This window comes from Actinoplanes sp. NPDC023714 (genome assembly GCF_040639855.1).
GTDB lineage: Bacteria > Actinomycetota > Actinomycetes > Mycobacteriales > Micromonosporaceae > Actinoplanes.
In genome coordinates, this window is sequence record NZ_JBFAAR010000011.1 from 1 (window position 1) to 55,990 (window position 55,990).

At 70.9% G+C, this 55,990-nt stretch carries 55 protein-coding genes and 3 tRNA genes (1 of these 58 cut by a window edge); 20 read left to right on the forward strand and 38 right to left on the reverse strand.

The genetic code is table 11. From position 1 onward, the window contains the following. The first annotated feature begins 490 nt into the window (after nt 1-490). Nucleotides 491-706, forward strand: coding sequence for a hypothetical protein (locus AB0G10_RS35215; protein WP_360931949.1), 216 nt, complete (start codon nt 491-493; stop codon nt 704-706). Nucleotides 707-724: 18 nt separating this feature from the next. Here AB0G10_RS35215 and AB0G10_RS35220 read toward each other — a convergent pair whose 3' ends face one another. The 6 genes from AB0G10_RS35220 to AB0G10_RS35245 all read right to left on the reverse strand — a co-directional run bounded on the left by AB0G10_RS35220 (nt 725) and on the right by AB0G10_RS35245 (nt 6,048). After that, entirely contained in the window at nt 725-1,519 is a 795-nt protein-coding gene (locus AB0G10_RS35220; protein ID WP_360931952.1) for a carbon-nitrogen hydrolase family protein, read from the reverse strand. Nucleotides 1,520-1,577: 58 nt separating this feature from the next. Then, complete coding sequence (gene clpX, locus AB0G10_RS35225; protein ID WP_360931955.1) at nt 1,578-2,870, reverse strand: ATP-dependent Clp protease ATP-binding subunit ClpX; 1,293 nt, start codon at nt 2,868-2,870, stop codon at nt 1,578-1,580. Between the two features lie 211 nt (nt 2,871-3,081). Beyond that, nucleotides 3,082-3,744, reverse strand: coding sequence for an ATP-dependent Clp protease proteolytic subunit (locus AB0G10_RS35230; protein ID WP_360931958.1), 663 nt, complete (start codon nt 3,742-3,744; stop codon nt 3,082-3,084). An 11-nt stretch (nt 3,745-3,755) separates the two neighbouring features. Further along, nucleotides 3,756-4,388 carry an ATP-dependent Clp protease proteolytic subunit gene (locus AB0G10_RS35235; RefSeq protein WP_127546911.1) on the reverse strand — a complete coding sequence of 211 codons (633 nt, stop codon included), beginning with the start codon at nt 4,386-4,388 and terminating at the stop codon, nt 3,756-3,758. Nucleotides 4,389-4,586: 198 nt separating this feature from the next. After that, complete coding sequence (gene tig, locus AB0G10_RS35240) at nt 4,587-5,936, reverse strand: trigger factor (RefSeq protein WP_360931961.1); 1,350 nt, start codon at nt 5,934-5,936, stop codon at nt 4,587-4,589. Between the two features lie 38 nt (nt 5,937-5,974). Next, nucleotides 5,975-6,048: transfer RNA gene (locus tag AB0G10_RS35245), tRNA-Pro, on the reverse strand. 132 nt (nt 6,049-6,180) lie between these two features. Between AB0G10_RS35245 and AB0G10_RS35250 the strand changes: the two genes are divergently transcribed. Beyond that, nucleotides 6,181-6,254: transfer RNA gene (locus AB0G10_RS35250), tRNA-Gly, on the forward strand. A 497-nt stretch (nt 6,255-6,751) separates the two neighbouring features. On the opposite strand, the gene AB0G10_RS35255 is transcribed toward AB0G10_RS35250, so the two are convergent. The 4 genes from AB0G10_RS35255 to AB0G10_RS35270 form a co-directional block, all read right to left on the reverse strand. Then, the gene (locus AB0G10_RS35255; RefSeq protein WP_360931964.1) at nt 6,752-6,907 is read right to left on the reverse strand and encodes a hypothetical protein; all 156 of its coding nucleotides are present in this window, start codon (nt 6,905-6,907) and stop codon (nt 6,752-6,754) included. A gap of 55 nt (nt 6,908-6,962) precedes the next feature. Next, the gene (locus AB0G10_RS35260; RefSeq protein WP_360931966.1) at nt 6,963-7,466 is read right to left on the reverse strand and encodes an SRPBCC domain-containing protein; all 504 of its coding nucleotides are present in this window, start codon (nt 7,464-7,466) and stop codon (nt 6,963-6,965) included. Continuing rightward, nucleotides 7,463-7,783 (reverse strand): metalloregulator ArsR/SmtB family transcription factor, encoded by a 321-nt coding sequence (locus AB0G10_RS35265; protein ID WP_360931969.1) that lies wholly within the window; start codon nt 7,781-7,783, stop codon nt 7,463-7,465. The genes AB0G10_RS35260 and AB0G10_RS35265 overlap by 4 nt, the downstream gene beginning before the upstream one ends. 88 nt (nt 7,784-7,871) lie before the next feature. Beyond that, on the reverse strand, nt 7,872-8,768 hold the full coding sequence (locus AB0G10_RS35270; protein WP_360931972.1) for a glycosyltransferase: 897 nt from the start codon (nt 8,766-8,768) through the stop codon (nt 7,872-7,874). Between the two features lie 98 nt (nt 8,769-8,866). Between AB0G10_RS35270 and AB0G10_RS35275 the strand changes: the two genes are divergently transcribed. Then, on the forward strand, nt 8,867-9,739 hold the full coding sequence (locus AB0G10_RS35275) for an SDR family oxidoreductase (protein WP_360931975.1): 873 nt from the start codon (nt 8,867-8,869) through the stop codon (nt 9,737-9,739). 41 nt (nt 9,740-9,780) lie between these two features. On the opposite strand, the gene AB0G10_RS35280 is transcribed toward AB0G10_RS35275, so the two are convergent. Beyond that, nucleotides 9,781-10,491, reverse strand: coding sequence for a DNA-directed RNA polymerase II (locus tag AB0G10_RS35280; protein ID WP_360931978.1), 711 nt, complete (start codon nt 10,489-10,491; stop codon nt 9,781-9,783). A 103-nt stretch (nt 10,492-10,594) separates the two neighbouring features. Between AB0G10_RS35280 and AB0G10_RS35285 the strand changes: the two genes are divergently transcribed. Both AB0G10_RS35285 and AB0G10_RS35290 read left to right on the forward strand, forming a co-directional pair. Then, nucleotides 10,595-11,809: a GNAT family N-acetyltransferase gene (locus AB0G10_RS35285; RefSeq protein ID WP_360931981.1), complete on the forward strand. Its 1,215-nt coding sequence runs from the start codon at nt 10,595-10,597 to the stop codon at nt 11,807-11,809. A 441-nt stretch (nt 11,810-12,250) separates the two neighbouring features. Then, a complete protein-coding gene (locus AB0G10_RS35290) occupies nt 12,251-12,508 on the forward strand; it encodes a hypothetical protein (protein WP_360931984.1) in 258 nt (85 codons plus the stop codon). A gap of 441 nt (nt 12,509-12,949) precedes the next feature. Here the strand turns inward: AB0G10_RS35290 and AB0G10_RS35295 are convergent, their stop codons facing one another. The 5 genes from AB0G10_RS35295 to AB0G10_RS35315 form a co-directional block, all read right to left on the reverse strand. After that, nucleotides 12,950-13,423, reverse strand: a complete 474-nt coding sequence (locus tag AB0G10_RS35295) for a ribose-5-phosphate isomerase (protein WP_360931987.1) — start codon at nt 13,421-13,423, stop codon at nt 12,950-12,952. A 12-nt stretch (nt 13,424-13,435) separates the two neighbouring features. Then, nucleotides 13,436-14,353 (reverse strand): alpha/beta hydrolase, encoded by a 918-nt coding sequence (locus AB0G10_RS35300; RefSeq protein WP_360931990.1) that lies wholly within the window; start codon nt 14,351-14,353, stop codon nt 13,436-13,438. A 3-nt stretch (nt 14,354-14,356) separates the two neighbouring features. Next, entirely contained in the window at nt 14,357-15,553 is a 1,197-nt protein-coding gene (locus AB0G10_RS35305; RefSeq protein WP_360931993.1) for a DUF1015 family protein, read from the reverse strand. A 10-nt stretch (nt 15,554-15,563) separates the two neighbouring features. Next, nucleotides 15,564-15,746: a hypothetical protein gene (locus AB0G10_RS35310; RefSeq protein ID WP_360931996.1), complete on the reverse strand. Its 183-nt coding sequence runs from the start codon at nt 15,744-15,746 to the stop codon at nt 15,564-15,566. Nucleotides 15,747-15,857: 111 nt separating this feature from the next. Further along, nucleotides 15,858-16,484 (reverse strand): disulfide bond formation protein DsbA, encoded by a 627-nt coding sequence (locus AB0G10_RS35315; RefSeq protein ID WP_360931999.1) that lies wholly within the window; start codon nt 16,482-16,484, stop codon nt 15,858-15,860. Between the two features lie 115 nt (nt 16,485-16,599). On the opposite strand from AB0G10_RS35315, the gene pepN reads away from it, so the two are divergent. Then, the gene (pepN, locus tag AB0G10_RS35320; RefSeq protein WP_360932002.1) at nt 16,600-19,158 is read left to right on the forward strand and encodes an aminopeptidase N; all 2,559 of its coding nucleotides are present in this window, start codon (nt 16,600-16,602) and stop codon (nt 19,156-19,158) included. 125 nt (nt 19,159-19,283) lie between these two features. Beyond that, the gene (locus AB0G10_RS35325; protein WP_360932766.1) at nt 19,284-19,823 is read left to right on the forward strand and encodes a Uma2 family endonuclease; all 540 of its coding nucleotides are present in this window, start codon (nt 19,284-19,286) and stop codon (nt 19,821-19,823) included. Here the strand turns inward: AB0G10_RS35325 and AB0G10_RS35330 are convergent. Both AB0G10_RS35330 and AB0G10_RS35335 read right to left on the reverse strand, forming a co-directional pair. Further along, entirely contained in the window at nt 19,820-20,215 is a 396-nt protein-coding gene (locus AB0G10_RS35330; protein WP_360932005.1) for a DUF5130 family protein, read from the reverse strand. The two genes, AB0G10_RS35325 and AB0G10_RS35330, sit on opposite strands and share 4 nt — an antisense overlap. After that, on the reverse strand, nt 20,202-20,450 hold the full coding sequence (locus tag AB0G10_RS35335) for a hypothetical protein (RefSeq protein ID WP_360932008.1): 249 nt from the start codon (nt 20,448-20,450) through the stop codon (nt 20,202-20,204). Before AB0G10_RS35335 ends, AB0G10_RS35330 begins: the two co-directional genes overlap by 14 nt. Before the next feature lie 233 nt (nt 20,451-20,683). Here AB0G10_RS35335 and AB0G10_RS35340 point away from each other — a divergent pair, with 233 nt between their 5' ends. Together AB0G10_RS35340 and AB0G10_RS35345 are read left to right on the forward strand one after the other, a co-directional pair. Continuing rightward, nucleotides 20,684-21,169, forward strand: coding sequence for a hypothetical protein (locus AB0G10_RS35340; RefSeq protein ID WP_360932011.1), 486 nt, complete (start codon nt 20,684-20,686; stop codon nt 21,167-21,169). A 43-nt stretch (nt 21,170-21,212) separates the two neighbouring features. Continuing rightward, complete coding sequence (locus tag AB0G10_RS35345; protein WP_360932014.1) at nt 21,213-21,992, forward strand: class F sortase; 780 nt, start codon at nt 21,213-21,215, stop codon at nt 21,990-21,992. Nucleotides 21,993-22,023: 31 nt separating this feature from the next. On the opposite strand, the gene AB0G10_RS35350 is transcribed toward AB0G10_RS35345, so the two are convergent. After that, complete coding sequence (locus tag AB0G10_RS35350) at nt 22,024-22,569, reverse strand: HNH endonuclease (protein WP_360932017.1); 546 nt, start codon at nt 22,567-22,569, stop codon at nt 22,024-22,026. Nucleotides 22,570-22,853: 284 nt separating this feature from the next. Between AB0G10_RS35350 and AB0G10_RS35355 the strand changes: the two genes are divergently transcribed. The 4 genes from AB0G10_RS35355 to AB0G10_RS35370 all read left to right on the forward strand — a co-directional run bounded on the left by AB0G10_RS35355 (nt 22,854) and on the right by AB0G10_RS35370 (nt 27,111). Further along, nucleotides 22,854-23,852: a mechanosensitive ion channel domain-containing protein gene (locus AB0G10_RS35355; RefSeq protein ID WP_360932768.1), complete on the forward strand. Its 999-nt coding sequence runs from the start codon at nt 22,854-22,856 to the stop codon at nt 23,850-23,852. Between the two features lie 228 nt (nt 23,853-24,080). Further along, on the forward strand, nt 24,081-25,370 hold the full coding sequence (locus tag AB0G10_RS35360) for an MFS transporter (RefSeq protein WP_360932020.1): 1,290 nt from the start codon (nt 24,081-24,083) through the stop codon (nt 25,368-25,370). Between the two features lie 31 nt (nt 25,371-25,401). Continuing rightward, nucleotides 25,402-25,779 carry a globin gene (locus tag AB0G10_RS35365; RefSeq protein ID WP_360932023.1) on the forward strand — a complete coding sequence of 126 codons (378 nt, stop codon included), beginning with the start codon at nt 25,402-25,404 and terminating at the stop codon, nt 25,777-25,779. A 63-nt stretch (nt 25,780-25,842) separates the two neighbouring features. Continuing rightward, nucleotides 25,843-27,111 (forward strand): delta-60 repeat domain-containing protein, encoded by a 1,269-nt coding sequence (locus tag AB0G10_RS35370; protein WP_360932025.1) that lies wholly within the window; start codon nt 25,843-25,845, stop codon nt 27,109-27,111. A gap of 133 nt (nt 27,112-27,244) precedes the next feature. Here the strand turns inward: AB0G10_RS35370 and AB0G10_RS35375 are convergent, their stop codons facing one another. The 5 genes from AB0G10_RS35375 to AB0G10_RS35395 all read right to left on the reverse strand — a co-directional run bounded on the left by AB0G10_RS35375 (nt 27,245) and on the right by AB0G10_RS35395 (nt 31,239). After that, nucleotides 27,245-27,826 carry a YbjN domain-containing protein gene (locus AB0G10_RS35375; protein WP_360932028.1) on the reverse strand — a complete coding sequence of 194 codons (582 nt, stop codon included), beginning with the start codon at nt 27,824-27,826 and terminating at the stop codon, nt 27,245-27,247. Between the two features lie 130 nt (nt 27,827-27,956). After that, a complete protein-coding gene (locus tag AB0G10_RS35380) occupies nt 27,957-28,616 on the reverse strand; it encodes a hypothetical protein (protein WP_360932031.1) in 660 nt (219 codons plus the stop codon). Then, nucleotides 28,613-29,023 (reverse strand): thioesterase family protein, encoded by a 411-nt coding sequence (locus AB0G10_RS35385; protein ID WP_360932034.1) that lies wholly within the window; start codon nt 29,021-29,023, stop codon nt 28,613-28,615. Before AB0G10_RS35385 ends, AB0G10_RS35380 begins: the two co-directional genes overlap by 4 nt. Beyond that, complete coding sequence (gene ettA, locus AB0G10_RS35390; RefSeq protein WP_360932770.1) at nt 29,016-30,692, reverse strand: energy-dependent translational throttle protein EttA; 1,677 nt, start codon at nt 30,690-30,692, stop codon at nt 29,016-29,018. The genes AB0G10_RS35385 and ettA overlap by 8 nt, the downstream gene beginning before the upstream one ends. Nucleotides 30,693-30,795: 103 nt before the next feature. Further along, entirely contained in the window at nt 30,796-31,239 is a 444-nt protein-coding gene (locus AB0G10_RS35395) for a hypothetical protein (protein WP_360932037.1), read from the reverse strand. Between the two features lie 179 nt (nt 31,240-31,418). Here AB0G10_RS35395 and AB0G10_RS35400 point away from each other — a divergent pair, with 179 nt between their 5' ends. Continuing rightward, nucleotides 31,419-32,834: a trehalose-6-phosphate synthase gene (locus AB0G10_RS35400; RefSeq protein ID WP_360932040.1), complete on the forward strand. Its 1,416-nt coding sequence runs from the start codon at nt 31,419-31,421 to the stop codon at nt 32,832-32,834. 74 nt (nt 32,835-32,908) lie between these two features. On the opposite strand, the gene cobA is transcribed toward AB0G10_RS35400, so the two are convergent. From cobA to cobC, 3 genes are read right to left on the reverse strand one after another with little or no spacing between them, the layout of a single operon-like run. Further along, nucleotides 32,909-34,114, reverse strand: a complete 1,206-nt coding sequence (cobA, locus tag AB0G10_RS35405) for a uroporphyrinogen-III C-methyltransferase (RefSeq protein ID WP_360932043.1) — start codon at nt 34,112-34,114, stop codon at nt 32,909-32,911. Next, on the reverse strand, nt 34,111-35,160 hold the full coding sequence (cobT, locus tag AB0G10_RS35410) for a nicotinate-nucleotide--dimethylbenzimidazole phosphoribosyltransferase (RefSeq protein ID WP_360932773.1): 1,050 nt from the start codon (nt 35,158-35,160) through the stop codon (nt 34,111-34,113). Before cobT ends, cobA begins: the two co-directional genes overlap by 4 nt. A 23-nt stretch (nt 35,161-35,183) precedes the next feature. Beyond that, complete coding sequence (gene cobC, locus AB0G10_RS35415) at nt 35,184-36,236, reverse strand: Rv2231c family pyridoxal phosphate-dependent protein CobC (RefSeq protein WP_360932046.1); 1,053 nt, start codon at nt 36,234-36,236, stop codon at nt 35,184-35,186. Between the two features lie 83 nt (nt 36,237-36,319). Here cobC and AB0G10_RS35420 point away from each other — a divergent pair, with 83 nt between their 5' ends. Next, entirely contained in the window at nt 36,320-38,464 is a 2,145-nt protein-coding gene (locus AB0G10_RS35420; RefSeq protein ID WP_360932049.1) for a transglycosylase domain-containing protein, read from the forward strand. Nucleotides 38,465-38,860: 396 nt separating this feature from the next. On the opposite strand, the gene AB0G10_RS35425 is transcribed toward AB0G10_RS35420, so the two are convergent. Continuing rightward, nucleotides 38,861-39,472 carry a TIGR03086 family metal-binding protein gene (locus tag AB0G10_RS35425; protein ID WP_360932052.1) on the reverse strand — a complete coding sequence of 204 codons (612 nt, stop codon included), beginning with the start codon at nt 39,470-39,472 and terminating at the stop codon, nt 38,861-38,863. A gap of 146 nt (nt 39,473-39,618) precedes the next feature. Further along, complete coding sequence (locus AB0G10_RS35430; protein ID WP_360932055.1) at nt 39,619-42,087, reverse strand: cobyrinate a,c-diamide synthase; 2,469 nt, start codon at nt 42,085-42,087, stop codon at nt 39,619-39,621. A 134-nt stretch (nt 42,088-42,221) separates the two neighbouring features. On the opposite strand from AB0G10_RS35430, the gene AB0G10_RS35435 reads away from it, so the two are divergent. Both AB0G10_RS35435 and AB0G10_RS35440 read left to right on the forward strand, forming a co-directional pair. Beyond that, nucleotides 42,222-43,115, forward strand: a complete 894-nt coding sequence (locus tag AB0G10_RS35435; protein WP_360932058.1) for an SURF1 family protein — start codon at nt 42,222-42,224, stop codon at nt 43,113-43,115. Further along, nucleotides 43,112-43,477 carry a hypothetical protein gene (locus AB0G10_RS35440; protein WP_360932061.1) on the forward strand — a complete coding sequence of 122 codons (366 nt, stop codon included), beginning with the start codon at nt 43,112-43,114 and terminating at the stop codon, nt 43,475-43,477. The genes AB0G10_RS35435 and AB0G10_RS35440 overlap by 4 nt, the downstream gene beginning before the upstream one ends. Here AB0G10_RS35440 and AB0G10_RS35445 read toward each other — a convergent pair. The 9 genes from AB0G10_RS35445 to AB0G10_RS35485 form a co-directional block, all read right to left on the reverse strand. Next, the gene (locus AB0G10_RS35445; RefSeq protein ID WP_360932064.1) at nt 43,446-45,023 is read right to left on the reverse strand and encodes an ATP-dependent DNA ligase; all 1,578 of its coding nucleotides are present in this window, start codon (nt 45,021-45,023) and stop codon (nt 43,446-43,448) included. The two genes, AB0G10_RS35440 and AB0G10_RS35445, sit on opposite strands and share 32 nt — an antisense overlap. A 9-nt stretch (nt 45,024-45,032) precedes the next feature. Further along, nucleotides 45,033-45,281: a hypothetical protein gene (locus tag AB0G10_RS35450; RefSeq protein ID WP_360932067.1), complete on the reverse strand. Its 249-nt coding sequence runs from the start codon at nt 45,279-45,281 to the stop codon at nt 45,033-45,035. A 42-nt stretch (nt 45,282-45,323) separates the two neighbouring features. Further along, on the reverse strand, nt 45,324-46,778 hold the full coding sequence (locus tag AB0G10_RS35455; RefSeq protein WP_360932069.1) for an FAD-dependent monooxygenase: 1,455 nt from the start codon (nt 46,776-46,778) through the stop codon (nt 45,324-45,326). A 16-nt stretch (nt 46,779-46,794) separates the two neighbouring features. After that, complete coding sequence (locus AB0G10_RS35460; protein WP_360932072.1) at nt 46,795-48,147, reverse strand: dipeptidase; 1,353 nt, start codon at nt 48,145-48,147, stop codon at nt 46,795-46,797. A 20-nt stretch (nt 48,148-48,167) separates the two neighbouring features. Continuing rightward, nucleotides 48,168-49,250, reverse strand: coding sequence for a M48 family metallopeptidase (locus AB0G10_RS35465; protein WP_360932074.1), 1,083 nt, complete (start codon nt 49,248-49,250; stop codon nt 48,168-48,170). 78 nt (nt 49,251-49,328) lie between these two features. After that, nucleotides 49,329-50,891, reverse strand: coding sequence for a cobyric acid synthase (locus AB0G10_RS35470; RefSeq protein WP_360932076.1), 1,563 nt, complete (start codon nt 50,889-50,891; stop codon nt 49,329-49,331). Between the two features lie 129 nt (nt 50,892-51,020). Further along, nucleotides 51,021-52,076, reverse strand: a complete 1,056-nt coding sequence (locus AB0G10_RS35475) for a cobalamin biosynthesis protein (protein WP_360932079.1) — start codon at nt 52,074-52,076, stop codon at nt 51,021-51,023. A gap of 32 nt (nt 52,077-52,108) precedes the next feature. After that, nucleotides 52,109-52,576 (reverse strand): hypothetical protein, encoded by a 468-nt coding sequence (locus AB0G10_RS35480; protein ID WP_360932082.1) that lies wholly within the window; start codon nt 52,574-52,576, stop codon nt 52,109-52,111. Nucleotides 52,577-52,840: 264 nt separating this feature from the next. After that, nucleotides 52,841-53,647 (reverse strand): single-stranded DNA-binding protein, encoded by an 807-nt coding sequence (locus AB0G10_RS35485; RefSeq protein WP_360932085.1) that lies wholly within the window; start codon nt 53,645-53,647, stop codon nt 52,841-52,843. Nucleotides 53,648-53,812: 165 nt separating this feature from the next. Here AB0G10_RS35485 and AB0G10_RS35490 point away from each other — a divergent pair, with 165 nt between their 5' ends. The 3 genes from AB0G10_RS35490 to AB0G10_RS35500 all read left to right on the forward strand — a co-directional run. After that, a complete protein-coding gene (locus AB0G10_RS35490; RefSeq protein WP_360932088.1) occupies nt 53,813-54,871 on the forward strand; it encodes an alpha/beta hydrolase in 1,059 nt (352 codons plus the stop codon). 13 nt (nt 54,872-54,884) lie between these two features. Continuing rightward, nucleotides 54,885-54,957: transfer RNA gene (locus AB0G10_RS35495), tRNA-Arg, on the forward strand. A gap of 160 nt (nt 54,958-55,117) precedes the next feature. Then, on the forward strand, nt 55,118-55,990 hold the 5' portion of the coding sequence (locus AB0G10_RS35500; RefSeq protein WP_360932091.1) for a stomatin. 12 nt of this gene lie beyond the right edge of the window; 873 of the gene's 885 nt are visible here — the first part of the coding sequence; its start codon is at nt 55,118-55,120; its stop codon lies beyond the right edge, outside the window.

A 55,990-nucleotide genomic window follows, 5' to 3' on the forward strand; every position in this document is an offset into this window, starting at 1 on the left:
CTCCCACCCATCTGCAAGCAGACAGGCCGGGGTATTGCCATAATTGGCACTGGCTTATCAAGCACCCTGTTGAGTTCTCAAAGAACAACCGCACATCAAAGTCGAACCCCAATTAAGAGGCCCGCATCTGAGGCAACCGTTCGAATTACCTGGTCGAGTTTCGCCTGTGAGGCCTCGCCCAAGTGGAGTGGCTCGCCCAGGACGATCGGATTCTCACCCGTCCGTTTCCCTGGCGGCTCAACCACCTTACCCGGTTGGCGTCGCGTCCGCAAATCCGGCCGCACCACCCGGTGTCGAGTTCTAGCTTAGCTCGCCCTCGACCGCTCCCGGGTCGCCTTCCGGATTGTCACTTTCGTGCCGCTCCGTACCGGTTTCCCGCTTGCAGAGAAGAAGTTACGGGACACGGGTGGGTGACCGCAAATCGACGTCCATCGTGCGTCTGAGCGGCGCGGTGGCACACGGCGAAAGGAAACCGTGACAGAGTGGCGTCATGGACGCTTCCGAGACGCTGGCGGTCGACGCGTTCCTCGGCCTCATCGTGCCGCTCTGGCAGCTCGTGATCGGCCTGCTTGTGCTGGTCACGGTCGTGGTCTCGGTCCATCGGCTCTTCCTGCGAGGCCCCTCCCGGATGGGTGGGGCTCTTCTTTTGGCCGGCGGCGCGATCGTCGGCCTGGCGGTCGTCAGCTACCTCGTACAGAGTTTGTGACGCCGGATACAAAAGGGCCTACAGGCGGCGATTGGCGAGGCTCGGCAGCTCGGAGCGGATCTTCTCGAGGCGGGGAAGATCCAGGTCGGCGACCGCTACTCCCACTGCATCGGGCGCCTGGGCGAGCACCGTCCCCCACGGGTCGATGATCATGCTGCGACCGAAACAGGTCCGTCCCGGCTCGTGGTCGCCGATCTGTCCGGCGGCCAGCACGTAGCACTGGTTCTCGATCGCGCGGGCGCGCAGCAGGACCTCCCAGTGGTCCCTGCCGGTGTGCATCATGAACGCGGCCGGCACCACCAGGATCTTGGCCCCGCCGACCGCGAGCGTGCGGTACAGCTCCGGGAAACGCAGGTCGTAACAGATGCTGAGGCCGAGCGGGACACCGTTGACCGGGGCGACCACGGTCTCCTCCCCCGGGGCGACGGTCCGCGACTCCTGGTACGAGACCCGTCCCGCAATCTCCACGTCGTACAAATGGATCTTGCGGTAAACAGCCGTGAGGGCGCCGTCCGGAGCGAAGACCAGCGACGTGTTGTACGTCCGGTCCTGATCGGGCCCGATCTCGTGGAACGAGCCGGCGTGCACCCAGATGCCGAGCTCCCGGGCCGCCCGCGCGAAGAAGGCGCCGAACTCCCCGTCGACCGGCTCCGGCTTCGGCGCGTCGGCGGACCGGCCGAGGAAGTCCACGTATTCCGGCAGGACCGCGAGCTCGGCGCCACCGGCGGCGGCACGCTCGAGCAGCTCCCGGGCCACGGCGAGGTTCACGGCACGCTCTTCGCGTGAGTTCAGCTGGCAGACGGCGACACGCATGAATAGAGACTAAAACGCCGCCGCCCGGAGAACCGGGCGGCGGCGCAGTGAAAAAACCTCAGGCCGACTTCTCTTCGCGGTCGGGACGGCGGCGCCGGCCGACGAACTCCCGCGGGACGATGGTCGGGTTCACGTTCTCCAGGACCACCTCACGGGTGATCACCACGCGGGCGGCGTCGGGGTTGCTGGGCACCTCGTACATCACGGAGAGGAGGACCTCTTCCATGATCGCGCGAAGGCCGCGGGCGCCGGTGCCGCGGAGCATGGCCTGGTCGGCGATCGCCTCGAGCGCGCCCTCGTCGAACTCCAGCTCCACGCCGTCGAGCTCGAAGAGACGCTGGTACTGCTTCACGTAGGCGTTGCGCGGCTCGGTGAGGATCTTGATGAGAGCCTCACGGTCGAGGTTGCGCACCGTGGTGATCACCGGGAGACGGCCGATGAACTCGGGGATGAGCCCGAATTTCAGCATGTCTTCCGGCATCACCTTGCTGAAGATGTCGTCGGTGTTCCGCTCCGAGATCGAACGCAGCCGGGCCCCGAAGCCGACGCCGCTCTGACCGACGCGCTGCTCGATGATCCGGTCCAGCCCCGCGAAGGCGCCGCCGACGATGAACAGCACGTTCGTCGTGTCGATCTGGATGAACTCCTGGTGGGGGTGCTTCCGTCCACCCTGCGGCGGGACGTTGGCGACCGTACCCTCAAGGATCTTGAGCAGTGCCTGCTGGACACCTTCTCCGGAAACGTCGCGCGTGATCGACGGGTTTTCGCTCTTGCGGGCAATCTTGTCGACCTCGTCGATGTAGATGATGCCCTGCTCGGCGCGCTTGACGTCGTAGTCGGCGGCCTGGATGAGCTTGAGAAGGATGTTCTCGACATCCTCACCGACGTAGCCGGCCTCGGTGAGCGCCGTGGCGTCCGCGATGGCGAACGGCACGTTGAGCATCCGAGCCAGGGTCTGGGCGAGGTGTGTCTTGCCGCAGCCCGTGGGGCCGATGAGCATGATGTTGGACTTGGCCACCTCGACGTCGCTGCCCCCACCGGGCGCGCCGTTCGACTCGGCCTGAATCCGCTTGTAGTGGTTGTAGACCGCGACGGAGAGCGCCTTCTTCGCCTGCTCCTGGCCGACAACATAGTTGTCCAGGAACTGGCAGATCTCCATCGGCTTGGGAAGCTCTTCCCACTTCACCTCGCCGGTCTCGGCCAGCTCCTCTTCGATGATCTCGTTGCAGAGGTCGATGCACTCGTCGCAGATGTAGACCCCGGGGCCCGCGATGAGCTTCTTGACCTGCTTCTGCGACTTCCCACAGAAGGAGCACTTGAGTAGGTCGCCACCGTCGCCGATCCGTGCCACCTACGTTCTCCCTGCGTTCAATGGCCGATCGCCGACCGGTCCGTGTCCGAGGACGGAATGCCTCGTTGCCATCTCATCGTCCGCCGACCCGCGTAACTGAGGCTGCAGACTCGACGTTACCCGCTGCGGGGCTGTTCTCCGACCCCCCAAAACGGGCGTGTCAGGGGTCGGTCAGTCTAACCATCGACTGCCGGCCCCTGACATCGAGCACTCAGTTACTCGCGCCGACCGCTTGCAGGCTCTTCTTACGGGTCGCCAGAACGACGTCGACGATGCCGTAGTCCTTCGCCTCGTCGGCGGTCATGATCTTGTCGCGGTCGATGTCCTTGCGGACCTTCTCGACCGGCTGCTTCGAGTGGTGCGCGATCATGTCCTCGAGCTGGGTGCGCATCCGCATGATCTCGCGGGCCTGGATCTCGATGTCCGAGCCCTGACCGTAGCCGCCCTCGGTGGCCGGCTGGTGGATGATGATCCGCGAGTGCGGGAGCGCCATCCGCTTGCCCGGGGTGCCGCCGGCCAGCAGGACCGCGGCGGCGCTGGCCGCCTGGCCCAGGCAGACCGTGCTGATGTCGGGGCGGACGTACTGCATGGTGTCGTAGATCGCCGTCATGGCGGTGAACGAGCCACCGGGCGAGTTGATGTACATCAGGATGTCGCGGTCGGGGTCGGTGCTCTCCAGCGTCAGCAGCTGGGCCATCACGTCGTTGGCCGACGCGTCGTCCACCTGGACGCCGAGGAAGATGATCCGGTCCTCGAACATCTTGTTGTAGGGGTTCGACTCCTTGATCCCCCACGAGGTGCGCTCGGAGAACGAGGGCAGCACGTAGCGGTTGTGCACCGGAGCGAACCCGGGAGGCATGGAAAGGTCGGTCATGGTTCAGCTCCTCAGTTCAGCGTTCCGGCACCGTCCGGAACCTGCGTGGCCCCGGTGATCACCTTGTCGATGAAGCCATAGTCCTTCGCCTCCGCTGCCGTGAACCAGCGGTCCCGGTCGAAGTCGGTGGCGATCTGCTCAGGAGTCTGTCCCGTGTGGTGGGCGATCCGCTCCTGGAACATCTTCTTGGTGTAGAGCATCTGCTCCGCCTGGATGGCGATGTCGGCGGCCGTGCCGCCCATGCCGCCCGAGGGCTGGTGCATCATGATGCGCGCGTGCGGCAGGGCGTACCTCTTGCCGGCGGCGCCGGCGCAGAGCAGGAACTGCCCCATCGAAGCCGCCATGCCCATCCCGACGGTGGACACGTCGTTGTCGATGAACTGCATCGTGTCGTAGATCGCCATGCCCGAGTAGACCGAGCCGCCGGGCGAGTTGATCCAGAGGTGGATGTCGGCCTCGGGGTCCTCGGCGGAGAGCAGCAGCAGCTGCGCGCAGATGCGGTTGGCGACCGCATCGGTCACCTCGCTGCCGAGGAAGATGATGCGCTCACGCAGCAAGCGGTTGTAGACCGAATCGTCGAGGTTGCCACTGAGTGCTTCGCCCCGCCGCGCCACGGGGGTGGCGGGGATGTGGAGATCGGTCATGGCAGCCCTTCACAGCTGACTGTGTCGGCCGAGTCGTTCCGGCCGGCAGGTTGTCCGTCGTACGACCAACCTAACTGGTCGGATGCGCATCAGCTTCCCGCTCGGGCAGGTGTTCGCTGACAGCGCACGCGCCCGGGAAAAAGACAGAGGCCACCGTACGAGCGCACGCGCCCGCACGGTGGCCTGCTGACCGGTGGATCAGTGGTTGTGGCCGGCGTGCTCGTCCTCGCTCGCCGCGCGCAGGTCGTCGAGGGAGAGGGTGTTGCCGTCCTCGTCCTTCATCGTGACCTGCTCCATGACCGACGCCAGCGCCTTGCCCCGGCGCACGTCGCCGAAGACGGCGGCCGCGGAGCCCGAGCGCACCAGCTGGTCGTAGTACTGCTGGGGCTGCATCTGGGCGCGCTGCGCCCGGTGCACGATCTCGTGGCCGAACTCGTCGTCGGTGACCTGGACGTCCTCGGCGTCGGCGATGGTGTCGAGCAGCAGCTGGATCCGGACGCCCTCCTCGGCCGCCTCGGTCAGCTCCTGGTCGATCTGCTCCTCGGTCTTCTCCTCGGAGGCGAGGTAGTCGGCCAGGGTCGCGCCGATCCGCTCGAGCTGGTCGGTCATGGCCTGCTTGCGGCCCTCGACCTCGTCCTTGACGACGCCCTCGGGAGCCGGGATGTTCGCGGCCTCGACGAGCTGCTTGAGAGCCTCGTCACGGGCCGCGTAGATCTGCTCGACCTTCTTGACCTTGCTGAGCCGCTCGGTCAGGTCGTTCTTGAGCTCCTCGAGGGTGTCGAACTCGCTCGCCAGCTGGGCGAACTCGTCGTCGATCTCGGGCAGCTGCTTGTCCTTCACGGTGCGCACGACGACCTTCACCTCGGCGTCGCGGCCGGCGAAGTCGCCGCCGACGAGCTGGGTCGTGAAGGTGGCCTCCTCGCCGGCGGAGAGGCCGACGAGCACCTCGTCCAGACCGGGCAGCAGCTGCTTGCTGCCGACCTCGTGGGAGATGTTGGTGGCCGAGCCGCCCGGCACCTCCTCGCCGTCGACGGTGGCGTTCAGGTCGAGCTGCACGTAGTCACCCTCGGCGGCGGGCCGCTCGACGGTCTTCAGCGTCGCGAAACGCTCACGCAGGCCGTTGATCTGCTCGTCGATCTCGTTGTCGCCGATGGCGACGGCCGGAACCGTCACGGCGATTGTGGAGAGGTCCGGGACCGTGATCTCCGGGCGGACGTCGACCTCGGCCGTGAACTTCAGCGGCGCGTTGTCGGCGAACTCGGTGATCTCGACCTCGGGGCGGCCGAGCGTCTTGACGTCGTGCTCCTGAACCGCGGCAAGGATCTGCTGCGGGATCGCCTCCTGCACGGCCTCGTTGAGGACCGCGCCACGGCCGACACGCTGGTCGATGACAGCGGACGGAACCTTGCCGCGACGGAAGCCGGGCACCTGCACCTGCGCGCCGATCTCCCGGTACGCCTTCTGCAGGCTCGGCTTGAGCTCGTCGAACGGCACCTCGATGGCGAGCTTCACCCGGGTCGGGCTCAGAGTCTCGACGGTGCTCTTCACAGGCGTACTCCTTGTTGCTGCGGACAGTTGGTCACAAGTCGGGGTGGCGGGATTTGAACCCACGGCCCCTCGCTCCCAAAGCGAGTGCGCTACCAAGCTGCGCCACACCCCGTGGCGTCGGCCAGTGTATGCGGTCGGCTTGCCTGCGTGTGCGCTGGAGTCACCTGCTGGGGAATCCGGTTCGCGCGGACGGGAGTTGATTCAGTAAGCTGTACCCCGAGCGCCGGTGAAAACCGGGGCTCATGCGGGCGTAGCTCAATGGTAGAGCCTCAGTCTTCCAAACTGATTACGCGAGTTCGATTCTCGTCGCCCGCTCCACTGCATCGGCCCTGGTCTCCGGATCGGGGCCGTTCTGTTTCACCCGCTAGTGGATCATGCGGGGGCCTGCCGGGCGGCCGGGTCGGTGAGAGACGCGCACGGTGGCGGCTTCGAGGGATTCGCGGCGCCGCAGCTCGACCAGCTTGCGTCAGCGGGAACCGGAGAAAGCGGGGCCGGAGAAGGCGGGGCCGGAGAAGGCTGCGACCGGAAATCGTTCGGGCGCCGGGCCGCACCTCGCGATCGCCATACCCGACGCGACTCCGGACGGCCATGTCGAGGCCGCTGGGCGCTGCCGGAAACGGAGAGCCGAAGACGACGGATAGCCGAGGACGCCCGAGAGCCAAGGACGACGGAGAACCGAAGAGGGTGACGGCACGCCGGGGCCGCCGCCGGCGCGCGCCGGCGGGAAGGGGCCGCAGGGTTTGCGTGCCACGGGACTCCGGTGATGCGGTCGTGGGCTGCCGCCGACCTTCGTACCCCTGAAAAAAGATGAAAAGTCAGATGCCTTCCGACTTGTGCAGCCATCCGGCCTCATGCGTCTCGACCGGCCGCTCGCCGACGTTGCCGGTGCGCCGGTCGCGCCGCCACACCAGGAAAGCCAGGCCGGCGACGGCTGTCACGCCGAGAAAGCCGAGGAGGAGGAAGGGGATCATGCACTGAGCGTAACCGGCGCGGGCAAGAAGCCCGCGCCGGTGAAGGGCGCAGAAATCAGCCGGCCAGCACCTTGCCGGTCTCCAGCAGCGACTTCAGATCGCTGAGGACCCAGGCCCAGCCGCCACCGCCCTCGGCGCCCGCGTCCGGGTTGCCCTGGATCATCGTGCCGGTCGCGGGGGCGCCTGCCACGTCGTGCGTGATGGTGACCCGCTGGACGCCCGGGGAGGACTCCTCGATGTCGTAGGTGAGGGTCGTGAGCGGCTCGGCCGCGGTGCTCGGGTCCATCAGCATCCGCCACGTCTGCACCAGCCGGCGCGGCGGTTCGACCTCGAGGATCTCGCCCTCGACGATCGTCTCGGGCATCGGGAAGCCGCCGGCCGCGGCGTAGTCCTTCATCTCCTGGGTGGCGGTCGAGTAGAACCTGCCGCCCTTCTTCAGCTCGTAGAACTGGGGCGCCGCGTAGCCGTACTTCGCGTTCCACTCCGGGTCGGTGATCGCCTCCCAGATCTTCTCCGGCGTCGACTTGATCCAGATGCGGTAGACCTGCGTCGTGCTCATGGCTCTTCCTCCAGCTGTCGCTTGAGATCGATCAGTGCGGTGACCTGGCGCTCGGTGTACTTGTCGATCCACCGGTCGTGGATCTGCCGGATCGGCACGGGGTTGAGGAAGTGCAATTTCTCCCGGCCCGACCGGCGCACGACGACGAGCCCCGCCTCCTCGAGCACCTTCAGGTGCTTGGCGACGCCGAACCGCGTCATCTCCAGCTCGGACTCCAGCTCGGACTGCGTGCGGCCGTCACGCGCGAACAGGAGATCGAGCAGGAAGCGACGGCTCGGGTCGGCCAGAGCCTTGAACACCCGATCGTCGTCCGTCATGACACCAAGTTATGTGACCATTTGGTCACCTGTCAAGGATCGAAGATGTCGAGGATCAAAAGATCCAGAGCCATGGGTACGGGTGAAGTCAGCCCACGTAGCGGCGGGCCGTCGACCGGCGTTGCGTCTCGTCCAGCCGGGCCAGGCGCGCCTCCACGACGGCCGGACGGGGGCGGCGGTCCGCCACCAGCCAGCCGAGTCCGCGCACCGCGTCGAGCGCGCCGAGCAGCGAGGTCCGGTCCCGGGGGACGGTCGTCGCGAGGAAGAGGGTCCGCCGGATCGCCGCGCCGGCCGGTCGGCGGAGCCAGGTGAACCAGAGCGTGTTGCGCAGGCCGACCCGGCGGCGGTGACCGGCGTCGCGCAGCACCGAGGCCCGGTGGTGCACGGTCAGGTCCTCCCGGTAGCAGAGCTCCCAGCCGGCGGCGATGAGATCGGTGGCGAGCAGCTCCTCCTCGCCGCCCAGCCAGAGCCGGGTGTGGAACCCGCCGGCCCGCTCGAACGCCTCCCGGCGCAGCACCGAGGCGCCGGCCAGGAAGCTGCCGAGGGCCGGCCCGGGAAGCCAGTCCGGCCCGGGCACCGGGGAGTCGCGCAGCTCCGCCACGATCGGATCCTCGCGGCCCGAGGGCTCGACCACGATCCGGGCGTTCACCAGGGCCAGCCTCGGATGCGCGTCGAGCAGGTCGGCGGCGCGGGACAGCGAGCCCGGCTCCCACCAGGTGTCGTCGTCGCAGAAGGCCACATAGGGTGCGCGGATCCGCCGTACCCCGATGTTGCGGCCCACGGCCCCGAGGTTCTCCCGCAGCGCGACCACCTCCACCGCGGGGAAGCGGTCGCGGACCGCGGCCGCGGTGCCGTCCGCCGAGCCGTTGTCGACGAGCACCACGTGCGGCTCCTCCGGCAGCGCGAGCAACCGCTCCACACAGGCCAGCGCCTCGTCCCGCCGCTGCCAGGTGATGACCACGACGCCGACCCGCGAATCCCCCATGAGCGCCGGTTACCCCCTATCAGGCGTTGCGCACCTGTTGGTTATTCGGCCCCGATGCGGGAAAGCGGAAGGCATCCGTTCTTCGAGAAGGAGGATCCGTGGACCCGCGCACCCAGTACCCGAAGCCCGAGCTCGACGGCGGTGACCAGACGCCGCCCGGCTCCACGTCCGCGATGCCGGACCGGCCCGACCACGGCGAGGAGACCTACCGCGGCAGCGGCAAGCTCACCGGCCGGAAGGCGATCATCACGGGCGGGGACTCCGGGATCGGGCGGGCGGTCGCCATCGCGTACGCGCGGGAGGGTGCCGACGTGCTGATCTCGTACCTGCCTGAGGAGGAGGCGGACGCCCGGGACACGGCCGGATGGATCGAGAAGGCCGGCCGCAAGGCGGTGACCGTGCCGGGCGACATCCGCGACGAGGCGCACTGCCGGGCCATCGTCGAGCGGGCGGTGTCCGAGCTCGGCGGCGTGGACATCCTGGTGAACAACGCGGCCTACCAGATGGCCCAGCCGGGCGGGATCACCGACATCACCGACGAGCAGTTCGACCGGGTCATGAAGACCAATCTGTACGCGATGTTCTGGCTCTGCCGGGCCGCCGCGCCGCACCTCCAGCCCGGCGCCGCGATCATCAACACGGCGTCGGTGCAGGCGTACCTCTCGTCGAGCCAGCTGCTCGACTACGCCACCACGAAGGGCGGCATCGTGGCGTTCACGAAGGCGCTCGCCGAGGAGATGGCGGAGAAGGGTGTCCGGGTCAACGCCGTGGCGCCCGGCCCGATCTGGACGCCGCTGATCCCGTCGACGATGCCGGAGAAGAAGGTCGCCTCGTTCGGCGGCGACACCCCGCTCGGCCGGGCCGGGCAGCCCGCCGAACTGGCCGCCGCCTACGTCTACTTCGCGAGCCCGGACTCGAGCTACACGACCGGCGAGGTGCTCGGCATCACCGGCGGCAAACCGGTCAGCTGAGGGGTCTCCGCCGGGCCCGCGGGCCCGGCGGGATCACCCGCTCAGCCGGTGAACAGGTCGGTGACCCAGTGGACCGCGGTCATCACCCACTCGGTCTGCTGCAGGTGGGCCAGGCCGACGCCGATCAGGAACACGCCCGCCGCCATGTGCGCGCCGCGGGCGGTGTGCCGCACCCGGCCCAGCTGGCGCTCCAGCACGAGCCGGCCGACCAGGCGGGCCAGCGCGAAGACGCCGATCGCCACGACCACCGACGTGACGAAGACGATGATCGGGGTGACCATCGAGCCGTCCGAGGAGAGCACCCAGATCCCCCAGGAGACGAACGCGAAGATCAGCGGCGCGTTGCTCCACTCGCTGCCGCGCCGGAGCCGGCGGATGTGCCAGGCCAGCGGCTTGCGCTCGGCGGGGTCGTGGGCCGTCTCCTCGGGCCAGCCGGTGCCGGTGGGCTCGTGCTCGGCGGCGTACTGCTGCTGGGCCCGCTGCGTGACCCGCGCCCGGCCGACACCGAACGGCGAAGGCTCCGGGGCGACCGGATGGGCGCCGTGCGGGCCGAACGGCGGCACGCTCGGGTGGGGTGCCGTCGCATCGGGGCGCTGCGCCTGGGTCGGATTCTGCGGATGCTGCACCTCGGTCTGCGGTGCCTCGTCGTATCGGCCGTCGTGACGGTCCACCGGTGTGGTCGGCGCGTCGGCCCACGGGTCCTGCGGCGGCATGTCGAGCGTCCGCTCGGACCACTGCGGTTGCTCCGGCATTTTTCCCCTCTCGGCATGCGTGCGGCACGCGTGGCGTCAGTTCGAGAGTAACGAGCCAACAAATCGGTCGCCCCGGCACACAGCAGTCCGTTACACACATGCCATGGACGAAGAGCTTTCGGTACGCCCCGCCGCCCCGGGTGACTTCACGGCGATCTGCGACCTGCTGGCGACGGTCTTCCACGAGGAGGTCTTCCCGGAGGTCGAGGCCGAGGTCTACGAGACCGAGCGTTCGCTGGTCGCGGACGACGGCGGGACGGTGGTGGGGCACGCCGACGCGTTCACGCGCGAGCTCACCGTGCCGGGCGCCGTGGTCCCGGCCGCGCACGTCTCCGGGGTCGGCGTGCTGCCCACCCATCGCCGCCGCGGGATCCTGACCCGGCTCATGCATCGCCAGCTGCGGGACATCGCCGAGGCGGGCCGCGAGCCGATCGCCGTGCTCTGGGCCAGCGAGACCAAGATCTACCCCCGTTTCGGGTACGGGCCCGCGTGCTCGCGATCCGGGATGTCGATCATGAATCGTGAGGTTCGTCTCCCCGCTCCCCCGGCCACCCCGTCCGGCCGGCTGCGGATGGGCGACCCGAAGGATCTGCTCGCCGACATCGGCAAGGTCTACGACCAGCTCCGGCCCGGCAAGGTCGGCTGGTCGACCCGGGACGACCGGTGGTGGCGGTTCGTGCTGAGCGACCTGAAGGAGAAGCGGGACGGCGCCACCCCGCTGCGGGCCGTGGTGCACGAGGGGCCGGACGGGCCGACCGGCTACGCGCTCTGGCGGGTCAAGGACGAGTGGACCGCGCACGGGCCGAGCTCCGAGGTGATGGTCCGGGAGGTGGCGGCCGACGACCCGGAGACCTACCAGGCCCTCTGGCGCTTCCTGCTCGGCGTCGACCTGACCCGCACCGTCTCGTACCGGCTGGCCGCCCTCGACGAGCCCCTGCAATACCTCGTGGACGAGCCCCGCCGGCTCGGCCTGACCGTCTCCGACGGCCTCTGGATCCGCCTGGTCGACCTGCCGGCGGCGCTCGCGGCCCGGCGGTACGCCGCCGACGTCGACGTGGTGTTCGAGGTCACCGACCCGATCCTGCCCGCGAACGCCGGCCGCTGGCGGCTCACCGGCGGCCCGGACGGCGCGACCTGCACGAGGACCACCGACCCGGCCGACGTGGCCTGCTCGGTCACCGACCTCGGCGCGGCCTACCTGGGCGGCACCTCGCTCACCGTCCTCGCGGCGGCCGGCCGGGTCCGTCAGCTCACCGGCAACGACCCGGCGGCGGCGTTCGCCTGGCACCGGCTGCCCACTCCGACCGAAATCTTCTGAGATGGGCGGGACGGCGGTACCGTCGGCGTCATGGCAGAGCCCGAACGCCGGCGCCGGCGCGTACGCCCTCCGTCGGGATCAGCGTCGCGGGCGCCCGACGAGGTACCCCCCACCCCGAGACCCGGAACGGAGCGACCGCCCGTCCCGGTCCCCGGCCCTCCCCCGGTCCCCGCACCACCGGCCTCAGGCCCGCCAGTCCCGGCGCCGGCAGTGCCCGGTCCTCCAGCAGTGCCCGGTCCCCCAGCAGTGCCCGGTCCCTCGGTGCCAGGCCGTCCGGCGCCCGGCCCTCCACCAAGCGGCGCCCCGGGTGCCAGCGGGCCTCCGGGTGCGAGCGGGTCTCCGGGTGCAAGCGGGCTCTCGGCTGCCGGCGGACCTCCGGGTGCCGGCGGGCCTTCGAGTGCTGGCGGGCCTTCGAGTGCTGGCGGGCCTCCGGGTGCCGAGGTGACGACGGCCCGGCCGCGCGGCGGCTTCCCGCGTCGTCCGCCGAACTCGGCTCAGGGCGGGCAGTCCGACGACCGCGAGGCCGAACGTGGCCTGCGCGGCCTGGTCGGCTCGGGCTCGTCCCAGGTCAGCGTGGGCGCGGCCCTGCGAGCCCGTGACGCTTCCCGCCCCGGCGAGGAGGAGATGGCCGCGGCCGAGCGAGATCTGGTGATCGTCCGCCGCAACTGGCTACCCCGCGAGGAACTCCCCCGCCGCTGAACCCCCACGGCCTCCCGCCGCCTCCCTACTCCCGGCTCCCGGCCGCTCCCGACTGCCTCCCGATCTTGTTGATTCGTGCCGCCCCGTAAGCGCACAGATCAACAAGATCGCGGCAGAAGAGAGAGAACCCAGCGCGACCCGCAGCCGAACCCCCGCGCCACCTCCCGGCCACCCGGCCACCTCCCGACGATCTTGTTAATCCGGACAGCCCCGCGGCCGCACAGATCAACAAGATCGCGGCAGAAAAGCGAGCACTCAGCACGACCCGCAGCCGAACCCCGCCCCACCTCCCGATCTTGTTGATCCCGACAGTCCCGCGGCTGCACAAATCAACAAGATCGCGGGAAGGGAGCTGAGGGGATCTGAAGGGAGCGGAAGGAAGCGGGCGAGCGACACAGCAGCAGAACGACAGAGCGACCGAGAGCGCGGCAGCGCGCGAACTCAGGCGCTGGGGAGCTCCGGGAGAGCGCGGTCCTTCTCATAAGACGCCAGCTGCGCGATACGACGAGCATGCCGGGCGTCGCCCGAGAACGGCGTGGCGATGAACGCCTCGACGAAGGCGGTCGCCTCGTCGAGGGTGTGCTGCCGCGCGCCGATCGCCATCACGTTGCTGTCGTTGTGCTGACGGCCGAGCTGCGCGATCTCGGTCTTCCAGACCAGCGCGGAGCGCACGCCGGGGACCTTGTTCGCGGCGATCTGTTCGCCGTTGCCGGAGCCGCCGATCACGATGCCGAGCGAGCCCGGGTCGGCGACGACGCGGGCGCCGGTGTGGAAGCAGAAGGCCGGGTAGTCGTCCTCGGGGTCGTAGGAGTGCGGTCCGACGTCCACCACGTCGTGTCCCTGCTTGATCAGGTGATTCACGAGGTGCTGCTTCAGCTCGAAGCCCGCGTGGTCGGAGCCCAGGTAAAGACGCATGAGAGGAGTCTTTCAGAAGGTCAGGGCCGCGCGCAGGGAGGATGCCACCTGATCCGCGGCGGCCCGTGCGGCGTCGATGGTGGCGAGTTTGCGGGCGAAGCCGTGGTTCACGCCCATGTACCGGGTGTGCACCACCGGGACGCCGGCGGCGATCAGGGCGTCGGCGTAGTCGGCTCCCTCGTCGCGCAGGGCGTCGTACTCCGCCGTGATGATCAGGGTGGCGGGCATGCCGGTGAGGTCGGCCGCGGCGAGCGGCGCGACGTCCGGGTCGAACCGCTGTGCCGGGTCGGGCACCCAGGTCTCCCAGGCCAGTTTCATCGAGGCCCGGTCGAGCCCGTAGGCGCCGACCTCGTCGTAGGACTCGGCGGAGGTGAGCGGGTCGATCGCCGGATAGATCAGCACCTGGAAGTCGAGCGGGGTGGCCGCGTCGCGTTGCCGCCGTGCGGTGACGGTGGCGAGTTGCCCTCCGGCGCTGTCTCCGCCGATCGCGATCCGGGAAGGGTCAAGACCAAGATCAAGACCTGATTTGCGTACGTACGAAAGGACCGTCTCGGCGTCTTCGATCGCGGCCGGGAAGACGTGTTCGGGGGCGAGCCGGTAGCCGACCGAGACCACGGCACAGCCGGACCGGTCGGCGACCCTGCGGCAGAACCGGTCCACCGTCTCGATGCTGCCGTAGCACCAGCCGCCGCCGTGCAGGTAGACGAGGACCGGCGCGCCGGCCCTCGTGGCGTAGAGCCGGCAGGGCACGCCGTCGGCGTCGAAGTCGGCGACGACCGGGAGCGGCAGCTCCGGGCCGGTCTCCGCCTCGTTCGACTCCTCCATGGCGGCCCGCACCCCGAGCAGGATCTGGTAGGGGTCCCCGGTCATCTCGGTGGCCGGGGGACGCCGCCGCAGAGCCGCGGCGGCGTTCACCTGGGGGTGGAGCATCGGCTAGCCGAGCTGGGCGAGTACGAGACCGCCGCGGGCCTTCGGGGTGAACCACGTGCTCTTGCGGGGCAGCTTGAGCCGTTCCAGGTTCACCTCGACGAAGTCGTCGACGGTCACCGGCGCGATCAGGACGGCGAGCTCGGCGCGGCCGTTGTCGACCTCGTCGCGCAGCCACTCGACCGGGTAGTCCCCGCCGATGTAGGAGATCCGCTTGTCGCCCGGGTCGAGACCGAGGGCGTCGCGCAGCAGCACCCGCTCGACGAGAGCGTGGTCGAGGTTCTCGACCGCGGTGCCGGCCGGGTCCGGCGGCAACCCGATCGCGAAGGAGCGGCCCCCGGCGTACATCTCGATCGTGCCCTTGGCGGGCAGTTGCGCGACGCGCGGCAGCTCGGTGACCGTCGCACCGGCGGCGCGCAGCCGCGAGAGGAGATCGTCGAGCGCCGCCGGGAGCTCGCTCACCAGGCGGTTGTAGGGCTGGATCGCGACCGACGCGGGCGTGGTCACGACGGCCAGGAAGCGCGGGATCCCCCCGGTCTGCGCGGCCAGGCTGCGGTGGTTGCCGTCGGCGACGACGAGCTCGCCGCCGCCGGCCAGGGCGAGCAGGCGGTCCTGCTGCTCACCGGGGCCCAGCACCCAGATGGCGTGGGTGCGGCCGGTCGCGTCCAGGTCGGTCGCGTCCGGCTCACCGGCGGCGTCCACGGCCTCGGCGAGGGCCGCGTGCAGTTCCTCACCCTTGCCGGTCTGGAGCAGCAGCACCGGGGAGAGCAGGGTTCCGATCGCCTCGGCGAGAGCGACGCGCTCCCGGACCTTCGCGATGAACACGTCCTCGTTGCGGATCACCAGGCCGGGCTCGTCGGCGCTGGTGGAGATCTGCGCGGTCTCGACCGTGCTCCACAGCCCGTAGGCGGGCGCCTCGCCCGGACCGCTGATCCGGTAGAGGACCACCACGTCCTCGGCGGACCGGTACCGGCCCTCGGCCTTCGCGCGCTCCAGGCGGACGACGGCGTCCGGGAGCGATTCGGTGAAGGACTTGCCGAGCGACTCGGGCGCAAGATGCGGCATCTCCACGCCCAGCGAGCTGGACGCGTTTGCCTTGATGATCTCGGTGATTTCGGCGTCGTCGGCGAACTCGTCATAATTCTGGGCCCCGGTACCGCCATTGGTGATCCAGGCCCGGCTGATCGGGTGCACGACCGTCATGGGGGGCAACTTACCCGGAGTGCCCGCCCGGCCCACCAACCGGAGTCGGCCCGGGTGACGTGGTCGACGCCCGGTCCCGCAGACCCGCCGTGACGGTCACCGGCGGGGCGAGCAGAACGGCGATCTCCGGGGGCAGATCAGCCCAGGCGCCGCGCTGGACGCCGATCGTCGACGTGGGTTCGCTGTCGGGCATGCCTGCCTCCGGACTCGACGTGATGTACACCTCATCCAACGACCGGGTGGCGTCCGAGCGTCGGAGATTCGCTCGAACGCCACCCAACGGCAACCACGTGAGGTGCGGAGGTCAGTCGAAGATCGGGCCCAGCTCCCGGCTGCGCTTCAGCTCGTAGAAGCCGGGCGTGCCGGCGACGAGCACCACGCCGTCCCACAGCTTGCCGGCCGCCTCGCCCTTGGGCGCCGGTGTGATGACCGGGCCGAAGAACGCGACGGTCTCGCCCGGGTTCGGGCCCGGCGCGTGGATGACCGGGGTGCCGACGTCGGTGCCGACCGGCTTCATGCCGGCGTCGTGGCTGGCCCGCAGCGCCTCGTCACGCTCGTCGGTGCCGGCCGCCGCGGCGAGCGCCGGGTCGAGGCCGACCTCGGTCAGCGCCTCGGTGAAGAGCTTCTCGTCGAGCTCGTACTTCTGCAGGTGGATCCGGGTGCCGAGGGCGGTGTAGAGGTCCCGCAGCACCCCGGGTCCGGCGGCTTCGGCCGCCGCGATGCAGACCCGGACCGGTCCCCAGCCCTTGGACATGAGCTCCCGGTACTGCTCGGGGAGGTCACGGCCCTCGTTGAGGACGGACAGGCTCATCACGTTGAAGCGGATGTCGAGTGGACGGACCTTCTCCACCTCCAGCAGCCAGCGGGAGGTGATCCAGGCCCACGGGCAGAGGGGGTCGAACCACATGTCGACGGTGGCGCGTTCTGTCATTCCTCGATCTTCCCCCTTTCCGGGTGGGCGGTCGGGGTGAGTTCGGTCGCCGCCGACGCATAGTCTTCGAGGGACGAATGAACGAAGTCAGCTCGAAGCTCGAAGGAGAGTGCACGTGGCCGGTGTTCACAACCTGACCCAGGTCGAGGCTGCGGAGCGTAGTCGATTGCTCGAGGTGACCGGGTATGACATCACCCTTGACCTGACCGACGGGCACGGCAACCCCGGCTCCGACACGTTCCGGTCCACCACAGTGATCACATTCAAGTGCGCCGAGCCGGGCGCGGAGACGTTCATCGAGGCCGCCGCCTCGAAGATCCATTCCGCGACGCTGAACGGCGAGCCGGTCGACATCAGCACGTGGACGGCCGAGAAGGGCCTGACGCTGACCGACCTGGCCGCCGAGAACACCCTGGTCGTCGACGGCGACTTCGGATACTCGGCGAGCGGGCAGGGCCTGCAGCAGAGCCTCGACCCGGTCGACTCCGAGACCTACCTCTACAGCCAGTTCGAGACGGCGGACGCGCAGCGCACGTACGCCTGCTTCGACCAGCCCGACCTCAAGAGCGTCTTCACCTGGCGTGCCACGGTGCCGGCGCACTGGAAGGTCATCTCGAACATGCCGGTCGAGTCCGAGGAGGAGGCCGGCCCGGGCGCCAAGAAGATCCACTTCGCCACCTCGCCGCGGATGAGCACCTACATCACGGCGATCTGCGCGGGTCCGTACCACGAGGTGCGCGACTCGCACGACGGCATCGACCTCGGCGTTTTCTGCCGGGCCTCGATGGCGCAATACCTGGACGCCGACGACCTGTTCCTCATCACGAAGCAGGGCTTCGACTTCTTCCACGAGCAGTTCGGGGTGCGCTACCCGCTGCCCAAGTACGACCAGCTCTGGGTGCCCGACTTCAACGCCGGCGCGATGGAGAACTTCGGCTGTGTCACGCACGCCGAGGCGCACTACATCTTCCGCTCGCAGGTCACCGACTACGAGTACGAGCAGCGCGCCAACACGATCCTGCACGAGCTGGCCCACATGTGGTTCGGCGACCTCGTCACCATGCGCTGGTGGAACGACCTGTGGCTGAACGAGTCGTTCGCCGAGTGGGCGAGCCACTGGTGCAACACGCACGCCACCCGGTTCACCGACGCCTGGTCGACGTTCCTGTCGATCCGCAAGGCCTGGGGCTACCGGCAGGACCAGCTCTCCTCGACCCACCCGGTCTACTGCGAGATGCCCGACCTGGAGGCCGTCGAGGTCAACTTCGACGGCATCACGTACGCCAAGGGCGCGAGCGTCATCAAGCAGCTGGTCGCCTACGTCGGGCTCGACCCGTTCCTCACCGGCCTGCGCGCGTACTTCGCGAAGCACGCCTGGGGCAACGCCACCTTCGACGACCTGCTCACCGAGCTGGAGGCGGCGTCCGGCCGGGAGCTGCGCAAGTTCGCGGCCCAGTGGCTGGAGACCGCTCAGGTCAACACGCTGCGCCCGGTCGTCGAGATCGACGCGGACGGGAATTACACCAGCGTGGTCGTGCAGCAGGAGGCCCCGGCCGGCTACCCGACCCTGCGGACCCACCGGATCGGCATCGGGCTCTACGACCTCGACGGCGACCGGCTGGTGCGCCGCGAGCTGATCGAGGCGGACGTGGCCGGCGAGCGCACCGAGATCACCGCGCTGACCGGCGTGAAGGCCCCGGACCTGCTGCTCGTCAACGACGAGGACCTGTCGTACGCGAAGCTGCGGCTGGACGAGCGCTCGCTCGGCACCCTGGTCGGGCACATCGCCGGGTTCGACTCGGCGCTGCCCCGGGCGCTCTGCTGGGCGGCCGCGTGGGACATGCTGCGCGACGCCGAGATGGCGGCCCGGGACTACGTCGCCCTGGTCGTGGCGGGTCTGCCGGCCGAGTCCGACATCAACCTCACGACGGCCACGCTGCGGCAGGCCGGCATGGCGCTGACCAGCTTCGCCGACCCCGAGTGGAACCCGACCGGCTGGAAGATGCTGGCCGGCCTGGCGCAGCAGCAGCTCGCCGCGGCCGAGCCGGGCAGCGGCTGGCAGCTCACCTGGGCGCGGGCGTTCATCACCGCGGCGCGCACCCCGGAGGAGGCGGCCGTGCTGCGCGGCTGGTTCTCCGGTGAGTCCCGTCCGGAGGGCCTCGTGGTCGACACCGAGCTGCGCTGGAGCCTGCTGCAGGGCCTTGCCGCGCTCGGCGCCGCCACTCCCGAGGAGATCGAGCAGGAGCTGGCCGGCGACCGGACCGCGAGCGGTGAGCGGGAGGCCGCGATCGCGCACGCGCTGGTGCCGACCGCCGAGAACAAGGCCCGGGTCTGGGCCGAGCTCACCGGGCCGCAGGCGCTGCCGAACTGGAAGAACCGCTCGCTGCTGCAGGGCTTCCAGAGCACCCGCCAGGTGGCGCTCACGGCCCCGTTCGCGGAGAAGTTCTTCGAGGTGGTCGGGGACGTGTGGGCGCGGTCGGACAGCGAGCCGGCGCAGGAGTTCGCGACGCTCGCCTACCCGGCGTACCAGATCAGCGAGGAGACGGTGGCGCTCACCACCGCCTGGCTCGAGCGCGAGGGTCAGCCGGCGTCGCTGCGCCGCCTCGTGGCCGAGGGCCGGGACGGCATCGAGCGGGCGCTCAAGGCCCGCGCGAAGGACCGCGCCGCGGCCTGATCGGCATCGACGAAAACCCCCGCTCCGGTCCGCCGGAACGGGGGTTTTTCGTGGGCATAACCTGCCGGAAACAACGCTGTGTGAGTAGGCTTGCACTCCCGGCAATGGAGGTGGGCACCGTGACGATGCTGAGCCAGGGTGCCTCGGCGCGCTGGAGCGCGCCGGACGGCCGGTGGACCGAGCCCGATCTTCATCTGTTTCCGCAGGACGGGCATCGCTACGAGATCGTCGAGGGCGGCCTGCACGTCAGCCCGCCGGCCGGCGACCGGCACACCGCCGTCGTGGAGGCGCTCGTCGAGGTGCTGCGGGCCGCCGCGCCGGAGGGCTGGTGGGTGTGCGACAGGTCCGGCGTCGACACCGGGTCGAGCAACCTGGTTCCGGACATCACCGTGCTGCGGCCGCGCTCCGGCGGCCACGCCTGGGCCCGCCCGTCCGACGTGGCGCTGGTGGTCGAGGTGGAGTCCGAGGAGACCCGGCACTACGACCGGCTGCTCAAACCCGCCGTGTACGCCGCCGCGGGCATCCCCGGGTTCTGGCGCGTGGAGGACGGGCCGGTGCTGCGCACGTTCACCCTCGACGGCGACGGCTATCGGCCCGGGGAGAGCGTGACGGGCGCCGAGACGGTCCGCCTCGACGCCCCTTACCCGATCCGGGTGAAGTTCTAGGAACGACCCGCGTGCGAGGCGAGCTGGTCGATGCCGATCAGCAGGCCACCGGCCAGGTCACCGCCGGCGAACGCCGCGGCCATCGACAGGCCGGCCAGCTTGGCGTCCCGGTCGGAGATCCGCTTGCGGGCGTCGGAACCGGTGACGATCTCGAGCCTGCGCTGGTTGGGCGAGACCGCGATGAGGACCGAGCGCTGCGGCGTACGGGTCTTGCGGTGCAGCTCCTCGGCCGACTCCCGGGTGGGGTCGCCGAGCTCGCCGAGGTAGATGCTGAAGTTCAGGCCGGTCGCCTGGTCGGCGATCCGGAGCGCCTCGTCGAGGCGCAGCAGCTGGCGGGTCGTGAAGGGACCGTCGGCCGGCTGCTCGACCTGGGCGAGCTCACCACTTGTCACTTGCGCCTCCTGTCGGGCCGGGCCGGACCGGAGCGCCGGAGCTGTCCTCGATGACGAGTCCGTGCGCGGCGGCGTGCGAAACCGGCGCGGCGGTCTTCTCCGGGGCGGCCGAGAACCACATCGCCGGGAAGTCGAAGGACTGGCCCGGACGGTAGCGGCGGGACGGCTTGGCGCGATTCGAACTGGAGAGAACGAGCAGCGCCACCGTGCCGATGACCGCGGCCGGAATGATCACAAAGACCAGAACGGTGCTGATTACTGACAACTGAACGCCCCCAGGCGCCGGTGATCCCATTTGATTCTGAACATCAATCACGGTAGCGGAGCGCGTGTCGTCCCGGAGCGTCGGGTCTCGAACCGGGGTCTCACGCCGTCGGGATCTACGCGGAATGTGGGCGGAGGTGCGAAAATCACCCTCACGCGCCGTCCACGACTTTTCCGCCGCGGACGGCCAGGAGGGGGGATTCCATGCGACTGTCCGTCCCTGCCGCTGCGGCGGTGTCCGCCGTCGTGCTGGCCCTCGCGGGCTCGCCCGCGCAGGCCGCCGCGGCCGTCTTCATCGAGCTCAACCCCAGCACGGTCCCGGCCGGCGAGGACGTGTCGCTGCGGGCGTCCTGCGACGACAACCTCAAGCCGGCCACGGTCAACGCCGAGCCGATCGGCGAGGTGACCGTGCAGCCCGACGTCGGGTTCCTCACGGCCACCGTCCGGGTCCCGGACGACGCCGAGCCGGGCGACTACCCGGTGGCGCTGCGCTGCCCCGACGGCGGCGGCAACGCGACCGCAACGCTGCACGTCGTGGCGAAGGTCGAGCCGACCCGCGGCCCGGCCACCGGCGGCGGTGGCACCGCGCCGGGCTCCGGGCCCTCGATACTCGTCGGGGGCGGTCTCGCCGCGATAGCGGCCGGGCTCGTCCTCGCGGTCGTCTCGATCCGTCGCCGGCGACTCGGCTGAGGCGGCGGTGCCGAGTCAGGATCGGGTGCCGGGTGGCTCCCGCGTGCCCGCATCCGTGCAGCGCAAGCGGCCGGCGCAGGTGATCACCGCGCCGCCGCCCGGTGTGGTGACCGGCCCGCTGCCGCCCACCCCACCGGTACGGGGGCGGTCGCCCTTTCAGATCCCCCGGGCCCGGATCGGCGGGCCGGAGCCGAGGGTCCGGCGCGGCCGGACGGCCGGGCCGATCGCCCTGGTCGCGCTGATCCTCTGCTTCCTCGGGCTGTTCGCGGTCGGCCTGGGCCTCGGCTTCGCAACCGGGTTCGACATGGGCGGCTGGTTCCGGGGCCCGGACGAGCCGCCGCCGCGCGCCTTCCCGGTGCTCGAGCCGAGCCGCCCGGAACGGCTCGAGATCCCGGCGATCGAGGTGTCCGCGCCGGTCCTCGAGGTGGGCCTGGCCGACGACGGCTCGGTCGGGGTGCCACCGCTGAAACGGCACAACGAGGCCGGCTGGTTCGACGGCGGCCCCACCCCGGGGCAGTTCGGGCCGGCGCTGCTGGTCGGGCACGCGGACACCCGTACCGGGCCGTCGGTCTTCCACGACCTGCACCGGCTCGAGCCGGGCCAGGAGATCGAGGTGGACCGGGCCGACGGCACCACCGCGATCTTCGAGGTGAACTCGGTGGAGAAGTTCGACAAGGACGATCTGCCGGTGCAGCGGGTCTACGGCGACTACACCCGGCCGTCGCTGCGGCTGATGACCTGCGGCGGCGACTGGCTGGGTGACGCGCGGGGAGGCTACTCCGACAACATCGTCGTCTTCGCCTCGCTGGTCGACACCCGCTGAGAAGGTCCGGGTACAGAAAGAGGCCGGGCGGCTATGCCGCCTCGGCCTCGGCGTGGGTGGACGGGATGTCGAGCCAGTCCATCCACCGGGGATCGGGGGTACGGTGCCCGAGCACTCGCCAGGCGACCCCTCGTGGCGCCGCCGGCAGGGCGTGTAACCGCCAGCCGAGCTCGGCGGGCGTCTTGTCGCCCTTGCTGTGGTTGCACTTGGCGCAGGCGGCCACCACGTTCTCCCAGGCGTGCAGGCCACCACGGCTGCGCGGGAAGACGTGGTCGATGGTCTCGGCGGAGCCCCGGCAGTACGCGCAGCGGCCGCCGTCGCGGGCGAAGATGGCCCGGCGGGAGAGCCCGACGTGGGTGCGGTAGGGCACCTTCACGTAACGGGTGAGGCGGACCACCGACGGGACCGCGAGGGTGTGGTGCGCGCTGTGCAGCATGCCGTCGCCGTCGGAGACGCACTCCGCCTTGGCGGTCAGCAGCAGGATGGTCGCCCGACGCACCGATACGACGCACAGCGGCTCGTAGGTAGCGTTCAGCACTAACGCGGAAGAGCCCACTGTGGGTCGTATGTCAGGCATCGCGATCACCCTTCCGGTGTCAGTTGCTCAACCGCTCCCATAGCCCATGCGTGTGTGATTCAGGCCTCGAAGACGAAAGCCCGTGCGCCAATAGTCCCTGATGGATGACCCAATTACCAGCACAATGTGTGGCCGGGCCGTAAACGTCAGAGGTCTTCCCTCAGGCCGACCCGGTACTTTGACTCCCCGTGGTTCAACTAGCTCCGACCCCCACCCCATCCGGCTCGTCGTGGCCCACCGAGCTGCCGAGCATCGACGTCACCGCGGCCTGCAGCAACGACGTCCTGTGCAAGCAGGTTCTCGACTGGACCGGCAACGAGTGGCTCGCCGCGAGCAGCTACGTCATCTTCATCAAGCCGCTCCGGGTCATCGGGATCATCCTGATCGCGATGCTGATCCGGTGGGCGCTGCACCGCGCGATCGACCGGCTCACCCACAGCACCTCGCGCGCGTCGATGCCGGCCCTGCTCAAGCCGCTCAAGGAGAAGGTGGCGGTCACCGCCGAGGAGGGCCAGTTCATACCCGAGCGGCGGCGGCAGCGGGCCGAGGCGATCGGCTCGGTGCTGCGCAGCTTCGTCAGCGCGGTGGTCTTCACGATCGCCGGCCTGCTGGTGCTCGGTGAGTTCGGCTTCAACCTGGCGCCCCTGCTGGCCAGCGCCGGCATCGTCGGCGTGGCGATCGGCTTCGGTGCGCAGAGCCTGGTCAAGGACTTGATCGCGGGCCTGTTCATGCTGCTCGAGGACCAGTACGGCGTGGGCGACACGGTGGACGTCGGCGAGGCCACCGGCGTGGTGGAGAGCGTCGGCCTGCGGATCACCACGGTCCGCGACGCGCGGGGCGTGCTCTGGTACATCCGCAACGGCGAGATCGTCCGGGTCGGCAACAAGAGCCAGGGCTGGGCCATGGTCGTCATCGACATCCCGATCGGCTTCGTGAACGCCGAGGAGGCGGTCACCGTGATGCGCCGGGCCGCCGAGGCGGTCGCGGCCGAGCCCGAGCACCAGACCGAGTTCCTCGAGGCGCCGGACGTGGTCGGCGTCGAGCAGCTGACCGTGGACGGGGCGGTGATCCGTACGATCGCCAAGACCACCGCCGACGCGCAACCCGTCCTCCAGGGGGTGCTGCGCCGGGCGCTGACCGACGCCCTGGACGCCTCCGGCATCTCGGAGCGGATCGCCGCCTCCCGCCTCGGGCCGCGCAGCGCGATCCCGCCGGCCTGGCTCGCCGCCCCCGAGAATTCCTCATCTTCGATTTCCGAGCAGGGCCGGGGCAGCGCTTCCTGACCAGCGCATACGTGATCGCGCCTTAGGTCCGCCCTCGACCATTTGGCCGATTTTTGCCCCAACTGCCCTAGCGTCGACTCGGACGATCGGGCAGAATCCCGCTGAAGAAGACGTACGTTCGCGCCCGGGAAGCCCTCGGTGGTCGTGACCGCGATGGAGGGCTCGGTGTCAGATCAACCCGCACGGCCGGGAAGTGCGGCCGACGCGGTTACGCAGAGCGAAGCTCCAGTGACATTCCGCGAGATCTTCGCTCTGCGCGAGTTCCGGGCGCTCTTCCTCTCCGGGCTGATCAGCGCGATCGGCGACTACCTCTCCCGGGCCGCGATCACCGCCCTGATCTTCGACCAGAGCCGGTCGGTCCTGCTCTCCGCCGCGGCCTTCGCGATCAGCTACGTGCCGTGGCTGTTCGGCCCGCTGCTGTCGGCGCTCGCCGAGCGCTACCCCTACCGCAGCGTCATGATCGCCTCAGACGTCGGCCGGATGGTCCTGATCGGGCTGCTGCTCCTGCCCGGCCTGCCGGTGCCGGTGATGTTCCTGCTGGTCTTCGCGGCGGGGATGGCGGCGCCGCCGGCCCGGGCCGCGCGCTCCGCGCTGCTCCCGATGCTGGTCGGCCGCAACCATCTCGGCCTGGCCGTGGCGACCACCCAGACCAGCGGCCAGGCGGCCCAGGTGATCGGGTACCTGATCGGGGCCACCGTGTCGCTGGCGCTCACCCCGCGGATCGCGCTCGGCCTCGACGTCCTCACCTTCGCCGTCTCGGCCGTGCTGGTGGCGTACGTGATCCGGCACCGGCCCACCCAGGTTCCGGACGGCGGGCGCGAGCACCTGCTCGCCGAGACCTCCGCCGGGTTCCGGCTGGTCTTCGGCGACCGGGTGCTGCGGAGCATCGCGATCGTGGTCTTCACGATGACGGTCTTCGCGGTGGTTCCCGAGGGCCTGGCCGCCGCCTGGGCCGGCGAGAGCGCGAGCGGACCGGCCGCCCGCGGCCTGGACCAGGGCATGATCATGGCGGCCGGCCCGCTGGGCTTCGTGATCGGCGGCATCGCGTTCAACCGGCTGGTGCCGGCCTCCCGCCGGGTCCGCCTCGTGCCGGTGCTCGCCGTGCTGGCGCCGCTGCTGCTGGTGCCCACCGTCGCCGGGGTGCCGGCCGAGGCCGTGGCGCTGATGGTGCTGCTCTCCGGCCTGGTGCAGGGCGCCATCATGCCGACGCTGAACGCCACGTTCGTGCTGGCGCTGCCGGACGGGTTCCGGGCTCGCGCGTTCGGCGTGGTCAACAGCGGGGTGCAGCTGAGCCAGTTCGCCGCCGTGATGATCACCGGCGCGCTGGCCGAGCAGTTCCGGCTGCCCCTCGTGGTCGGGCTGTGGAGCATCGGCGGCACGGCCGCCATGCTGATCGTCGCGGTCTTCTGGCCCCGGCCGGCCACCTTCGCCGAGGCCGCCGAGCGGGCCGCCGCCAAGGAGATCCCGGTTCCGCAGGCGCGCAAGCCCACGACGAGCGTCACACCCGACGCCCCCTGAGCCGCCGGGAGACGGCTGGCAGGATGGAACGGTGAGCGCACCCGAATCCTTCTTCGACGCCGTCGGTGGCGAGCCCACGTTCCGGCGTCTCGTGGACAAGTTCTACGAGGGCGTCGCCGAAGACCCCCTGATGCGGCCGATGTACCCGGAGGAGGACCTCGGGCCGGCCGCCGACCGGCTCGCGCTCTTCCTCATGCAGTACTGGGGCGGCCCGAACACGTACTCGGCCTCGCGCGGCCATCCGCGGCTGCGGATGCGGCACGCGCCGTTCCGGGTCGACGCGGCGGCGCGGGATGCCTGGCTGCACCACATGAAGGTGGCGGTGGACTCGCTCGACCTGCCCGAGCAGCACCGCGCCACCCTCTGGGACTACCTGGAACGCGCCGCATACTTCATGGTCAATGCCTGAGTGTCCTCCCAGCGGGTGACTCGTTGATCGGTTGACCGTTCGACCGATCACAGGAGCATCTCCATGCGCCGTCGCCTGCTCGCTGCCGCCGCCGCGGCAGCCGTCGCCGTGCCCGTGGTGGCCGCGGCCGCCCCGGCCGCGGCGGACCGCGCCCACCCGGCCGTCGTCTCCGCCAACCCGGTGGACTGGACACCCCACGTCCTGGACGGCACGGTGTGGTCGCTGGCGCTCGTCGGCGACACGGTGGTGGTCGGCGGCGCGTTCACGAAGGTGGCCGACGCCCGGCGCCGGGTCACCCTGAACCGCAAGAACATCTTCGCCTTCGGCCTGTACGACGGCGAGATCCGCAGCTTCGCGCCGCAGGTGGACGGGGCGATCTACTCGCTGGCCGCCGGCGCCGACTACACCGTCTACCTCGGCGGTGGGTTCAAGTCGGTGAACGGCACGGGCCAGCGCGGCCTGGCCCGGGTCTCGCTGCGCGACGGCGCGCGGGTCGGCTCCTTCGGCGCCCGGATCAACTGGGGTGACGTGCGCGCCCTCGCGTCCCGCGGCAACCAGCTCTACGCGGCCGGCACGTTCTCCGCCGTGAACGGGGTGGGCCGGGTCGGCCTGGCCCGGCTGAACGCCTCGACCGGCGCGGTCGACCAGGGCTTCGACGCCCGGCTCTCCGGCCCCGGCCTGAAGCGGACCCGGGTGGAGCACTTCGACGTCTCCCCCGACGGCCGGAAGCTGATCGCCGTGGGCGCGTTCCTCAAGTCCGGCGGCTACGACCGTACGCAGATCGCGCTCTTCGACGTCGGCGGCCCGTCGGCGATGCTGTCCAGCTGGTACACCGACGCCTACAAGCCGCCGTGCATGAAGGGCTTCGACACCTACCTGCGGCAGGTCAAGTTCTCCCCGGACGGCTCGTACGCCGTGGTCGCGGCGACCGGCCGGGCGTCGTCGGCGCAGAAGCTGTGCGACTCGGCGGCCCGGTTCGAGACCGGTGGCGCCGGCCGGCACAACCCGACCTGGGTGCAGCGGACCGGCGGCGACTCGCTCTACGCGGTCGCGATCACCGGCCCGGCCGTCTACCTCGGCGGGCACCAGCGCTGGTTCGACAACCCGTACGGCACCGACGGCAACGGCCCCGGCCCGGGCGCGGTGTCCCGGCCCGGCATCGGCGCGGTCAGCCCGAACACCGGCAAGGCGCTGCCGTGGAACCCGACCCGGTCCCGGGGTGTGGGTGTCCGCGCGTTCCTGGTGACCGCCCAGGGCCTCTTCGTAGGCTCCGATACCGACCAGCTGGGCCGCGAGTACCACGGCCGGGTAGGCATGTTCCCGTTGAGTTGATAGTCCAGCACCCGCGATTCGCCGCCGGTGAGATGGGGCGCGGTTTTCCGACGCCCGCGGGGTTTGCGGGTGGCGGAAAACCGGGTCTCATCTCAGCGGTTAAAAGGCGAATCGCCGCGGAGCGAAGCGAAGCCTAAAGTAGAGCACCCTCGTCGTGGAGCCAGTCCACGAAGGAGGTGGCTACTGCTGCACCACAGTCCAGCATCTCCACGAGCAGGGTGTCGTGAGCGCCGGCCGCCAGCGGCACCTGCAACTCCGCGTATATCGGCAGCTGGCCCCGCTCGGTGGGGTCGCCGACGTAGGCCTTGCAGAACCGCCGGGTGTGGTTCCACTCGTTGACCACCCGGTATGCCCGGTCGGCCCAGTCCGGCGGGACCGTCGCGTGCGGGCGGGCCCGCATCACCAGGATCTCGTCGTCCGGACCCTCCAGGGTGAACAGCACGGCGTGCCGCTCCCACATGGCGAGCAGACTCCCGCCGCCGTCGGCGAGGAACCGGATGTCGAGCATGTCGAGCGCCTTGCCGATCCGCGTGAGCGAGACCGGCGCGACCTGGTCGGAAGAGGACCCGGCCGCGGACAGTTCGGACGGAACGCCGCTACGGGACGGCTCGCGCTGGGCCGGCACTCCGACGCGGACGTTGTCCTGCACCGCCACTTCGCCACCGGAATCCGGCTCGTTCGACGCCGATCCCGGACGCCAAGACCACCACGGCATCGTGTGCACCCCCACTCCCCAACAGACCCACCGCCGGACGTTGTGATGGATCCGAGGGCCGACGGTACCCGTACAGTTCCTGAAGGTCATCCCCCCAACGGGAGGGCGGGTCCATAAGAACGATGTGGCGTCACCCTAACGGGTGAGTTGACATCGGAGTAACGGTCAATTTATGCACGCTCTGTCGCCACGCTACTCCATATGGTGCAGAAATTCCCACCCAGGAGCCCGCCACCCGGACTCGCGCCTCGGTCGGCCCGGCCGATCGCGGACCGAGGAAACCCATCCGCGCGACGGCCTGGACGAGGCGCTGGGAGACCTCGACCGGGGCGCCCTCCTCGGGCGTCACGACGAGCGCGACGTGATCGAGCAACGCGTCCCGGACCGCGCGCTGACCGACCGAGCGGCCGGCCATCCCGCCCGCGGAGATCTCCCGCAGGGTCACGGCCGCGGCGTTCGCCAGCTGATCCAATTCGGTCCCGGAGATCGCCTCGACGGCGCGGGAGGCGGGCGGCGGCAACGGCCACCGCCACAGCACGTCACGCCGTTCGGGCAGCTGCTGGCCGCCGGCCGCCAGGACCGCGAGCAGCTCGGACGCGGAGACCGTGGCGTCGCCCGGCCCGGTGCCCGCCACCTCGCGGGTGACCAGCACTTCCCAGGGCAGCCGGGCCCAGAGGGCGGTCCGGCCGGCCGAGGAGCGCAGCCGGACCGGCGCGGCCGGGTCGAGCCGGGTGAGCCGGGCCAGGAACGCGCCTGCGTCGGGGACCCCGAGCAGGCCGTGCCCACTCATGACCGGCTCCAGTAGGGGGTGAGGAAGTCCTTCTCCTCGGGGGAGATGCGGCGGGGCCGCCCCTCAGCGAGGTTGTACGGCACGCAGACCGAGCGCGCCTTCGACGCCAGCACCCCGTCGTCGAAGAGCTCGTAGTCCACCGTGAACGAGGCGGCCTTCAGCTCGGAGACCCACATCTCGATCCGGACCGGGTCGCCGAAGTCCACCGGCCGCAGATAGTCGATCTCGTGCCGGGCGATCACGATGCCCTCCTCGAAGGAGCCGAGCCCGTGCGCGCGGGCCCCGACGAAGAACATCGCGACCCGGGCCTCCTCGTAGAGGGTGAGGAAGCGCGCGTTGTTGACGTGCCCGTACGCGTCCATGTCGGACCAGCGCACGGGCACGTCGTAGACGAACCGATCAGTCACGGGTGAGCTTGCGGTACGTCACCCGGTGCGGCCGGGCCGCCTCGGCGCCGAGGCGGTCGATCTTGTTCTTCTCGTACGCCTCGAAGTTGCCCTCGAACCAGAACCACTTGTCCGGGTCCTCCTCGGTGCCCTCCCACGCGAGCATGTGGGTGGCGACCCGGTCGAGGAACATCCGGTCGTGGGAGATCACGACGGCGCAGCCGGGGAACTCGAGCAGCGCGTTCTCCAGGCTGGAGAGCGTCTCGACGTCCAGGTCGTTCGTCGGCTCGTCGAGCAGGATCACGTTGCCGCCGATCTTCAGCGTCATCGCGAGGTTGAGCCGGTTGCGCTCGCCGCCGGAGAGCACCTTGGTCGGCTTCTGCTGGTCCGGGCCCTTGAAGCCGAACGCCGCGACGTACGCCCGGGACGGCATCTCGACCTTGCCGACCATCATGTGGTCGAGCCCGTCGGAGACGACCTCCCAGACCGTCTTGGCGGGGTCGAGGCCGGCCCGGCTCTGGTCCACGTACGACAGCTTGACCGTCTCGCCGATCCGGACCGAGCCCTCGTCCGCCTTCTCCAGCCCGACGATGGTCTTGAACAGCGTGGTCTTGCCGACGCCGTTCGGGCCGATGATGCCGACGATGCCGTTCCGCGGCAGCGAGAACGACAGGTGGTCGATAAGGGTACGGCCGTCGAAGCCCTTGACCAGGTCGTTGACCTCGATGACGGTGTTGCCCAGACGCGGGCCCGGCGGGATCTGGATCTCCTCGAAGTCCAGCTTCCGGGTCTTCTCCGCCTCGGCTGCCATCTCCTCGTAGCGCTCGAGACGCGACTTGCTCTTGGTCTGGCGCGCCTTGGCGTTCGACCGGACCCACTCGAGCTCCTCGGAGAGGCGCTTCTTCATCTTGGCGTCCTTGCGCCCCTCGACCGAGAGACGGGCCGCCTTCTTCTCCAGGTAGGTGGAGTAGTTGCCCTCGTACCCGATGGCCCGGCCGCGGTCCAGCTCGAGGATCCAGCCGGCCACGTTGTCCAGGAAGTACCGGTCGTGGGTGATCGCCAGGACGGTGCCGGCGTACTTGGCGAGGTGCTGCTCCAGCCAGTGCACGCTCTCCGCGTCCAGGTGGTTGGTGGGCTCGTCGAGCAGCAGCAGGTCGGGCGCCTCGAGCAGCAGCTTGCAGAGCGCGACCCGGCGGCGCTCACCACCGGAGAGCTGGGTGACGTCGGCGTCCGGCGGCGGGCAGCGCAGCGCGTCCATGGCGAGTTCGAGCTTCGAGTCGATGTCCCACGCGTCGGCGTGGTCGAGCTCCTCCTGGAGCCTGCCCATCTCCTCCATCAGCTCGTCGGAGTAGTCGGTGGCCATCTGCTCGGCGATCGAGTTGAACCGGTCCAGCTTGGCCTTGGTGTCGGCGACCGCCTCCTCGATGTTGCCGAGGACGGTCTTCTCGTCGTTCAGCGGCGGCTCCTGCGCGAGCATGCCGACGGTGTAGCCGGGCATGAGCCGGGCCTCGCCGTTGCTCGTCTTGTCGAGCCCCGCCATGATCTTCAGCAGGCTGGACTTACCGGCGCCGTTCGGGCCGACCACACCGATCTTGGCGCCCGGCAGGAAGCTCAGCGTCACGTTGTCGAGCACGACCTTGTCGCCGTGCGCCTTGCGCGCCTTTTCCAGGACGTAGATGTATTGGGCCACGGTGTGCCCTACCTCCAAGATCGTGAATTGTCAGGGCCGGAAGAGAACCGAGGGACAATCTTTCCAGGTACCCCCGCGACTACGAACGACAACCCCGGCAGGTTTACTCCCCGACCACCTTCTGGATCTCCTCGCGGCCGTCCGCATGGGTGATCCGCAGCCGCTGGCGGTCGACCGAGAAGACGGCGCCGTCGACGGCCGTCGCCACGTAGGCGCCGTTGCCGTCCTGCCAGACCCCGGCCAGGAAGAGCGCGGTCTTGTTCTCGACCCATTCGGCGTCGGTGCCGCCCTTGTTGGCGTGATAGTAGAGCTGTCCCGCCCGGTCCTGGCAGATCCAGATCACGGTCTTGCGGGCCGTCCGCACCCGCAGCACCTCGACCAGCTGGCCGGACGCGCCGTAGAGCGACCCGGCCTTCTGGGTCTGCTCCGGGCAGAGGGGTCCGTCGACCAGATTCCGGGTGGGTGTGGGCTCAGGTGCGGAAACGGACCGGTTTCGTTCCTCTCCCAGGAGGAAACCACCGATCATCCCGATGATCGTCAGCAACACCGTGGCAATCACCACAGGAAAGAACAACGGCCGCCGTTGCTGGGAATGATCATCGAGGGGGGTCACCGGCTCAGGATGGCACCCCGGTTCCAACCGGTCCATCGGAGGCGATGAACCCGGGCAGCTTACGCACAGTAGGCTCGTCCAGGGAACAGAAACCACTCGGAGGTGTACTCAGCGTGGCCGAACGAAGTTCCTTCGTCGTCGTCGCCAACCGTTTGCCAGTGGACGAGGTCACCACGCCGGAAGGTGACAAACAGTGGCGCCCGAGCCCCGGCGGGCTCGTCACGGCGCTGCACCCGGTGCTCACCGAGCACCGCGGCACGTGGATCGGATGGGCCGGCGGCTCAGGCGAAGCACCCGAGCCGTTCGAACTCGAGGGCATCAACATCCACCCGGTCCCCCTCAGCGCCGAGGAGCTGGAGCGGTACTACGAAGGCCAGTCGAACGCCACGATCTGGCCGCTCTACCACGACGCGGTCGAGACCCCGGTCTACAAGCGTCGCTGGCGCGAGACCTACCGGGTCGTCAACCACCGGTTCGCCCAGGCCGCCGCCGAGGTGGCCGCCGAGGGCGCGACCGTCTGGGTGCAGGACTACCAGCTCCAGCTGGTGCCGTCCATGCTCCGGGAGATGCGCCCCGACCTGCGGATCGGGTTCTTCCTGCACATCCCGTTCCCGCCGATCGAGCTGTTCATGCAGATGCCGTTCCGCGCGGAGATCCTGCGCGGCCTGCTCGGCGCCGACCTGGTCGGCTTCCAGCAGCGTCTCGCCGCGCAGAACTTCGTGCGCCTCGCCCGGCACCTGCTCGGCCTCCGCTACGAAGGCCAGTCCATCAAGGTGGACGGGCGCAGCGTCAAGGCCGGCGCGTTCCCGATCAGCATCGACACCAAGGAGATGGAGCGGCTCGCCGCCACCCCCGAGGTGCAGGCCCGGGCCAAGCAGATCCGCGCCGAGCTGGGCGACCCGAAGACGGTCATCCTCGGCGTCGACCGGCTGGACTACACCAAGGGCATCGAGCTGCGCCTCAAGGCGTTCCGCGAGCTCCTCGCCGACGGCAAGCTCGACGTCGGCGACGCGGTGATGATCCAGGTGGCCACCCCGAGCCGGGAGCGGGTCGAGCACTACCAGACCCTGCGGGTGAAGGTCGAGCGCGAGGTCGGCCGGATCAACGGCGAGTTCGGCAAGGTCGGCACCCCGGCCGTGCACTACCTGCACCAGTCGGTCGGCAAGCAGGAGCTGGCGGCCATGTACGCGGCCGCCGACGTCATGATGGTGACCCCGCTGCGCGACGGCATGAACCTGGTCGCCAAGGAATACATCGCCTGCCGCGGCGACACCGGCGGCGCCCTGGTCCTCAGCGAGTTCGCCGGTGCGGCGACCGAGCTGCGCCAGGCGTTCCTCTGCAACCCGCACGACCCGGACGGGGTGAAGGACGCGCTGCTGCGTGCCATCTCCGCCGAGCCCTCGGAGCTCAAGCGCCGGATGCGTGTGATGCAGCGCCACCTGCGGACCCATGATGTGGCCCGCTGGGCGAAGACCTTCCTGGACGAGCTCGGCGTGGGTGAGCCCGCGCCTCAGGACGACGACGCCTGACCAACCCCGCTTTTCGGCGCCGGGCCGTTTCGGCCCGGCGCCTTCTCCGTGTACGGGTGACCGAACCGTGCGGATCAGCCGACCGGCAGGAACTCGTCCCCGACCCGGACGACCTCGCCGACGACGACCACGGCCGGGGGACGGATGCCGGCCTGCTTCACGTCCTCGGTCACGGCGCCGAGCGTGCTGCGCAGCGAACGCTGGTGCGCGGTCGAGCCCTCCTGCACCACGGCGACCGGCGTCTCGGCGGAGCGGCCCTCGGCGATCAGCCGCCGGGCGATCTCCGGCAGGTTCTTCAGGCCCATCAGCACCACGAGCGTGCCCTTGAGCCGGGCCAGCGCCGGCCAGTCGACGAGCGAGTCCGCGTGGTCCGGCGGGATGTGCCCGGAGACCACGGTGAACTCGTGCGCCACCCCGCGGTGGGTGACCGGGATGCCGGCCAGCGCGGGCGCCGCGATCGAGCTGGTCACGCCCGGGACCACGACGACCGGCACGCCGGCCTCGGCGCAGGCGAGCGCCTCCTCGCCGCCGCGGCCGAAGACGAAGTTGTCGCCGCCCTTGAGCCGGACCACGAACTTCCCCTGCCGGGCCCGGTCCACCAGGATCCGGTTGATCTCCTCCTGCGCCGCCGACGGCCCGTACGGGATCTTGGCGGCGTCGATCAGCTCGACCTCCGGGCGCAGCTCGCCCAGCAGCACGCCGGGCACGAGCCGGTCGGCCACCACGACGTCGGCCGCGGCGAGCAGCCGGCGGCCCTTCACCGTGATCAGCTCGGGGTCGCCGGGGCCGCCGCCGACCAGGGCCACGCCCTTGAGCTCCGGCGCGGCCGGGGGCGTCGCCTCCAGGGCGTGTGCGACCAGGTCACGGACCGCCATGGCCCGGCGGCGGTCGCCACCGTCGGTCACCGCGACGGTCACCTGGCCGTGCCGGGTGACGGCCGGGGTCCACGCCGTGGCCGCGTCCCGGTCGTCCGCCCGTACACAGAAGATCCTGGAAGCCTCCGCCGCCGCACTCACCTCGGCGGCAGCGGAGGGGTCGTCGACCGCGACATGGACCAGCCATGCCCCCTCGACGTCCGCCGGCGCGAAGCGACGCGGCGTCCACACCGCCCGGCCCGCGTCGACGTGCGCCAGCAGGGCGGGGGTGAGCTCGGGCGACACGATCTCGAGCACCGCGCCCGCGGCGATCAGGGCGGGCACCCGGCGGGTGGCCACCGAGCCGCCGCCGACCACCAGCACGCGGCGGCCCTCCAGCCGCAGAGCCATCGGATAAAGGTTCATTTCTCGGACACTCCCGCACTGTCGAACGTCGCCACCTCGTGCAGCACCCGCACCGCTGCCGACACGACCGGGAGGGCCAGCACCGCGCCGCTGCCCTCACCCAGGCGCATGCCCAGGTCGAGCAGGGGCTCGAGGCCCAGGTGGGCGAGCGCCACGGTGGCGCCCGGCTCGACCGACCGGTGCCCGGCGACCATGGCGGCCACGGCGTCCGGCGCGAACGCGGCGGCGGCGAGGGCGGCCGAGGCGGCGATCACGCCGTCCACGATCACCGGCACCCGGTGCGCGGCCGCGCCGAGGATGAACCCGGTCAGCGCCGCGTGCTCGAGGCCGCCGACCGCGGCGAGCACGCCGAGCGGGTCGGCCGGGTCGGGGGTGTGCCGGGCCAGCGCCGCGGCCACGACCCCGGCCTTGTGCGCGAGCGTGGCGTCGTCGATGCCGGTGCCGCGGCCGGTCACCCCGGCCGATCCGGTACCGGTGAAGACCGCGACGAGCGCCGCCGCGGGAGTCGTGTTGGCGATGCCCATGTCGCCGGTGAGCAGGCACTTCGCCCCGGAGGCGACCAGCTGGCCGGCGACCGCGACGCCGAGCTCGACGGCGGCCAGCGCCTCCTCGCGGGTCAGCGCCGGCTCGACGGTCATGTCCCGGGTGCCGCGCCGGATGTTCGCGTCGAGCAGGTTCGGGCCGCCGTGCAGCGGGATCGCGACCCCGGCGTCGACCACCATGACGTCGGCGCCGGCCTGCCGGGCGAACGCGTTGACGACCGCGCCGCCGGCCACGAAGTTCGCCACCATCTGCGCGGTGACCTCCTGCGGCCAGGGAGTGACGCCCTGCGCGTGCACGCCGTGATCGCCGGCGAAGACCGCGACCGTGGCGGGCGACGGCATCGGCGGCGGGCAGACCCCGGCGAGACCGGCGAGCCGGACCGAGAGCTCCTCCAGCGCGCCGAGCGAGCCGGCCGGCTTGGTGAGCCGGGCCTGCAGGTCGCGGGCGGCGGCCATGGCCTGCTCGTCGGCGGGCCGGATGGCGGCCAGGGTGGTCTCCAGCAGGCTTTCCAGCGGGCTCTCCAGCGTCACGAATGCTCCTCGATCACGTCCGTCAAAGTCTGCACGAATCCGTCTGTGGTGGCAGTGTCGCGCACCGCAATCCTGAGCCAGTCCGGGCCCAGGCCCGGGAAGGTGTCGCCGCGACGCACCGCATAACCGCGTTCGCGCAGCTCAAGACGTACCCGATGGGCTTCTTCCAGACGGATGGCCACGAATGCGCTGGCCGGCTCGCCCGCGATCGTGACGCTCGGCACGTCCCGCAGGCGGTCCACCAGGTGGGCACGCTCCTCCGCCATGGCCGCCGCGATCTCCCGCTCGGCCGCGACCGCGACCGGCGACGCGCACGCCTCGGCCGCCGCGAGCGCCGGGGTGGAGACCGCCCAGAGCGGCTGGGCCTTCGCCAGCCGGCGGACGAGATCGGCCGGCCCGAGCAGGTATCCGATCCGCAGCCCGGCCAGCCCCCAGGTCTTGGTGAGGCTGCGCAGCACCACGAGGCCGGGCAGATCCCCGCGCCCGGCGAGCGACTCCGGCTCGTGGCCGACGCCGGCCCGGTGGGTGGTGTCCGCGAACGCCTCGTCGACGACCAGGATCCGGCCGGGCCGGGCCAGCTTCGCCACGTCGACGGCCGGGTGCAGCACCGAGGTCGGGTTCGTGGGGTTGCCGACGAAGACCAGGCCGGCGTCCTCCGGGACCAGCGCCGGGTCGAGCCGGAAGCCGTCCTCCTCGCGCAGCAGCACCCGGTCGACCTCGTGCCCGGCGTTCACCAGCGCCGCCTCCGGCTCGGTGAACTGCGGGTGCACCACGACCGGGCGGTGTACGCCCCGCAGCGCCTGGGCGAGCAGCACGAACGCCTGGGCCGCACCTGCCGTGAGCAGCACCTCGGCCGGGTCCCGCCGGTGCCGGGCCGCGACCGCGTCGGTGGCGGCCGTGGCGTCCGGGTAGCTCTCCAGGTCGTCGAGCGCCGCGGCGAGGGGCTCGGCGAGCCAGGCCGGCCGGGGCTGGCGCCGCACGTTGACCGCGAGATCGATCAGGCCGGCACCCACCTCGGCGTCGCCGTGATGATCAAGGTCGAACGTCATGCCCACAGCATGCCGGACGGTGATACTCCGCCGTTTTCTGCCGTTCCGGGGGAACATGAACCCTTTTGTCTTACCGTCAGGGGGTGACGAGCCGACGCCTCACCGTAGCCGGAAGAGTCGCCCTCCTGATCCGGGCCGGGCTCATCTCGGGCCTGGTCATCGCCGGCCTCTCCTATCCCCTGACGGCGCTCGCCGGGATGGGGGTCAAGGCCGGCACCGAGGCGCTCCAAGCCATGCCGGAGGAGCTCACCGAGGTGCCGCCCGCCCAGACCACCTACGTCTACGCCAACGACGGCAAGACGCTGCTCACCATGTTCTACGAGGAGCACCGGAAGCCGACAGCGCTCAAGCAGATGTCGCCGTACATCACCAAGGCGATCGTGGCGTCCGAGGACTCCCGTTTCTACGAGCACAACGGGGTCGACGCCAAGGGCGTGGCCCGCGCGTTCGTGGCGAACCAGAAGGCCGGCGGCGTCTCCCAGGGCGCGTCGACGCTCACCATGCAGTACGTCCGGATGGCCCTGCGGGACAGCGCCCGCACACCGAAGGAGGCGCTCGAGGCCACCGAGCAGACCGCCGCCCGCAAACTCCGCGAGATGCGGATGGCGATCGAGGTCGAGCAGCGGCTCAGCAAGGGCGAGATCCTGGAGCGCTACCTCAACGCCGCGTACTTCGGCCACCGCGCGTACGGGATCTACGCGGCCTCGCAGGTGTTCTTCTCGAAGCCGCCGAAGGACCTCACCCTCACCGAGGCGGCGCTGCTCGCCGGCCTGGTCAAGGCGCCGTCCGCGTACGACCCGGCGACCAAGGACCAGCGGGCCGCGAAGCAGCGGCGCAACTACGTGATCGACCAGATGCTCAAGATGGGCACGATCACCCCGGAGCAGGCCGCCGCCGCCCGCCGAGCCAGGATCAAGCTGAAGCTGACGACCCCGCCGAACGACTGCGTCTCGGTCGCGCGCAAGCACAACGACTGGGGTTTCTTCTGCGACTACTTCAAGAGCTGGTGGCGTGAGCAGCCGGCCTTCGGGCGCAACCCGCAGGAGCGTGAGGAGAATCTGCGCCGCGGCGGATATCGCATCGTCACCTCGATCGACCCCGAGATTCAGGGGTACGCCATGGAGCACGTCCTCGACAAGGAGAAGCGCAGCAGCCCCTTCGCCCACGGGGAGGTCGTGATCCAGCCCGGCACCGGACGGGTCGTCGCCATGGCCGTGAACCGGCGGTACTCGCTCGACCAGAAGGACAACGGCCGGCACAGCGACCGGCGGACCGAGCGCGGCACCCGGGGCAACTACCCGAACACCGTGAACCCCCTGCTCGGCGGCGGCAACATGGCCGGCTACCAGGCCGGCTCCACCTTCAAGATCTTCACGATGCTGGCCGCGCTGGAGGCCGGGCTGCCGCTGCGCACCTCGTTCTACTCGCCCGAGCGCTTCTATTCGAAGTACATCACCGCGCCCGGCCCGGCGACCTGCGGCACCCACTGGTGCCCGAAGAACTCCAGCAAGTCGATGACCGGCAACCAGACCATGTGGAGCGGTTTCGGCAAGTCGGTGAACACCTACTTCGTACAGCTCGAACAGCGGGTCGGCGCGGAGAAGGCGGTGAAGATGGCGGAACGTCTCGGCCTGCGCTGGCGCACCGAGGTGGACCGGCGGCTCGCCACCCCGGAGCACGCCTCCGGCTGGGGCGCCTTCACCCTCGGCGTCAGCGACGCCACCCCGGTCGAGATGGCCAACGTCTTCGCCACCCTCGCCGCCGAGGGCATGTACTGCCAGCCCTCCCCCGTCCTCTCCATCCGCACGCCGGACGGCAGCCACGCCCTGCACGCCGGCAAACTCGTCGCCGCCCCCCGCTGCCACCGCGAACTCACCGCGAACGTGGCCCGCGCAGCCACCGACGCCGCCCGCTGCGTCACCGGTTACGGATCGGCCCGCGGCAGCTGCGGAGGCTGGGGAACCTCCGAGATGGTGCACAACATCCTGGCCCGCCCGGTGGCCGGCAAGAGCGGCACCACGGACGGCAACAAGACCGCCTGGTTCAGCGGGTACACCCCCCAGCTGGCAGCCTCGGCCTTCGTAGCCGACCCCGACAACCCCGAACACGTCGTAGGCACCAGCCGGGGCACCATGTCCAAATTCACGGTCGCCCAGACCTTGCGAGACGCCCTCAAGGACGAGCCCAAGCAGAAATTCACCCCACCCACCGACAAACTCGTCGGGTAGCCCTCCCCGCCGTCACCAAGCCTCGGTCACCCATCAGCCACCGCGCAGCCGCTCTCCCCAAGCCGCCGGCACACCACCGGGCAGCCGCCCTCACCAAGCCGCCCCGAAGGCTCCGCCCAGCCGCCCGGGCCCCGGCCGCAGATGCCATCGCCCAGCCCCAGCCCGGCCGCCCGTCCCCGGACGCGGCGGCCGGCCGTTTCCCCGCCAAGCCCTTTCCACGCCGGTGCCCATCTCACCCCGCGGCCTGGCGCCGCCTCTTCCGGCCGGCGGCCTGGCAACCTCCTCTCGAGCCTTCGGCCTGGCAACCTCCTCTCGAACCTTCGGCCTGGCACCTCCCCTCAGGACGGCGGGCCCGCCCCCGGACCGGCACGGAGCCCGCGCCTCCGGATCGCAGGCTCAGCTCGCCCGGCGGGCCGGGGCCCGGCGGCGGGGTGGTCGCCAGGCGGGGTCGCGGCCGGTCAGGCCCACGACCTGGAGCAGCGGGTCATCATCGGCGGCGACCGGGACGACCGGGCCGAAGAGACCCGGGGTGCCCTCGGCCGGGCCCTGGGACAGGAAGTCGACGAGCATGTCGAGCGCTCGCGGATCGGCTGCGAAGTCTTGGCCCGTGGAACGGGACAGGTCCCAGCCGTGGACGACCAGCTCGATCATCGCGAAGACGCCCATGTCGGTGGCGGGCAGCGTCACGCCGCCGACCGAGGCCGTCCCGGTCCAGGCGGCCGGGTCCTTCCACGCGGTGGCGAGCTCTTCGAGGAGCACCGGAAGCCGGCTGCGCCAATGCCGCGACAGGTGATCGGCGGACGGCTCGACCGCGGGCGTGCCCTCACCCCGCTTGCGGGCGCCCTGCGCGAACGCGTAGGACAGGCCCATCAGATGATCCAGCAGCGCCGCGACCGGCCAGCCGGGACAGGGTGTCGGCGTGGTCAGGTCTCTCTCGTCGACCCCGAGCAGCAGAGCCCTGATCTGGCGAACCGGCGGATCGAAATCCAGCGGCACACGATCGGCCACGATGCCCTCCTTCGGTTGTCGTGTACCTCACGGTACGAGGGGGGTACGACAACTTCCCGGCGCGGCGATCGCCTTTCGCACGCAGGGCGGTTTCCGGCTTCGAGGGCTGGTCAGAAGGCCACCGGACGCTCCCGATCAGAGCCCGTTCAGGAGTGGATCGGGATGTCGGCGGTCGGCCGGTTCTCCGGGTTCGCGGACGGCTCCTGACCCCGGCCCGGAGGCATGGCCGGCCCCTGGTTCGGCGGCGGCATCCCAGGGCCCGGCATCCCGGGACCGGACGGCATCCCCGCACCCGACTGCGTGCCGGGGCCCGACTGCATTCCAGGGCCCGATTGCATCCCCGGACCGGACTGCGGCCCGGGCCCCGGAGGCATGCCAGGGCCGGACTGCATGCCAGGGCCGGACTGCATGCCAGGGCCGGACTGCATGCCAGGGCCGGACTGCATGCCAGGGCCGGACTGCATGCCAGGGCCGGACTGCATACCGGGGCCGGACTGCATGCCAGGGCCGGACTGCATACCGGGGCCGGACTGCATGCCAGGGCCGGACTGCATACCGGGGCCCGGAGGCATCCCCGGGCCGGGCGGCAGGTCGGATCCGGGACCGAACATGGGCGCGCCCGTCGGCATCGGAGGTCCGGAACCTGGGTTGCCGGGACCGGAGTATGGGCCGGGCATACCGGGACCCGAGTGCGGATGGGGCATCAGAGGGCCGGCGCTCGGCTGGCGAACCGGGCCCGGACTGGCCTGCATCGGCATCGGACCGCCCGCGCGCTCGGGCATGGGGAGGGGGCCGGTCGGGCGTTCCGGCATCGGTACCGGGCCGGTCGGGCCGCTGCCCGGCGGCATCGGAGGCGGCGGCATGCCGGGACCGGGCATCGGCGGCATCGGAGGCGGCGGCATCGGAGGCGGCGGCATCGGCTGCGGCGGCATCGGCTGCGGCGGCATCGCCTGAGGTGGCATCGCCTGAGGTGGCATCCCCTGACCAGGCATGGACTGACCAGGCATCTGCTGAGGCGGCATCGATGAGGGCGGCATTCCGGCGGGCGGCAGAACCTGACCGGAGATGACCGGGCCCGACATCGACTGGGCAGGCATCGATGGGGCGGGCATCGAAGGTGGCGGCCCCGCCTGCCTGGACGGCGACCCATTGGGCTGAGAACCACCGGCCTGAGGACCACCGGACTGGGCGCCCCCGGACTGACCCGGCCCGCCCGGCTGCTGGGGCGGCCCACCAGATCCACCCGGCCCGCCCTGCGAGGACATTCCGCCCTGCTGACCCGGGCCACCGAGCGCCGCCGCCACCAACCGCTTGGCGATCTCGGGAGCGGCGGCCCAGTGCAGGCCGAGCTGGGAGGCGTGCACCTGGCGCCAGACGAAGCCTTCCGGGTTGCCGCCGGACCAGGTCCAGGCCGGGTTCGCGCCGGCGCGCGGGGCGACGATCGAGCGGTGTTGCTTGTAGCCGGTGATGCGGGCGCCGGCCGGGGCCAGGACCGAGGTGCCGGGGGCGGTCGCTTCGCGGTAGCCGGCGACGGTCTGCTCGCCGGTGGTCGCGGTGGCGTCGAGCACGCCGCACATCGGGCGGCCGTCGAGTTCGCGGGTCAGCCACGGGAAGGCGATGCCCTCGGCGACGACCGGCCGGCCGTCCCGGGCGAACTGGGCGACGGCGGCGCTGAGGCGGTGGTTGGCGGAGAGCTCCTCGGCGTATCCCTCCGGCAGGCCCGCGCCGACCACCAGGCCGCGCGTGCCGGGCGGGAGCGCCTCGTCGCGGAGCGGGTCGATCACGGCGACGTCGGCGCCGGCGGCGGCCAGGAGCTCGGCGGTCTCGACGTACGTGTAGGGGGCGCCCTGCCCGCCGGCGAGCGCGATGACCGGGCGCTGGTCGAAGTCGTCGGGGCCGCCGACCGCCTCGGACGGGGTCCAGAGCGGGCCGGGCAGCGGCGGGGCGGACGCGGCGAGGGCCATGAGCCGGTCCATGTCGAGCATCGTGGCGACGGCTTCGCCGAGCCGGCGGACCGCCCGGCCGGCCTCGACGGTGCGGTGCGCGACCGGCACCAGGCCGTGCGCCCGGGCCGGCAGCACGTTCGGCAGCTCACCGCGGTGCAGCGCGCCGAGCACCGGCATGCCGATGTCGTCCATGGCGCTGCGCAGCATCTGCTCGTGCCGGGCGGACGCCACCCGGTTCAGGATGACGCCGTTGAGGTGCACCATCTCGTCGAACATGCGGAACCCGTGGACCAGCGCGGCGAGCGAGTGACCCATCGCGGCGACGTCGACGACGAGCACGACCGGCGCGCGCAGGGCGGCGGCCACGGCGGCGGTGCCGTCCACCTCGGGCTGGCCGGTGAGGCTGTCGAACAGGCCCATGGCGCCCTCGACGACGGCGAGCTGGCTGCCGGCGGCGCCGTGCAGGAAGAGCGGCGCGACGCGCTGCGCGCCGACCAGGCGCGGGTCCAGGTTGCGGCCGGGGCGGCCGGCGGCGAGACCGAGGTACGCCGCGTCGGTGTGATCCGGGCCGACCTTGAAGCCCGCGGCCGGGATGCCACGCGCCGCGGTGGCGGCGAGCAGCCCGACGGCGATCGCTGTCTTGCCGTGGCCCGACGACGGCGCGCTCACGACCAGACGAGGCTGGGTGATCAATGTCTCCCCCGAGGATTCCGCTATCGGCGGCCGCGTGATAACGACTGCCGGATGTCGCAGACTACCTGGCTGCGGCGGGCTTCACTGTCACGCCAGGTAGCCTCGGGGAGGTGTACCGGTTCCTGCTGACGCCCCGCTGGCTCGCCGCGGCCGCGCTGACCGTCGTCGCTGCCATCGTCATGGTGATGCTCGGCAACTGGCAGCTCCGCCGGTACCAGGAACGCACCGCCATCAATGACCGGATCGACTCGGCGAACTCCGTCCAGGCCGTCCCGATCACCTCGGTGCTCACCGCCCCGACCGCCGCGGGCACTCCCGGCGCCGCGCCGGGGAAGGCGCTGGCCTGGACAAAGGTCACCCTGACAGGCCGCTATGACGCCACCCACGAGATCCAGGCCCGGGGCCGCACCGTCGACGGCGAGGTCGGCTTCGAGATCGTCACGCCGCTGATCCTGGACGACGGCACGGCCGTCCTGGTCGACCGCGGCTGGGTTCCGGCGGGTGAGGGCGGCGCTCTCGCGGCTCCGGTCGCGCCGGCCGCGCCCACCGGACGGGTGACCGTCGTCGGCCAGATTCACCTGTCGGAAAGCCGACCTGCCTCGGTCGAGCGACGGGACGGCCGGCTGGACACCCGCCGGCTCAGCGTCCCGCGCCTCGCCACCGAGCTGCCGTTCCCGGTCTATGGCGCATACGTCCTGCTCAACGAGCAGACTCCGGCCGCCGACCCGGCGTTCATCCCGATCCCGATCTCGCACGAGGACGCCTGGCAGAACGGCGGATACGCGGTGCAGTGGTGGATCTTCGCGGGCATGGCGTTCGTGCTGTTCGGCTGGCAGGCACGCCGTGAGGCACTCGGGCTCAACGCGCAGTCCGGTGGGAACGGCCAGAAATCGGGTGCTTCCGACGTACCCCAAAAAGACGTACCCCAGAAAGTCGCCAAGGCGAAACCGCGGGACCGGGTCGAGGCGGCTGATCAGCGACGCGCGCAGAAGGCCGAGAAGTGACATCCCCCGCAGGCCCGGTGATCGTCCAGATCGCCGAGATCGAGGTCACTTCCTCTTGGGTACGAACGCCGGCCGGTGATTTCCCGCTCTCCGGCACGCACTGGCAGGTCACCGACCACTGGTACGGCCGCCGCCAGACCCCCGGCTGGGCCAAGATCGCCGCGTTCGCCGGCATCTGTTTCACCGCCGGACTGAGCCTGCTGCTCCTGCTCTACAAGGAGACCGTCCCGCAGGGGACGATCCACGTGACCGTGATGAGCGGCACCCGGCAGTACGTCGCCCGCGTCCCGATCCACCGGGAGTCCGACGCGGCCACCATCAACCAGCAGGTCAATTACGTCCGAAGTCTCGCAGCGCTCTGACCTGCTCGATCGTGTCGGCCTCGGCCGCCGGCTTGTCGTCGCGGTAGCGCAGCACCCGGGCGAACCGCAGCGCCACCCCGCCCGGATAGCGCGGCGACGTCTGCACCCCGTCGAACGCGATCTCCACGACCTGCTCCGGCCGGACCCGCACGACCCAGCCGTCGTCGCCGACGGCCAGCTCCTTGAACCGCTCGGTCTGCCAGCGCAGCAGCTCGTCGGTGAGCCCCTTGAACGTCTTGCCGAGCATCACGAACTCGCCGGTGGACGCGTCCCGCGCGCCGAGATGCAGGTTGGACAGCCAGCCCCGCCGCCGGCCGTGCCCCCACTCGACGGCTAGGACCACGAGGTCGAGGGTGTGCCGGGGCTTCACCTTCACCCAGGCGGCGCCGCGGCGGCCCACGTCGTAGGGCGCCTCGGGCGCCTTCACGACGACGCCCTCCTGACCGTCAGCGAGCGCCGCGGCGAACGCGGCGGCCGCCTCCTCCTCGGTCTCGGCGGTGCGCCGCCCGACCAGCAGTGAGGGCGGGAGAGTCTCGGCGAGCGCGGCCCAGCGGACCCGGCCCGGCTCGTCGAGGAGGTCCGTGCCGTCGAGATGCAGCAGGTCGAAGAAGTAAGGAATAAGCGAAATATCCGATTTGCCGCCGATGGGTGCCTTCGCGGGCGCCTTCGCGGGCGCCCTGGTGGAAGCCCTGGTCGCGGCCCTGCTCGACGTCTCCTGGAACGGCAGTGGCCGCCCATCCGGGCCCAGCCCCATCGCCTCACCATCAAGCACCACCTCACGCACCGGCAGCGCCCGCACCGCAGCGACCACCGCCGGCAGCCGCGCCGTGATGTCGTCGAGGCTGCGGGTGAAGACGGCCACCTCGTCGCCGGAGCGGTGCACCTGGATCCGGATGCCATCGAGTTTCACGTCGACGACCGCGGGCGCGCCGGTGGCGAGCAGGGCCGCGGCCACGTCGGGCGCGCTGCTCGCCAGCATCGGGCTGAGCGGGGTGCCGAGCCGCAGGTGGATCTCGGCGAGCGCGGCGGCGCCGCCGGTCAGCGCGGCGGACGCGACCTGTTTGAGATCGCCGCAGAGCAGCAGCGCCCGGCGGACCGCGACGGCCGGCACCGCGGCGGCCGCGGCCACCGCCTCGGCCAGCAGCCCGGCCTGCGCGCCCTGGCGCAGCTCGCCGCCGAACAGGCCGACGAGCAGCCGCTGCTCGTCGGCGGTGGCGGCGCCGAAGAGGGCGCCGATCAGCTCGCGCCGGCGGGCCTGCGAGCCGGCGCCGGCGACCACCGAGATCTCGGCGATGGCGGCGTCGACGGCGGCGACGGTCAGCGTCGGCTCGGCGGCCGGCGGTGGCAGGTCGCGCAGTGCGGCGTAGCCCACGCCGGTCTGCCGCTGGCGCAGCTCACCGGCGAGGAACGCCGCCCCGGCCGTGATCTCGTCGGGCTCGAGGCGGCGCAGCGCGCCGGCCAACAGCTCGATCTTGGCTTTGCGGCCCGGGGTCGAACTGACGGCCGCCGAGGTGGCAGCGATGTCGAGGAATCGCACGAGACCCATCCTGGCAGCTCAAGCGGCTCTCGGCTCGGTGACGCTCAGGCCGCGCGCCCGCACCGACTCGGCGACCCGGCTGAGCTCGGCGTCGAGGGCGCACAGCACCGTGGACAGATCTTCGAGGTGGTCGTGGAGAGTGTCGTCGTCCCAGCCGGAGACGTCGACGTCTCCCAGGGCCCGGGCGGCGGCACGCAGACGGACGATCGACTCGATCCGATCGCGGGTCCGGAGGCGATCGAGCGGCGGTGCAACAATCGAACGCATGTTCGAATCCTATCAGGATTGATCGCCCCGCCACAGGAGGAATTAAGTCTGGGCGTACCGGAAACGCAGCTCCGCCTCACCCGGCTCGGCCCGCGCCGCCACGAACCCGTCCGGCCTGATCAGATAGAGGAGGCCAGGTCGCAGCGGGGTTCCGGGGGCCGCCGGGAAGACGTGCACCGGCAGCCCGAGGTCCGGCACGTCCGCCGCCTGCACTCCCCCGTACGCGTGAACCTGCCACTCGGCCGCCCGGAGCACGGCGTAGTTGTCCCCGGTCCAGGGGAGCCGGCGGCCGACGACCGGATCGCGCCGCTCGCTGGAGGATCCCGCGAGGCGGTAGTGGATGCGGGTCTGCGAGACGTACTGGAACAGCCGTGAGCCGGCCGACGACCGCGGCAGCACGCGCACCCCGATCGGGGCGATCAGCGGGACGGCGACGCGGCGCAGGGTGCGGGCCGGCAGCCGGTTGGAGGTGATGAAGCCGAAGAGCCGGTCGGTCGTCGCGACCAGCTTGCGGGCCACCGGGCGGCGCTCCGCCTCGTAGCTGTCGAGCCAGCGGTCCCGCCGCCGGCCGCGCAGCACGTCGGCCAGTTTGAAGGCGAGGTTGTGCGCGTCCTGGAGACCGGTGTTCATGCCCTGGCCGCCGACCGGGGAATGCACGTGGGCGGCGTCTCCCGCCAGGAAGAACGGACCATCCCGGAAGGCGGCGGCGATGCGATGGTGCACCCGATATGTCGCGAACCACCGTGATTTTCGATAAGAGATGCCAAATGTACGTCGAAGTCGCGTGCGAGCGTCCTCCTCGTCGAGGTCGTCGCCGCGCACCGCCCCGATCAGCCGCCAGTGCCCCTCCCCGCGCATCGGGAAGGCCACCAGGAAGTCGGTCCGGTTCGGCCGCACGTTGATCGCGCGCGGCACCAGCCCGGACACGTCGCCGGCGTCCAGCACGAAGAACCGGTGCGGGTTGGTCACCCCGTCGAAGGGGATCCGGCGCGCCTTGCGGACCATCGAGTTCGCCCCGTCGCAACCGACGCAGAACCGGGCCCGGACCGTGTCGTTGCCGACCTTCGCCTCGATGCCCTGCTCGGTCTGCACGACCGCGGTCACCGGCGTCTCCCAGGACACCTCGCCGCCGAGTTTACGGAGATTGTCGTAGAGGATCTCCTCGTTCCGGCTCTGTTCGAGGACCTCGATGTACGGGTAGGGCGTCACCTTCGCGCCGAGCGGGCCCAGCGGGACCCGGCCGAACGCGCGCGGGCCGAAGCCCGGCGCGAACGCCTCGGCCCGCCGGGCCGCCTCGAGCACCTGGTCGCCGATGCCGAGCTGGTCGTATATCTCCAGGCTGCGCGCCTGCACGACGAGCGCCCGGGATTCCCGGGTGGGCCCGTCCTTGGTGTCCGTGACGATCACGTCCACGCCCAGGCGGGTCAGCCAGTTGGCGAGCATCAGGCCGGTCGGACCGGCGCCCACCACCAGGACCTCACACGACAACTCGGCCATCGGCCACCCCGTTCCGCTACTTCGACAAGGTCTCCGCGACGTTCTTCAGCAGCAGCGCCTCGGCCACGCAGACGCGCTCGAACTCGCCGAGGTGCAGGCTCTCGTCCGGGCCGTGGGCACTCGAGTACGGGTCCTCCACGCCGGTCACGAGGATCGCCGCGTCCGGGAAAAGCTCCTGGAACGTGGCGATGAACGGGATCGAGCCACCGACGCCCATGTCGACCGGCTCGGTGCCGTCCCAGGCTTCCCGGAAGGCGGCGCGGGCCGCCTCGTACGCCGGCCCGGTCGCGTCGATGACGCAGGGCGAGCCGTCGCTCTCCAGCTCGACCGTCAGCGACGCGCCCCAGGGCACGTTCCGCTTCAGGTGCTCGGAGATCGCCGCGAACGCCGACTTCGGGTCCTCGCCCGGCGCCAGCCGCACGCTGATCTTGGCCCGGGCGGACGGCTGCAGCGCGTTCGCCGCCTCCAGCGTCCGCGGCGCGTCGATGCCGAGCACCGAGATCGACGGCTTGGTCCAGATCCGGTCGGTGATCGTGCCCTTGCCGATGAACTCGACGCCGTCGAGCATCCCGGCCTCGTGCCGGAACCGGTCCGCCGGGTAGTCGACGCTCGCGCCCTCCCGGCCGGCCAGGCCCTCGACCGCGACCTCGCCGGACTCGTCGTGCAGCGTCGACAGCAGCCGGGACAGGGTGATCAGCGCGTCCGGCACCGGGCCGCCGAACATGCCGCTGTGCACGGCGGCCTTCAGCACCCGGACCTCGGCGAACAGGTTGACCAGGCCACGCAGGGAGGTGGTCAGCGCGGGCTGCCCGATGTCCCAGTTGCCGGAGTCGGCGATCACGATCACGTCGGAGCGCAGCTCCTCCAGGTGCTCGTGGATGATCGTGTCGAGGGAGTCGGAGCCGTACTCCTCCTCGCCCTCGACGAAGACGACCACGCCGACCGGGAGCTGGTCGCCGAAGGCGCGCAGCGCGGCGACGTGCGCCATCACCCCGGCCTTGTCGTCGGCGGCGCCCCGGCCGTACAGCCGGCCGTCCCGCTCGACCGGCTCGAACGGGTCGCTCGCCCAGAGCGCGGGGTCACCGGCCGGCTGGACGTCGTGGTGCGCGTAGAGCAGGACGGTCGGCGCACCGGCCGGCGCCGCCTTGCGGCCGATCACGGCCGGCTGCCCGCCGTGGCGGACGATCTCGGTGTCGAGCCCGCACCCGCGCAGCAGCTCGGCGACCGCCTCGGCGGAACGCTCGACGTGCGAGTGGTCGAAACCCTCAAAAGCGATGCCCGGGATCCGCACCAACCGTTCCAGGTCGGCGCGGACACCGGGCAACTCGCGCCGGATCGCGGCGCGCAGATCGGAATCACTCAGGCTCATGCCGCCGATGGTAGGCGCAATCAGTTCTCCGAGGCGCCCTCGCCACCATTGCCCTCGCGGCCACGGCGCCGGGCCTCGCTCGCCCAGTTCATCGCCCGGCCGGCCGCCGCGCCCGCCATGTCGGAGGCGCCGCCGCCGACCCGGCGGATCAGGCCGACCAGCGGGTCCTGCGAGTCCGAGAAGTCCTTCCGGTATGCGTTGGCAGCGTCCTTCACCGCGTCCGAGACCGAGGCGTCGCCGTCCGAGTCGCGGTGCGGGTAGTCGCCGCCGAGGATCTGCGCGTATTCCCCCGAGTCGACCCACTTGCGCAGCTCGGCGGCGCGCGCGACGGGGACCGGGTGGGTGCTCCACGCGGTGATTCCGATCTTGTGGAAGCTGTCCCGCAGGTCGCCGCCACCCTCGTAGTCGGCAGCCTGCTCGAGGAACGCGGCCGTGTCGATCTGCGACAGGTCGCCGCCGCCGGCCAGCTTCATGAGCAGCCGCAGCGAGGCGGCCGGGTCCTGGCCGGCGAGCAGGCCGGCCCGGTCGGCGGAGAGCTCCGCCTTGCGCCACCACTCCAGCATCGCTCCGATGATCGCCCGCAGCGCGATCGCGCCCACCGGGATCCAGCTGATGTTCGCGGCCCAGCTGGTCAGGATCGACATGATGGTCTTGTAGACCGCGTGGCCGCTGCGCACGTGACCGAGCTCGTGGCCGAGCAGCGCCCGCAGCTCGTCGTCGTCGAGCTTCTCCACGGCGCCCGTGCTGATCACGATGAACGGCTTGTCCAGGCCGATCGCCGAACCGGTGATCATCGGGTTCTGGGTGACGTAGAGCTCGGGCAGGTCGGGCACGTCGAGCGTGCTGGCCGCCTCGGTGAAGCGCTGGTAGACGCGTTCGTACTGCCGGTGGTCGACGCGGATCGAGCCGGCCAGGTAGGTCAGCCGGAAGCCCCGCTCGTTCCACATCCCGAAGAACGTCTTCACCACGTCGTCGAAGCCGCGCAGCTCGCGCAGCGCGGTGAGGGCGCCGCGGTCGGCCGGATGCTCCCAGGCGCGCGAGCTGATGCCGGTGAGGGTCACCCGGCGGCGGACCGGAGGAGTGGCATCGTCGGGATTCGTCATCGATCTCGCCCTTCTGATCTGGCGGCGGTCCAGCTCAACGTACGCCCGGAACGCAACCGTGTCGTCAGGGCTGATCCCTTACGGGGCTCCCGGCGGCAGGAACGGGAGGCCGGCCGGGGCGCCCTCCTCGATCAGCCTCAGCAGCGCGGCGGTGTCCAGGTGCTCCTCGACCAGATCGCCGAGCACGTCGAGGGCGCGCTCGCGGATCGCCGCATATCGGGTGTCCGGCGCGACCGTGAACCCGCGCCGGCCGGCCTGCTCGGCGGCGCGGGTCAGGAACCGGCGCCGGAACTCGTCCGACTCGAACGCCCCGTGCCAGTGCGTGCCGTGAACGTTTCCGGCCACCGCACCTTCGGGACGGCCGTCCGCGTAGCGCAGCAGCGGCTCGGCCACGCCGGCCGACACGTACCCATGATGGATCTCATAACCGTGCGCCGCCGCACCCAGGCCCGCGCCCGACGCCCGGGCCAGCGTCTTCCGCCGCGCGAACGTCACCTCGACCGGGAGCAGGCCCAATCCCGGCACGGAACCCTGCCCGCTCTCCACCTCGTCGTGGATCCGCTCCCCCAGCATCTGGAATCCGCCGCAGATCCCGAGCAGCGGCTTCCCGGCGGCGGCGTGCGCCAGCACCGCGTCGGCCAGCCCGTTAGCCCGCAGCCAGGCGAGATCACTAACGGTCGCCTTCGAACCCGGCAGCACCACGAGATCAGCGTCGGCGATCTCACCGGGCTCGATGGTCAGCCGCACCTGCACGCCCGGTTCGGCGGCGAGCGCCTCGGCGTCGGTGGCGTTCGAGATCCGCGGCAGCCGGATCACCGCGACCCGCAGCCACTCGCTCCCGCGCGGCGGTCCCGGGCGCCCCAGCACGCGCCCGTAGGCGAGCGAATCCTCGGCGTCGAGCCAGACGTCGAGGTGGAACGGCAGCACGCCGTGCACCGGCCGGCCGGTCGCCCGCTCGATCATGTCGAGTCCGGGCCGGAGCAGCCCGAGATCGCCGCGGAACTTGTTGACCACGAAGCCGGCCACGAGATCCTGATCCTCCCGGGATAGCAGCGCGAGCGTCCCGAAGAAGGCCGCGAACACTCCACCGCGGTCGATGTCCCCGACCACGAGAGCAGGCATTCCCGCTCTCCGGGCGAGCCCCATGTTGACGAAGTCGCCCTCCCGCAGGTTGATCTCCGTAGGGCTCCCGGCCCCCTCACAGATCACCGCGTCGTATTCCGCGCGCAGGTCCTCGAGTGCTCGAAAAGCCACTTCAGCGAGTCGCGGCCGCAGTGATCGGTAATTACGCGCCGTAGCCGTATCCACCGCCTCGCCGAGCAGAACCACCTGACTGGACCGATCACTGCCGGGCTTCAGCAGCACCGGATTGAACCGCAGATCAGGCGCAACCCCGGCAGCCGCCGCCTGCATGGCCTGAGCCCGCCCGATCTCACCGCCTTTGCCCGCTTCATCAAGCACCACAACGGAGTTGTTGGACATGTTCTGCGCCTTGAACGGCGCCACCCGCACTCCGCGACGCATCAGCCAGCGACAAATCCCCGCCGTCACAACACTCTTGCCCGCGTCCGATGTGGTGCCGGCAATCAACAATCCGTTAGCGCGCGTGGTCACCCTGCGAGTTTCCCTCACGCTTTCCATGTCGCAGCGGGGTGGTAGGTATAGGCCGTCGCTCCCGCCGAGGACCCGGCGTCGCTCGCCGGCCGCTACGCGTCCGAAGCGCGAGCCTGACGCCGGGCGGCCTGAGTGAGTGGTTGCGCCCTTCTCCTGTCAGTCCCGCCGGCAGGACGAGCGCCATCCCACTCGCCCACCATCAAAGGGCCCCGCCCCGCCCCCGCCGCCACCACCGGCAATGCTTGATCCACGGATTACGGCCACGGCGCCGGCCAGGACGGCCGCAACCGTCCCCACCGCGCCGGAGATGCGGGCCGCCCTCTTCAGGTGCACGGCGCCCGGCTTGGGACCGTCACCCAGGAACGGCCGGGTCTCGGAGCGCCCGAAATAGACGTTGCGCCCACCGAGCCGGACCCCCAGCGCGCCGGCCATGGCGGATTCGCACTGGCCGGCGTTGGGCGACGGGTGATCGCCCCGGTCCCGCCGCCAGACCCGGAGCGTCTCGCGCGGCGAACCGCCCGCGATCGGCGCCACCGCCACGGTGAGCAGGCCGGTCAGCCGGGACGGCACGAGATTCGCCACGTCGTCGAGTCGTGCCGACGCGGTGCCGAAGCGCGCATAACGCTCGGACCGGTGCCCCACCATGGCGTCCAGAGTGTTCACCGCCCGATAGCCGAGCAACCCGGCCGGACCGAACAGCGCACCCCAGAACAGCGGCGCCACCACGGCGTCCGACGTGTTCTCGGCGACCGACTCCACTGTCGCCCGCGCCAGCTCCGGCTCGTCGAGCGCCGACGGATCACGGCCGCAGAGGTGGTTGAGCCGCCCGCGAGCGGCTTCCCGATCACCGGCTTCCAGGTGCCGGCCCATCGTCCGGCTTTCGCTGCGCAGGGTACGAGCGCCGAGCACGGTCCACGTGGCGGCCGCCGTCACCGCGAACCGGGCGGCCGGATGACGACGGGTGAGCCGGCCCGCCGCGAGCCCGGCCAGCACGGGTACGCCGACGGCCACCGCCGTGAACACTGCGCCCCGCGCCCGGGTGGGCCGATAGACGCGTCGTTCGAGCGCGCCGGCCGCCGTACCGAATCCCGCGACCGGATGAAAGCGACGCGGATCTCCCACCACGGCGTCGAGCAGGTAGCCCGCGATCAGCCCGGCCGCGTCCGCAGCGCCCGCCGACCGGGGAGCCGCACGCCGGAAGCCGGCCCTCACCGGCCGCGGAGCCGCACGCCGGAAGCCGGCCCTCACCGGCCGAACGGCGTCAGGTCGAACGCCCAGACCGCCAGGCCGCCGGGCTCCTCGCTCTCCTCCGGGTAGGGCACCGGCTCGAGCTCCCCCCAGACGATGGAACCGGGCGCCCGGTCCTCCAGGAACTCGACGACGATGGCCCGCAGGTCGTCGGTCACCCGGTAGGCGTCGTCGAACGGCAGATCGTTCGGCTTGCACGTGCCGGCCGAACACCGCAGCTGCCCGGCGACGGCGTCGTGCCACACGTAGAACGTGGCGGCGCCCTGGTGCCCGAGGCCCGCCACCTGCTCACGGAGCACTATGGCGGTCTCCTCGATGGTGGCGACGACCTCGTCCGGGGAGAGGCCCATGCGCTCGTGGGGCGGCGCACCGAACCAGTTGGTGTTCGCGTTCTCAGCCGACGGGTCCTCCGGCGAGAGCACCACCGGTTCGCTCACGATGGCGCGGATGTCCTTCAGCAGCACCCGTCCAGTTTGCCGGGTCGCCGCACCCATCACCCACCCGGGCCGTTCCGACCCACGGCCGGAAGGGTCGGGCCGATCGGCCCATCCCGATCGAAGGAACTCTTCCACGTGCGGGAATCCGGCACGAACACCCCCTTGGAAAAATCTGGAACGACCGCAACCGGCGGCCCGGCCCGATGACCCCTACCGGGCCGGGCCGCCGGGCGCCACCGCGCCGGAGATCAGCGGGAGACAGCTCTCCGGGCGGCGGCCATCCGGTAAGGCCTATGCCGCGACGGGCTCACGCCGCGCACCGCGCCGGCCGCGCCGCGGATCCGCAGGCCGGACGTCGTCCGGCCCGGTCGAGGCGGCACTGCCCGCGTCCCCCTCCGGCCGCTCGAGCTGTCCGGGCCGCTCGCGCCGCTCGGACTGCGCGGAGCGCCGCTCGGACTGCGCGGAGCGCCCCTCGGACTGCTCAGAGCGCCGCTCGGACTGCTCCGGCTCCTCGGCGTGCGCCGTCGCGGGCTCCTCGGCGAGGCCGGACACGACCTCGAGGAACGCGGGATCGGGCTCGCCGGCCGGCGGCACGTCGGGCGCGGGCTCGTCGATCGCCGGCACGCCGTCGCCGTACCTCACCGGCGCCTCGTCGTCGGCGAGGGTCACCGACGCCTCCCCGCGGATCTGCGCGTCGTGTTCGAGATCGTCGACGACGCTGAGCGCGGCGCCGGGCTTGTTGCGGTAGAACCGGCCCCGCCCGCGGCTCAGGTCGTGGCCGATCGAGAACGCTTCCATCTCGTACGAAATGCGCTTCTTCTTGTCGTCGTCGACCCAATCACGTGTGTAGATCCGTCCGTACACGATCACCGGGTCACCCACCCGGATCGACGAGGTCACGCCCTCCGCGAGCCGGCGCCAGGCCGTCACCCGCACCCGCAGGCTGTTGCCGTCGACCCAGCGGCCGCTCTCCTTGTCGAAGCGGCGGGCCGTGGAGGCGACCCGGAAGTTCGCCACGAGCTGCTGGGAGTGGGTGGTGCGCCGCCACTCGGGCATGTTGAGCACGTTGCCGACGATCACGATGTTGGTCTCGAACACGTTTTCCTCCTCAGGATGTCGAGCGCATCGGTCCCGGCCACAGTCGCCGAGCTGGGCGATCTTGGTGGCCGGGGCTGTGGAGGGCGGGGAATTGTGGATGAACCTCCGGTCCGGGGAGCGATCTGTTATGGCGCGCCACCGCCTACCCGTGGGTAGCCTGTGGGCGTGGAGACCGATGTTCTGGGCTGGCCGTACGAGCGGCACACCATCGACCTGGGCACCGACGACGAGGGCCCGGTCGTGGCGACCCTGGTCCGGCGGCGTGCCGAGCAGCCGACGCGGCGGGCCGTGCTGCACGTCCACGGCTTCGTGGACTACTTCTTCCAGACCCACCTGGCCGACTTCTTCGTCGAGCGCGGCTGGGACTTCTACGCGCTCGACCTGCGCAAGTACGGCCGCAGCCTGCTCCCCCACCAGACGCCGAACTTCACCCGCAGCCTCGCCGAGTACTTCCCCGAGCTGGACGAGGCGGCCCGGATCATCCGCGAGGACGACGGCCACGACCAGCTGCTGGTCACCGGCCACTCGACGGGCGGCCTGATCACCTCGCTGTGGGCGCATGCGCGCACCGGCCGGGGCCTGGTCGACGGCCTCTTCCTGAACAGCCCGTTCTTCGACTTCAACCTGCCCTGGTTCGTCAGGCGCCCGCTCATGTCCGTGGTGCTGGCCGTCGGCGGCCGGTCCCCGTACCGAAGAATGCCGACCTCATCCCTGGGCCTCTACGGGCAAAGTCTGCACAGCGAACACCACGGCGAATGGACCTACGACCTGGCCTGGAAGCCCATCCTCGGCTTCCCGGTCCGGATGGGCTGGCTCGAAGCGATCCGCCGCGGCCAGCGCCGCCTGCGCGCCGGCCTCGCCATCGACGTGCCGGTCCTGGTCGCCTGCTCCGACCGGACGTTCCGGGGCCGCGAATGGCATGAAGACGTACGGGTGACCGACACCGTGCTGGACGTGGAACACATCACCCGCTGGGCGCCCGGCCTGGGCCCGCGCGTGACGATCGCCCGCTTCGACGGGGGCATGCACGACCTGACGCTCTCCGGCAAGGAAGTCCGCACCGAGGTCTTCCGCGAGCTGGCCCGCTGGACCGACGCCTTCCTCCCCGCGCCGGGCACCCCGGAGGTCGAGATCCCGCCCGCGCCGGAAGATCGGGCCGCCGTCGCGAAGGACCTGGAGGCGGCAGAGGCAGCGGTGGACGACAGATCCGGCACGACCGCCTAGTATGTGCAGGCCAGCGCTCGTAGCTCAGCGGATAGAGCAACGGACTTCTAATCCGTCGGTCGCAGGTTCGAATCCTGCCGGGCGCGCCTCGACAAGCGGCGTTGACCTTGCAACTCTCCGCGGTTGCAAGGTCACCTGACGGGCCCTTGGTGAGGAAGAAGCTCGATACTTCCGGAAGCACCAAGCGCGCTTGATCATCTGCCCTACCGTGGGGAGCAGGTAGAACCCCCACGATAAGGATCTTCTTTGTTCGTCCTCGGCCTCATTCTTGCCGCCGTCGCCCTGATCGCCCTTCTGGCCGCCGTCAGCGGCAGGCTTCCGAAACCGCGGAACGCGTGGCTGACGTTCGCGGGCAGTCTGGTCGCCGCCGTCGGGCTGATCGGCGCCTCGTGCATCACCGTGGTGCCCACGCGGAACGTCGGCATCGTCACGGCGTGGAACAAGCCGACCGGGCGGACGACCGGCGCCGGGCTGCAGTGGACGGCGCCGTGGGAGGACGTGGACGAGTGGGATGCGTCCGGGCAGACGTATTCGCATCTGGGTGAGAACTGTGTCTGGGTGACGATCGCGGCGCAGCGGCGGGCTTGTATCCCGGTGCAGATCGAGTGGTCGGCGAAGGCGGAGAAGGCGCCGGAGAACTGGGCCGCGTACCGCGAGGTCGGTGACAAGAGCCGGTTCGAGGTGTTCGTGGAGCGCCGGGTGAACCCGCAGATCAACGGCGCCATGACGTCGATCTTCGCAGCGTTCGATCCGCTCGGCGCGGTCGATGTGACCAGTGGGGACGCGCCGGCGCCGGACCTCAACAAGACCTACAAGGAGCCGCTGGTCGAGGCGCTGACCACGGAGCTGGGCGACGAGATCGTGGTGAAGTCGGTGGCGTTCGAGTCGCCGCGCTACGACGACCCGACGACGCAGGCGATCGCCGCCTACGGGCAGAAGATCCTGGAAGCGCGCAACCTCGAGATCGACAGGGCGAACGCCAAGACCCGCGCCGAGATCACCAGGACCGACGCGAGTGTCGATCAGGTGGCCCGCTGCCTGCAGATCGCGGAGAAGCTGGGCAAGGAGCCGGGTCTCTGCATGGGCAACAGCGTGTCTCTCACGCGCCCGGTGGGAGAG

What these genes read in the sequence shown, in the direction of transcription:
- AB0G10_RS35215 (WP_360931949.1), top strand. Translation starts at nt 491, where the DNA reads ATGGACGCTTCCGAGACGCTGGCGGTCGACGCGTTCCTCGGCCTCATC.
- AB0G10_RS35220 (WP_360931952.1), bottom strand. Translation starts at nt 1,519, where the DNA reads ATGCGTGTCGCCGTCTGCCAGCTGAACTCACGCGAAGAGCGTGCCGTG.
- AB0G10_RS35230 (WP_360931958.1), bottom strand. Translation starts at nt 3,744, where the DNA reads ATGACCGACCTTTCCATGCCTCCCGGGTTCGCTCCGGTGCACAACCGC.
- AB0G10_RS35235 (WP_127546911.1), bottom strand. Translation starts at nt 4,388, where the DNA reads ATGACCGATCTCCACATCCCCGCCACCCCCGTGGCGCGGCGGGGCGAA.
- AB0G10_RS35255 (WP_360931964.1), bottom strand. Translation starts at nt 6,907, where the DNA reads ATGATCCCCTTCCTCCTCCTCGGCTTTCTCGGCGTGACAGCCGTCGCC.
- AB0G10_RS35260 (WP_360931966.1), bottom strand. Translation starts at nt 7,466, where the DNA reads ATGAGCACGACGCAGGTCTACCGCATCTGGATCAAGTCGACGCCGGAG.
- AB0G10_RS35265 (WP_360931969.1), bottom strand. Translation starts at nt 7,783, where the DNA reads ATGACGGACGACGATCGGGTGTTCAAGGCTCTGGCCGACCCGAGCCGT.
- AB0G10_RS35270 (WP_360931972.1), bottom strand. Translation starts at nt 8,768, where the DNA reads ATGGGGGATTCGCGGGTCGGCGTCGTGGTCATCACCTGGCAGCGGCGG.
- AB0G10_RS35280 (WP_360931978.1), bottom strand. Translation starts at nt 10,491, where the DNA reads ATGCCGGAGCAACCGCAGTGGTCCGAGCGGACGCTCGACATGCCGCCG.
- AB0G10_RS35285 (WP_360931981.1), top strand. Translation starts at nt 10,595, where the DNA reads ATGGACGAAGAGCTTTCGGTACGCCCCGCCGCCCCGGGTGACTTCACG.
- AB0G10_RS35295 (WP_360931987.1), bottom strand. Translation starts at nt 13,423, where the DNA reads ATGCGTCTTTACCTGGGCTCCGACCACGCGGGCTTCGAGCTGAAGCAG.
- AB0G10_RS35300 (WP_360931990.1), bottom strand. Translation starts at nt 14,353, where the DNA reads ATGCTCCACCCCCAGGTGAACGCCGCCGCGGCTCTGCGGCGGCGTCCC.
- AB0G10_RS35305 (WP_360931993.1), bottom strand. Translation starts at nt 15,553, where the DNA reads ATGACGGTCGTGCACCCGATCAGCCGGGCCTGGATCACCAATGGCGGT.
- AB0G10_RS35310 (WP_360931996.1), bottom strand. Translation starts at nt 15,746, where the DNA reads ATGCCCGACAGCGAACCCACGTCGACGATCGGCGTCCAGCGCGGCGCC.
- AB0G10_RS35315 (WP_360931999.1), bottom strand. Translation starts at nt 16,484, where the DNA reads ATGACAGAACGCGCCACCGTCGACATGTGGTTCGACCCCCTCTGCCCG.
- AB0G10_RS35325 (WP_360932766.1), top strand. Translation starts at nt 19,284, where the DNA reads ATGCTGAGCCAGGGTGCCTCGGCGCGCTGGAGCGCGCCGGACGGCCGG.
- AB0G10_RS35340 (WP_360932011.1), top strand. Translation starts at nt 20,684, where the DNA reads ATGCGACTGTCCGTCCCTGCCGCTGCGGCGGTGTCCGCCGTCGTGCTG.
- AB0G10_RS35350 (WP_360932017.1), bottom strand. Translation starts at nt 22,569, where the DNA reads ATGCCTGACATACGACCCACAGTGGGCTCTTCCGCGTTAGTGCTGAAC.
- AB0G10_RS35370 (WP_360932025.1), top strand. Translation starts at nt 25,843, where the DNA reads ATGCGCCGTCGCCTGCTCGCTGCCGCCGCCGCGGCAGCCGTCGCCGTG.
- AB0G10_RS35375 (WP_360932028.1), bottom strand. Translation starts at nt 27,826, where the DNA reads ATGCCGTGGTGGTCTTGGCGTCCGGGATCGGCGTCGAACGAGCCGGAT.
- AB0G10_RS35380 (WP_360932031.1), bottom strand. Translation starts at nt 28,616, where the DNA reads ATGAGTGGGCACGGCCTGCTCGGGGTCCCCGACGCAGGCGCGTTCCTG.
- cobA (WP_360932043.1), bottom strand. Translation starts at nt 34,114, where the DNA reads ATGAACCTTTATCCGATGGCTCTGCGGCTGGAGGGCCGCCGCGTGCTG.
- cobC (WP_360932046.1), bottom strand. Translation starts at nt 36,236, where the DNA reads ATGACGTTCGACCTTGATCATCACGGCGACGCCGAGGTGGGTGCCGGC.
- AB0G10_RS35445 (WP_360932064.1), bottom strand. Translation starts at nt 45,023, where the DNA reads ATGGGTCTCGTGCGATTCCTCGACATCGCTGCCACCTCGGCGGCCGTC.
- AB0G10_RS35450 (WP_360932067.1), bottom strand. Translation starts at nt 45,281, where the DNA reads ATGCGTTCGATTGTTGCACCGCCGCTCGATCGCCTCCGGACCCGCGAT.
- AB0G10_RS35455 (WP_360932069.1), bottom strand. Translation starts at nt 46,778, where the DNA reads ATGGCCGAGTTGTCGTGTGAGGTCCTGGTGGTGGGCGCCGGTCCGACC.
- AB0G10_RS35460 (WP_360932072.1), bottom strand. Translation starts at nt 48,147, where the DNA reads ATGAGCCTGAGTGATTCCGATCTGCGCGCCGCGATCCGGCGCGAGTTG.
- AB0G10_RS35465 (WP_360932074.1), bottom strand. Translation starts at nt 49,250, where the DNA reads ATGACGAATCCCGACGATGCCACTCCTCCGGTCCGCCGCCGGGTGACC.
- AB0G10_RS35470 (WP_360932076.1), bottom strand. Translation starts at nt 50,891, where the DNA reads ATGGAAAGCGTGAGGGAAACTCGCAGGGTGACCACGCGCGCTAACGGA.